The following is a 56169-nucleotide window of genomic DNA, read 5'->3' as shown; positions in this document are numbered from 1 at the left end:
GCCCAGCTCGGCATCAAGCTGCACGGCCTGCCGATGGACCGGGACGGCATCGACCCCGACGCTTTCGCGAGCGCCTGCCGCGACCTCGCGCCCAAGGCGCTCTACCTCAACCCGACGCTGCAGAACCCGACCACGCTGACCATTCCCGAGGAGCGGCGCGAGGCGATCGCCAAGGTGGCGCGGCGCTTCGGCGTGCCGATCGTCGAGGACGACGCCTATGGCTTCGTGCCACCGCACGGGCCGGCGCCGCTGGCCGCCATCGCCCCGGACCTCACCTGGCATATAGCGGGGCTGGCCAAATGCATCGGCGCCGGGCTGCGCGCCGCCTATGTGGTGGCGCCGGAGGTGCGCGCCGGCTACGCCTTCGCCAGCGCGCTGCGCACCGCCAATGTCATGGCCTCGCCGCTCACCACCGCGCTGGCGACGCGCTGGATCGAGGACGGCACCGCCGACACGCTGCTGCGCTTCATCCGCACCGAAGCCGCCGCGCGGCAGGCGCTGGCGAGCGAGGTTCTGCCCAAGGGCAGCTTCCGCGCCGACCCGCTGAGCTTCAATCTCTGGATCGAACTCCCCGCGCCGTGGACCCGCTCGGCCTTTGTCGGCCATATGCGCGCCACCGGCATCGGCGTGGTGGCGAGCGACGCCTTCACCGTCGCCGCGCCCACCGTGGAGGCGGTGCGCGTCTGCCTCGGCGGCCCGGCGACGCGCGCGCAGATCCGCTCGGCGCTGGATTTCATGGCGCATGCCCTGGAAGAATCGCCCGAAGTGGTGTCGGCGGTGATGTGAGGATGTTACGCGATCCGTCATCCCGGACGGCCACAGGCCGATCCGGGATCGCGTGACATTGCCAAGCGATCCCGGCTCTCCGCTTCGCCGCGGCCGGGATGACGGTCTTGGAGCGCGGGGCACGACGGCTCGCCGGCCCTCGCCGCGACGCCCCCCTTCCCCTCATCCCCGGGCTTGACCCGGGGACCCAGCTTTGCCGATCGCGCCGAGGTTCAAAGTCTGGGTGGCCGGGTCAAGCCCGGCCATGAGGAAAGGCGCGAGGCAACGCCCACCCCCTCACGCCAGCGCCCGCGCCGCCGCCACGAGCCGGTCGACATCGCTCTCCGACGTGGCGAAAGAGGTGACGAGGCGCGCCACGCCTGCGCCCCAGCGGTCGGTGTAGAAACGGAAGCCCTGCGCCAGCAGGCCCTCGCAGATGGGCGCGGGCAGGCGGACGAACAGCATGTTCGCCGCCACCTTCCCCTGTATCTCCGCCCCGGCGATCCCGGCGAGGCCGGCAGCGAGCCGCGCGGCCATGGCATTGGCGTGGCGGGCATTGGCGAGCCAAAGGTCGCCGTCGAGATAGGCGTCCATCTGCGCGGCGAGAAACCGCATCTTGGAGGAAAGGTGCCCGGCGCGCTTGCGGCGGAAGGCGAGTTCGCTGGTGCGGGCGGGATCGAACAGCACGATGGCTTCCACCCCCAGCGCGCCATTCTTGGTGGCCCCGAAGGAGAGAATGTCGACCCCCGCCTTCCAGCTCATCTCGGCGGGCGAGGCGCCCAGCGCCGCCACCGCATTGGCGAAGCGCGCGCCGTCCATGTGCAGGCCGAGCCCGACCTCCCGGCACACCGCGCCGATGGCGGCGGTCTCGGCGAGGGAATAGAGCGTGCCACGTTCCGTGATCTGGGTGATGGAGACGCAGGCGGGCTGCACGCAATGCACGTCGCCCCGGTCGCGGCGGGCGGCCACTGCCAGCGCTTCGGGGGCGATCTTGGCGTTCGCCCCGGGCACATGCACCAGCTTGGCCCCGCCGGTGAAGAATTCCGGCGCGCCGCATTCATCATTCTCGATATGACTGTCGGAATGGCACAGCACCGCGCCCCAGGGCGGGGTGAGAGCGCTGAGGGCCAGCGCATTGGCGGCGGTGCCGGTGGAAACCAGCAGCACGCTCACCTCGCGCTCGAACAGGGCGGAGAGCCGTGCCTCGACGCGGGCGGAGATGTCGTCGGCGCCATAGGAGGGCATCGGCCCTTCATTGGCGGCCGCCAGCGCTTGGAGGATGGCGGGGGAGATTCCGGCGACATTGTCGCTGCCGAAGCCGGGCGGGCGGGGGGCGGGGGTGTCGGTCACGGCGGGTCCTGCGGCGGTGAAGAACGGTTCCACAAGGGAGGAGACCCAGCCGGGGCGCTTGTCAATCGCGCCTAGAGGGCGTTCCCTGCGTCAAGTGCCGGATGGCGCGGGCCCGCGCGACGGGGTTAGATGGCGCGCATGAGTGCGCGTGACCATGTCGTCGCCGATCAGGAGGCGATCTTCGCCCTGCTCGCCGACCCCTCCACCTACGGCGTGAGCGAACCCGTCCGCCGTATCGACACCCATGGCGCCGTGGTCTTTCTGGCCGGTGACACGGTGTACAAGGTCAAGCGCGCGGTGCGCTTCTCCTTCATGGATTTCTCCACGCTGGAAAAGCGCCGGCGGGCCTGCGCCCGCGAAGTGGAGCTGAACCGCGCCACCGCGCCGGCACTTTATCGCGGGATGGTGCCCATCCTGCGGCGGAACGGGACGCTGCATCTCGGCCGGGTGGGCGCGAGCGACGCGCCGGGCGAGATCGTGGAATGGGCGGTCGAGATGCGCCGCTTCGACGAGAACGCCACCCTCGACCATGTGGCGGCGCGTGAGGGGCTATCCCCCGCGCTGATCGATGCGCTGGCGCAGGCGGTGGAGCGGGCGCACCGGCAGGCCCCAGTCGTGGCCGGCACCAGCGGCCGGGAGTTGCGGGCGGTGGCGCGCAACGTCGTCGCCGGGCTGCGCGAGACGCCCGACCTGCTGCCGCCGGCACAGGTGGCCGCGCTGGAAGCGGCCTTTCTCGAAGCCTTCGACCGGCTGGAACCGCTGCTGGCGCGCCGCGCGGCGGCGGGCGAGGTGCGGCGCTGCCATGGCGACCTGCATCTGCGCAACATCGCGCTCATCGACGGCGCGCCGGTGCTGTTCGACGCGCTGGAATTCGACGAGGCGCTCGCCACCACCGACCGGCTCTACGACCTCGCCTTCCTCATCATGGACATCGCCCTGCGTGGCATGGCGTTCGAGGCGAATCGGCTGCTCAACCGCTACCTCATCGCCTGTGGTGAGGACCCGCCCTATGACGGGCTGGGGGCGCTGCCGCTGTTTCTCGCGCTGCGCGCCGCGATACGGGCGCAGGTGGGCGCGGCGGCGGCGGCCTTTCGCGACCCGGCCGGCCGGCAAGCGGCGGGGGCGGAAGCCCGGGCCTATCTCGCTTATGCCGAGGACGTGCTGGCGCCGCGCGCGGTGAAGCTGGTGGCGGTGGGCGGTCTTTCCGGTTCCGGCAAGAGCACGCTCGCCGCCGCGCTGGCGCCCTTCCTCGGGCCGGCGCCCGGCGCGGTGCATCTGCGCTCGGATGTCGAGCGCAAGCGTCTCAACGGCACGCCGGAGCTGGAGCGCCTGCCGCCGGAAGCCTATTCGCTGGAGACGACGCAGCAGGTCTATGCCGTGCTGCGCGAGCGGGCGGAGGCGGTGCTGGCCGCCGGCCATGCGGTGATCGTCGATGCCGTGCACCAGCGCCCCGACGAGCGGGCGGAGATCGCCGCGGTGGCGCAGGCGAGCGGGGTGGATTTTCTCGGCCTGTGGCTGGAAGCGCCGGTGGAGGCGCTGACTGAGCGCGTGACCGCGCGGCGCGGCGACGCCTCCGACGCCACGGCGGAGGTGGTGCGCTGGCAGGCGGGCCGCGAGGCCGGCCCGCTCGACTGGGTGCGGCTGGATTCGGCACAGGCCCGCGAGCAGGTCCTCGCCGAGGCGCGGGCGCTTCTGGAGGCGTGAGGATCAGTTCGGCGGTGCGCTCTCCGCCGCGCGGGCGCGGGCGTCGGCAACCACGTCCTTGAAGCCCTGATAATCCAGCGCGGCGGCAACCTTGAACGGACCGACGAGATAGACCGGCGTGCCCGGCAGGCCGAGCGCTTCGGCTTGGTCGTTGGTGCGCCGGAGCAGGGCGCCGATCTCGCCCGCATGGGTCTTGAGGTCCTTGGCCAGCTTCTTGCGGTCGATGCCGGCCGCGCCCAGCGCCTCGCTCATCCGCTCGGTGGAAGCGCGGGCGGGCATTTTCATCAGCACCTTATGGGCGTCGAGATAGCGGCCCTGATAAGTGGCGGCCAGCGCCAGCTGGGCGGCGACGACGGAGGATTCCGACAGGATCGGCCAGTCCTTGTAGACGAGGCGGATCTTGCCATCCTCCGCCACCAGGCGCTCAAGCTCCGGGAGCGACTTGCGGCAATAGCCGCAGTGATAGTCGAAGAAGGCGACGATGGTGACATCGCCCTGCGGGTTGCCGAAGGTCGGGGTCTGCTTGTCATTGAGCAGGGCGTCGACATCCAGCGTCGCGGCGGGTGACGGCGGCTTCACCGCCGGCGTGGCCGCGAGGGCCGGCAGCGCCGCCCCGGCAAGGGCCGCCCCGGCAAGGGCGCCGGCGGCGGTGAGGAGCAGCGCGCGGCGCTTCATCGGAACGTCCTTCTGGCTGCGGGCACGCCCGGCCGGGCGCAGCCGCCGAACTAGCGGGGGCGCAGCCCGTCGAGGAGAAGGCGCTGCACGTTGCGCGTAGCCTCTTCGACAAACGCCTCCTCGTCCAGCCCCCTGCCGAGCAGCGCGTCGATCTGCGGCGCGAAGTCGGCATAGTGTTGCGTCGTCGCCCACAGCGCGAAGATGAGGTGATGCGGGTCGACCGGGGCCAGCTTGCCGGCGGCGATCCAACCGCGGATCACCCCCGCCTTGGCCTCGACCAGTTGCCGCAGCGTGGTCTCCAGCTCCGGCCGCAGCAGCGGCGCGCCCTGCACCACTTCCAGGCAGAACAGCCGCGAGGCTTCCGGGTGGGTGCGCGAGAAGCGGATCTTGCGGGCGATATAGGCGCGGATGCCCTCGATCGGGTCGCTGTCGGCCTCCAGCGCACGCAAGGGGTCCAGCCACTCGTCGAGCAGCCGGCTCAGCACCCCGACATAGACCTCTTCCTTGGAGGCGAAATAATAGAACAGATTGGTCTTGGACACGGCGGCGGTGCGGGCGATCTGCTCCACCGTGGTGCCGTGCAGGCCCTGGCGGGAGAACAGCGCCAGCCCGGCATCGAGAATGGCGCCGCGCTTCTCGGCGATGCGGCGCAGGCGGTGCGGCGTCTTCGGCCGGGCGGATGGCGCGGCACGGGAGGGCGGTGCCGGATCGGCGGGATGCGCGGCTCTCGGCGAAGGCGTGGTCCCCTGGCTCATGCCCTGACATGGCACGGAAACGAAAGCCACCGCAATATGCCGGCGCGGACGCGGCGATTCGGCCGGCCGCGCCGGTCCACGCGGAGCGACGAAATCCCCATGGCGACGCGCCACGCCTCCACATTACTCGCCGCCGCCCTGCTCATCGCGGTGGCCGCGCCAACCCCGGCGCGGGCGCAGGTCGCCGGGCCGATCACCGTGCAGGCGGCCCCGATCGAGCGCTTCGATGCCGGCGGCGCCCGGCGCTTCGGGCCGCTGGAGTTTCGCGGCGGGCTGGTGCTGTCCTCGCCCTCGCCGCAGTTCGGCGGGATCTCCGGCCTCATCCTGGACGAGGCCGGCGAAGGATTTCTCGCCGTCACCGACAAGGGCTGGTGGCTCTCCGGCCGCATCGTCAGCGAGGGCGACATGCCGGTCGGCATCGCGGAGGCCCGCATGGCGCCGATGCGCACCGCCAAGGGCGCGACGCTGGCGAGCCAGGGGCGCGGCGATGTGGAATCGCTCGCCCGCATTCACGGCGGCGTGCTGGTGGGGATCGAGCGCGTGCAGGAAGTCTGGCGCTTCGATGGGCCGGACTCGTTGCAGGCGACCGGGCGCCGGCTGATTTCCGACCCCGCGCTTTCACGGCTCGGTGGCAATCAGGGCCCGGAGACGCTGCTGGCCCCGCCCGGCGGCGTGCCGGCGGCGGTGATCGTCATCGGCGAGGAAAGCCCCGACGACGCGAACGCCCTGCCCGGCTTCCTGTTCGACCCGCTCAAAGGCCCGAAGCCGAAGGGCCGGTTCACGATCACACGCACGGACGAGTTCGACGCCACCGACGCGGCGCTTGCCGATGACGGCAATGTCTATCTGCTGGAAAGGCGCTTCGACCTGTTGCGCGGCGTCGCCCTGCGCTTGCGCCGCTTTCCGCTCAGCGCCGTCCAGCCGGGCGCGGTGATCGAGGGCGAGGTGCTGCTCAGCGCCAACCGCGTGGCCGCGATCGACAATATGGAAGGGCTCGCCCTGCACCGCAACGCGGCGGGCGAACTGATCCTGACGCTGATTTCCGACGACAATTTCTCGCCGCTGCAGCGCACGCTGCTGCTGCGCTTCGCACTCATCGAGTGAGACGGGAGAGGGAAAGGCGCCTCAGCGGGCGCCGGGGGCCGCGCGCCAGGGCTTCAGCCAGCCCATCAGCGCGCCATAGGGCAGCAGCGCGAGCAGCGCGCAGGCGGCCTTCACCAGAAAATCGAAATAGGCGAGGCCCATCCACAGCGGCACGGTGATGCCGGTAGAGGCATAGGTGACGGGGAAGGACATGTCGGCATCGCCGGCGAAGGCGAGCGAGAAGAACAGCGCCGTGTCGATGGCCGACCCGAACAGGCTGCCGGCGAGCGGCGCCTGCCACCAGCTCATCCGGCGCAGGCGGTTGAACACGCCGATATCGAGCAGCTGGCCGAACAGAAACGCGGTGCCCGAGGCCAGCGCGATGCGCGGCGTCGCCAACCAGATCGACAGCACCACTGCCAGGGCAAAGCCGAAATAGACCACCTGCCGGGCGACGGCGGGGCCGAAGCGGCGATTGGTCAGGTCATTGACCAGAAAGGCGACGGGATAGGAAAAGGCGCCCCAGGTCAGCACTTCCTGAAGCCCGAAGGCTTGCACCGGGTACTGGACAAGCACATTCGACGCCGCCACCACCGCCATCATGGAGAGGACGGGGAGGGCGAGCGTCTTGAACGTGATCTCGGAACCGGCGAGCTTCATCGGCTCAGGCGGCGGCAGCGACGCTCGCCTTGGCGACGGCGCGCTTCAGCTCGGCTGCCTTCGGCGACAGTTCTTCGCTGCGGGCCTTCAGCAGGAACGCATCGAGGCCGCCGCGATGGTCGACGGTCTTGAGGGCATTGGCGCTCACGCGGAGCTTCACCGACCGCTTCAGCACGTCGCTGGTGAGCGTGACGTTCACCAGGTTCGGCAGAAAGCGCCGACGGGTCTTGCGGTTGGAGTGGCTCACGAGATTGCCGGTCAGAACCGCCTTCCCGGTAAGTTCGCACCGACGCGACATCGTGGACTTCCTTGTATCAAAACCGATGCGTCGCAGGCATTTATGAGCGCCCGACGATCCCGCATGCGGCATCCGTGGAAATTAGAGTGCGCTCCTATAAGGGGATGACCCAGGCCCGTCAAGGCCGGAGCGGCAGGAGTCCGGCGCCCCTGTCATGGCGCTGTCGTGTTCGTGAGCGGGCGAGTCACAGTTCCGCCGCCTTCCCCCCACATCCGAAACGGGGATAGATTCACGCTTCGTCCGGCCGGCGGGGCCGATTCGGGAATGGCCTTCATGATGCGCGCCTGCCTCACGGCTTTCCTCGCGCTCGCCGGCGCGGGCACGATGGTGACGGATGCCTTCGCCGACGGGCGGCTGGACGCGCGCTATCGCCTGTCGCTGGGTGGGCTGGAACTCGGCCGCGTCGCGCTGCTCGTCGAGATCGACAGCAATTCCTACATCGCCTCCGGCAGCGGGCGGCTCACCGGCGTGGTGCAGGCGGTCTCCACCGGCAAGGGCACGGCCGGCGCGCGCGGCGCCATCAGCGGCGGCGCACTCGCCCCGCGCAGCTTCGCCATGGAAGCGGAATCCGACAAGAAGAGTGAGGCCATCCGCCTGGTGATGACCCCCGCCGGCGTGTCGGACATGCGCGTCGAACCGCCCGTCATCCCCTCCCCCGACCGGGTGCCGGTGGCGGACAAGGACAAGCGCGGCATTCTCGATCCGATGACGGCGGCGCTGGTGATGGTGCCCGGCACCGAGGCGCCGGTGTCGGAAAAGGCGTGCGAGCGCACGCTCGCCATCTTCGACGGCCGCCAGCGCTATGATCTCGTGCTCTCCTATGAGCGCATCGACGAGGTGAAGGCCGACAAGGGCTATGCCGGCCCGGCCGTGGTCTGCCGCGTTGCCTATCGCCCGGTGTCCGGCCACAAGCCGAACCGCGCCGGCGTGAAGTACATGATGAAGAACAAGGACATGTTCGTGTGGCTGGCGCCGGTGGCCGGCACCCGCGTGCTGGTGCCGTTCCGCGCCTCGGTCGCCACCGCCATCGGCATCGCCGCGCTGGAGGCGGAAGCCTTCGAGACGCGCGAAATGGTCGGCACCCGCGCCACCCCGGCCAAGGCGGGCCTGCCCTGAGCGTTCGGCACTGCCCTGAACCTTTGCGCCAATTCGCGCGCGGGACGAGCAATCCGCCGGGGGCGTGCCCATATGCGGCTTCCCATGCTAAAAGGCGCCCGCCGGCGTTCCCCGCGACGGCGCGACGCCCTTAGCTTTTTTCTGAACGGCTCCAGCTGAACGGCTCTATGAACATCGCCGCCCCGCCGGCCCAACTGCGCTCCGACACCAAGCCCCTGCTGCCGCAGCAGCGCGCGCGCGGCGTCACCGCCGTTCTGGGCCCCACCAATACCGGCAAGACGAGCCTCGCCATCGAGCGCATGCTCGGCCATTCCTCCGGGCTGATCGGCCTGCCGCTGCGCCTGCTCGCCCGCGAGGTCTATGGCAAGCTGGTGGAACGCGCCGGCGAGCACAATGTCGCGCTCATCACCGGCGAGGAGCGCATCAAGCCGGACAATCCGCGCTACTGGGTCGCCACCGTCGAGGCGATGCCGAGGGATCTCGATGTCGCCTTCGTGGCGCTGGACGAAATCCAGATCGCCGCCGATCTCGACCGCGGCCACGTCTTCACCGAGCGGCTGCTGAACCGGCGCGGCCGCGAGGAGACGCTGCTGCTCGGCGCCGCCACTATGCGCCCGCTGGTGGAGAAGCTGCTGCCGGGCGTGAACATTCTGGTGCGCCCGCGCCTGTCCAACCTCACCTTCGCCGGCGAGAAGAAGATTACCCGCCTGCCGCGCCGCTCGGCCATCGTCGCCTTCTCCGCCGACGAGGTCTATGCCATCGCCGAACTGATCCGCCGCCAGCAGGGCGGGGCGGCGGTGGTGCTGGGCGCGCTTTCGCCGCGCACCCGCAACGCCCAGGTGGCGATGTACCAGAATGGCGACGTGGACTATCTCGTCGCCACCGACGCCATCGGCATGGGGCTCAATCTCGATGTCGACCATGTCGCCTTCGCCGGCGACACCAAATTCGACGGCTGGCAGTTCCGCCGGCTCAACCCCGGCGAGCTGGCGCAGATCGCCGGCCGCGCCGGCCGCGCCCAGCGCGACGGTACCTTCGGCACGACAGGGCGCTGCACGCCCTTCGACGCGGAAATGGTGGAGCGGCTGGAAGCGCACGCCTTCGAGCCGCACCGCATGGCGCAATGGCGCAACAGCCAGCTCGATTTCTCCAGCATCGAGGCGCTCAACCGCTCGCTTTCCATCCCGCCGCGTGAGGAAGGCCTGACCCGCGCCCCCACCGCCGACGACGTGCTAGTGCTGGAACGGCTGGCCGGCGATCCCGCCATTCGCCGCCTCGCCAATAGCGCGCCAGCGATCGAACGGCTGTGGGAAGCCTGCCAGCTGCCGGACTACCGGAAAGTGTCCCCGGCCTCGCATTCCGACCTCGTGGCGACGGTCTATGCCGACCTGATGCAGCGCGGAAGGCTCTCCACCGAGTGGTTTGCCAAACAAGTGGCCTTGGCGGACCGAGCGGAAGGTGACATAGACACCCTGTCGGGACGCATAGCGCAGGTCCGTACTCTGACCTTCGCGGCGAACCGGCCGGACTGGCTCGACGACCCGGAACACTGGCAGGGTGTCACGCGGCGTGTGGAGGATAGGCTGTCCGATGCGCTTCACGAGCGGCTCGCCCACCGCTTCGTCGATCGCCGGACCAGCGTGCTGATGAGACGCCTGCGAGAGAACGCGATGCTCGAAACAGAAATCACCAAGACCGGCGACGTCGTCGTTGAAGGCCATGTGATCGGCCACCTTCTCGGATTCCAGTTCGCCGCGGACGCTTCCGCCGGCGGGCCGGAGGCCAAGGCGCTGCGCGCCGCCGCCCAGAAGGCGCTCGCCGGCGAGATCGAGGCCCGCGCCAACCGCCTGTCCGCGGCGGGCGACGATGCTTTCGTGCTCTCCACCGACGGCACGCTGCGCTGGATCGGCGATCCCGTCGCCAAGCTCATTCCCGGCGAGGAGGTGCTCACCCCCCGCCTCAAGGTCATCGCCGACGAGCACCTGACCGGCCCGGCCCGCGACGCGGTGCAGGCGCGCATCGAGTTGTGGCTCAAGGCGCATATCGAGAAGCTGCTCGGCGCCCTGCTCGTGCTCGGCAAGGCCGAGGACGTGACCGGCATCGCCCGTGGCATCGCCTTCCAGCTGGTCGAATCGCTCGGCGTGCTGGAACGCCACCGCGTGGCCGAAGAGATGAAGGCGCTGCCGCAGGAGGCCCGCGCCGTGCTGCGCGGCCATGGCGTGCGCTTCGGTGCCCACCACATCTATTTGCCGACCCTGCTGAAGCCGGCGCCGCGCGCGCTGGCCGCCCAGCTCTGGGCGCTCAAGCATGGCGGGCTGCAGCAGAAGGGGCTGGACGAACTCCCGCACCTCGCCGCTTCCGGCCGCACCTCCATTCCGGTCGACCCGGAAATCCAGAAGGGGCTCTACCGCGCCGTCGGTTTCCGCGTGGCGGGCGAGCGGGCGGTGCGCGTCGACATTCTCGAACGCCTCGCCGACCTCATCCGCCCGGCGCTGGCCTGGCGGCCCAATTCACCCGGTGAGAAGCCGGCGGGCGCCTTTGACGGCAATGGCTTCATCGCCACCGTCGCCATGACCTCGCTGGCCGGCTGCGCGGGCGAGGACTTCGCCTCCATCCTGCGCTCGCTCGGCTATCGCCTGGAGCGCCGCCCGGCGCCGGTGGAGACGCCGGCGGTGGCCGAGGTGGCGGCGACCGAGACGAGCGCGACCGAGACTCCCGTCCTTGAGACCCCCGCCATTGAAGCGGCGGCGGACATGGCCGCCCCGGACGTGCCGGTCGGCACCGATGTCGCTTTCGACCAGACGGTCGAGCCGGCGCTGGAAGAGGCGCCCGCCGCCATCGAGGTGCGCGAGGCGCTGCCGGTGGATGATGGCGCGGTGAGCGGCGAAGTGTTCACCGATCCCGTCTTCGACGAGACCGTCGAGCCGGCGCTGGAGCCGGTGGCGGAGGCTGCGGCGCCGGTGATCGAGGCGGCGCCCGAGGCGCTGGCTACGGCCGATGCGACGGTGGCCGATGCGACGGTGGCCGATGCGACGGTGGTCGAGGCGGCGCCCGAGGCCACGCCCGAGGCGCCCGCCGAGCCGGCCATGATCGAAATCTGGCGTCCCGGCCGTCCGCCGGGACAGAGCCGCCCCGCCCATGGCGCCCGCCGTGGCGGACGCGACGGCAACAATCGCGACGGCGCGCCGCAGGACCGCTCCGGTCCGCGTGGCCAGGCTGCGGCGGAAGCCGGCGCCACTGACGCCCGCCGCGAGCGCCCGCAAGGAGACCGTCCGCAGGACGAGCGTCCGGAAGGCGAACGCGGCCGCCGCCCGCCGCGCGAGGACCGGCGCGAGCGCCGTCCCGAGCGCGCCGAGGGCGAGCGCGAGTCGCGCCGCGACGACAACCGCCGCGATTCCGGCCCGCGCCCGCCGCGCCCGGAACGCGGCGAGCGCCCGGACCACCGCGCCGGCCAGAACCGGCCGGAGCACCGCAACGAGCATCGCAGCGAACCCCGCCGCGACAAGCCGGTCGATCCCGATTCGCCCTTTGCCGCCCTGCTCGCCCTCAAGGCGCGCATGGAGGCGGAGAAGAAGGGCGGCTGAGCCGTGCGCGGCGCCGGCTCCCGCCCCCGTTCCGGTCCGCCTGCGGCCGGCGTGGAGGCGGAGCACGTCCGCCAGCGGCTCGATGTCTGGCTGTTCCATGCCCGCTGCGTGCGCACCCGCACCAGCGCCGCCGATCTGGTGAAGGCGGGGCGGGTGCGGCTGAATGGCGCGCGCGTCACCGCCCCCAGCCATCCCGTCCGCGTCGGCGATGTGCTCACCCTGTCGCTCGATTCCCGGGTCCGGCTGTGGCGCGTGACCGGATTCATCGAGCGGCGGGGGGATGCGCCCACCGCCCTCACCACCTATGTGGAAGTGACGCCGGAGCCGGCCCCCTCGCCGCCGCCGGACGGACCGGGCATATAGCCGGCGCGGCAGGTCTGCCATGCGCCGCGCCCATAGGGCTTAGCGCGGGATGGTGTTGCGCGGCCCCTGCAGGTGCGCTAGGGGAGCCGTTGCGGGGTTGTCCGGCGCCTCTAATTCACATGCCCCGCACGGAGACTGGATCAATGACCTACGTAGTCACGGATAATTGCATCAAGTGCAAATACACCGACTGCGTCTCCGTCTGTCCGGTGGACTGCTTCTATGAGGGCGAGAATTTTCTCGTCATCCACCCGGACGAGTGCATCGACTGCGGCGTGTGCGAGCCGGAATGCCCGGCCGAGGCGATCAAGCCGGATACCGAGCCGGGCCTCGACAAATGGCTGACGCTCAACGCCGACTACGCCAAGATCTGGCCGAACATCACCGACCGCAAGGACCCGCTCCCCGACGCCAAGGAGTGGGACGGTGTGCCCGACAAGCTACAGTATCTCTCGCCCGAACCGGGTAAGCAGGACTGAGCGGCGGCCGTAACGGCAGCCTGCTGACCGCGCCTTTCTCCGCTGCCGCTTCCGCCGGCGGCGGCGCGGTGGTATGCGCTGCAATGCGGCAGTATTTTGATTCTCCCCAGATTTGTGCTATATAGCCCTTCGTGCAGTCGATTGGGTTTGCCATGGCGCAACGCTCCCTTCCCGGAGCGCCCCTCCCGGAACCGATGTCGGGTCTTCGCTCCTCGTGCGGCGCACGCCGCAGGAAGGGCATCCCTGAATTTTCCGTCGACGGCTGAAAGACGGCTCCCGCATCCGCGGGGCGCCGGGGTGTTTCTTTTCCCTGCGGCCGGGCCGCAGGCGGCAGCGCGCCGAGGGCGACGCGGCGCCGGATGAACCGAGACCCAGGAGCAGGCACAGAATGACGTCGACCAAGAAGCCGACCAGCAACATCCGCCAGGGTTTCAAGACGGGCGAGCACATCGTCTATCCGTCCCATGGCGTCGGGCGTATTATGGCGATCGAGGACCAGGAAGTTGCGGGCTTCAAGCTTGAGCTGTTCGTCATCCATTTCGAGAAGGACAAGATGACGCTGCGCGTCCCCGTGCCGAAGATCGCTTCGGTCGGCATGCGCAAGCTCTCCGAGCCGACGGTGATGAAGAAGGCGCTGGAAACCCTCAAGGGCCGCGCCCGCGTGAAGCGCACCATGTGGAGCCGCCGCGCGCAGGAATATGAGGCCAAGATCAATTCCGGCGACCTCGTCGCCATCTCCGAAGTGGTGCGCGACCTCTACCGTTCCGAGGCGCAGCCCGAGCAGTCCTATTCCGAGCGCCAGCTTTATGAAGCCGCGCTCGACCGCATGGCGCGCGAGCTCGCCGCCGTCGACAATCTGACCGAGACCGAGGCGATCAAGCTCATCGAGCAGAACCTGCTCAAGGGCCCGCGCCGCACCGGCAAGGGCGAGGCGGAAGCCGACGCCGCCGAGGCCGATGACGAGGCCGACACCGAGGAAGCCGCCGCCTGAGGCGCGCACACCCGGCGCTGCGTCGCTGACAAGTCCCGAAAGGCCCGGCCCGCGCCGGGCCTTTTCATTGACAAGGCTTGTTCGCGCCCTATCTCGCGCCGCCCGCGCGGGAACTTCCTGCCCCCCGGCGCGTTGATGCCCCGTTCGGGCCTGGGCGCGGCGCCCCCCCGGCGGTCAACCGCCGGTGCATGCCGTCCCCCGCCCGGCAGGTTCGGGGAGAGGCGCATGAGCGAACAGGCCAGCCGCAGCACCCAGATGGCGCGCACCGCGATGGCGACGCCGCTGCTCGAACGCGAGGAAGAATACGACCTCGCCCGCCGCTGGAGCGAGGAAGGCGACCAGAAGGCGCTGCACGCGCTCATTCACGCCCATATGCGCCTCGCCCTCGCCATTGCCCGCCGCTTCCGCAATTACGGCCTGCCCATGTCCGACCTGGTGCAGGAAGGCCATATCGGGCTGATGGAAGCCGCCGCCCGCTTCGAGACGACACGCGAGGTGCGCTTCTCCACCTATGCCACCTGGTGGATCCGTGCCGCGATCCAGGACTATGTGCTGCGCAACTGGTCGATCGTGCGCGGCGGCACCTCCTCCGGCCAGAAGGCGCTGTTCTTCAATCTGCGCCGGGTGCGGGCACGGCTGGAGCGCGCCAATGAGGGCGCCGCCGCCCCGACCCGCGAGGAACTGCACCGCTCCATCGCCGAAAAGCTCGGCGTGAGCGCCACCGAAGTGGCGCGCATGGACGCGCGGCTGAACATTCCCGACCTCTCGCTCAACGCGCCGCTCGCCGCCGGCGAGGAGGACGGGGCGGAACGGCTCGACCAGCTGGTGGCCACCGATCCGCTGCCCGACGAGCAGGTGAGCCGGGAAATCGACGGCGAGCGCCAGCGGCGCTGGCTGATCGGCGCGCTGCGCGGGCTGAATGACCGCGAATTCCGCATCATCAAGGCGCGCCGGCTGACCGATGAGAGCGAGACGCTGGAAGTGCTCGGCGCACGGCTCGGCATTTCCAAGGAGCGGGTGCGGCAGATCGAGAGCCGCGCCATCGAGAAGCTGCGCGTCGCGCTGACCAACGGCCCGGACGTGCCGCGCGGCGCCTTTACCGCCTGAAGCAGGCCCGAGGCGCAGCCACGGAGCCAACCAAAGCCTATTCCGCGATGATCTTGTAGGGCTCGCCATAGCCGAGCTTGTCGCCGCGATTGAGCCCGTTGAGGATGAGGAAGCGCTCCAGCGCCTTGTCCTGCACGTCCATCTTCGCGGCCATCCGCTCCGGCGTGTCGGTGAGGCCGGCGGTGACGATGCGCAGCCGCAGCGGCTTGACGTTTTCCGCCTCCTCAATCGACACGCGGCGGAAGGTTTCCGCCGCCTCGCGGAAGGCGCGGTCGAGATCCGGCGTCAATTCGCGCGCGGCGAAGATCAGCCGGTAGACATCGCTGCCGAAGCGTATGGCGAACATGCGGAACGACCACTGATCACCCCGCGCCACCGCCGTGGCGGCAGGAAAGCCGTTGAGCACGAGGCTTTCCACCGTGGAGATTTCCACCCCCTCGATCCAGCCCGACGACAGATATTGCGAGAGCGACTGGTCGCCGGCGACGCGCACCGCGTCCAGCCGCAGCGCCTCGCGCCCGGAGGCGCTGGCGCCCAGCACGGCCTGCGAGGTGTTCTCCAGCGTGAAGCCGGCGGGGGCGGTGAAGGTGAAGCCGAGCTTGGGATGGAAGAAGCGGCTGCCGCGGACGAAGCCTTCCTTCGGGTCGTCGCCATAGACCAGCCCGTCGATCGCGGTGAGATATTGCTTGCGGTCGCGCTCCCCCGGCTTGTCCGGCGAGGCATATTCGCGCGCATTGGCCATGACGATGGAAATGCGCTCCGGCGTCGCCGGGTGCGTGGCGAGGAAATCGGGCGAATCGGCACCGGCACTCTGGTTCATCGACATGGAGCGCATGCCCGCCTGCCGGCCCATGGTGGTGAGGAAGCGCTCGGCGCCATAGGGATCGAAGCCGGCGCGGGCGCTGATGCCGACCCCAATCGCGTCCGCCTCCAGTTCCTGCCCGCGCGAGAAGCTGGCGAGCGACACCCGGCTGCGCGCCAGCGCCAGCGCGCCGAGATCGGAATCGTTCACCACATCGGAAATGACGCGGCTGACCAGCACCGCCTGCTTCATCTGGTCCTCGCGCGTCGCCGCATGATTGGCGATGACATGCGCCATTTCATGCGCCAGCACCGAGGCGAGCTCGGCATTGTCGGAGGAGAGGGCGAGCAGGCCGCGCGTCACATAGAGCGAGCCATTGGGCAGGGCGAAGGCGTTGACCGCCGGGGAATTGAGGATGGTGACGCGGTAATGCAGATCCGGCCGCTCCGAGGCGGCGACGAGGCGCGCCACCACGAGCTCGATCTGCTTCTGCAGCTTGGGATCGTTATAGGCCCCGCCATAGGAGGCGACGAGGCGCTCATGTTCCTTGCGCTGCGCCGGGGTGAGCGCATCGTCGCGGCTGATCGCCGAGGGGGCGGAGGCTTGCTTGTCGTCGACAGCGGCGCAGCCGGCCACAAGGAGCGCAGCCGCGAGCATCAGGGCGCGCGGCAACAAGGCGCGCGCCCGCGCGCGCCCGAAAGGCGCGGCCCGCTGCGTCCCGCTTGTGCTCCTCGCTGCCGTCACTCGTCCCCCGTCGGCCGTGCCCGGCCTTCCGCCCCGTTTTCCATACCGCGGCCGCGCGGCGCGTGCGCCGCGTCGCCAGCCAGTTCGATCTGCTCCGCCCGCCGCACCGTGATCGCCGGCCCGCCGGCCTCGAACAGCGTGCCGCGCAGCCGCACAAGCCGCCCGGCAAGATCGGCCGATGCCAGACCACGCGCCGCCAACGACGCCTGACCTTCGGCCTCAACCCTTCCCGTCATATCCTGACGCCAAACCCGGCCAAAATTGAGGTAATCCACGCGGGCCGTCTTTCCAACGTCAAGAATATAGCCTGCCACGATTGTGAACCGGCCCTGCTGCGCACGCAAAGCCGCGATATTGGCGGCCGCGAGCGGCAGCTGGCGCCACAGCCCGCGCTGCGCGCGCCGCGCCTCGGCTTCCGCCGCCAGCCAGGCGGGCAGGCAGGCCAGCACCGCATCTTCCGGCCGAACCACCGCAACGCCCTCGCGCAGCAGCGCCTGCTGCACGGTCGGCGGCTCTTCCGCCACGACGGGCGCGACGACGGGCGCGACGGGATCGGCGATGAGCGCGGTGCGCCGGCCGTAGCGGTCGCGCGCCGGCCCGGCGGCGAAGGCGATCTCGCGCCCCGCGACCCGCCCGGCGAGCGCCGCCCGCCAGCTCACCGCCTTGCCCGCGCCGCCGCCGGCCAGCCCGGCGGGCCGCAGGACGGAACCGTCGTGCAAAACCAGATCGCCGGTCGCCGTCACCTCAGCGACATGGCCGCGCGCGAGCGGCGCAGGCAGGCAGGGCGCGGCGACGGAAGCCGGCGGCGGGGAGGCGGCAAGAACCGCCCCTGGGACCAGCAGGCCGATGGCCGCGAGCACCCACGGCGCAAGGCTCGCCCGGACGCGGGCACGGACGCGCGGGTCAGACAGCCTGGAGGTCGTGCGCGTCGCCATGGCGTTCTCCACGTGCCGTCCGCCCGTGGCTCCCGTGCCTTTGCGGCAGCCTAGCGCAAAGCCCGGCCTCCGCCCACCCCGTCGGCGCGGACCGATGTGGCGCGGCAGAACGGCGATGCACCCCGGCCCCCTTGATCGCCGCGCCCAATTCGGGTCATGTACGCGCGGTCACTCCCGGTAGCTCAGCAGGATAGAGCACAGGTTTCCTAAACCTGGGGTCAGGGGTTCGATTCCCTTCCGGGAGGCCACCACCTCCACTGAGGCTGTCCGAGGAATTCCATAAACGCTTTGATATGTAACACTTTGTGCCGCATCTACGGTTCGAGCTAGTCCGGCGCGATCCGTTGGCATCCAGCGATTTTGTTGGCATAATTGTTGGCATTGACCAACTCGCTCGAATCAAATGCCAACAAGATGACGTTGACGGACACGATCTGCCGAAGCGCCAAGGCAGCCGATAAGCCCCGGAAGCTATCCGACAGCGGCGGCCTTCATCTGTTCGTCAGCCCTTCTGGTGGCCGGCTGTGGCGGATGGCCTACCGATTCGACGGAAAGCAGAAGCAGCTATCATTCGGCGCTTACCCCGCCGTTTCCCTGAAGGACGCACGGGCGCGCCGGGACGAAGCGAAGGCGCTTCTGGCGGCGGGCTTCGATCCTGCCGCGCAGCGAAAGCAGGAACGGGTCGAGTCTGACGCCCTCTCGAAGCACACGTTCCGGGCGTTGGGCACCGAGTACCTCGCCAAGCTGGAGGCTGAAGGCCGGGCTGATTCGACGGTGAGCAGCGCCAAGTGGCTGCTCGAGGACTTCGCCTACCCTGCCCTCGGCGACCGGCCCATTGCCCAGATTAAGCCCGCCGAGGTGCTCGAACTCCTCAAGAAGGTGGAAGGGCGTGGCACCTTTGAGACCGCACGCCGCCTGCGTGGGATTTGCAGTCGCGTCTTCCGCTACGCGGTCAGCACGCAAAAGGCCGAGATTGACCCGACGCATCCCCTTCGTGGCGCCCTTACCGCACCGAAGACCCGACACCACTCCGCGATCATCGAGCCGACCGCGATCGGCGCGCTACTGCGGGCGATCTATGACTATCAGGGCAACGTCCTCACGGCCGCCGGGCTGAAACTGGCGGCACTCACCTTCGTGCGGCCCGGAGAGTTACGCCTGATGGAGTGGCGCGAGATCGACGTGGAAAGCGCGGTCTGGTCGATCCCCGCCGAGCGGATGAAAATGCGTCGCCCGCACAAGGTGCCCTTGGCGCGGCAGGCACTCACGGTCCTCGACGAGATTCGCCCCTTCACCGGAAAGGGCCGTTTCGTGTTCCCCAGCCTACGCTCGGATGACCGAGGCATGAGCGAGAATACGTTGAACGCGGCCCTCGGCCGCATGGGCTTTGACAAGGCCGAGATGACCTCGCACGGCTTTCGATCCATGGCGGCGACACGGCTCAACGAGATGGGCCATTGGAGTGTGGACGCTATTGAGCGCCAGCTCGCGCATCAAGACGCCAACGCCATCCGCCGCGCCTACACCCATGCCGCCGAATATTGGGACGAGCGCGTGCGCATGATGCAGGTGTGGGCCGACTATCTCGACGCGCTGAGGACGGCGCCGGCGAAGAAGGGCTGAGGCGCCGACCGACAAGACAACTGCATGGCCGCGGAGGCAGGGGTTCGCTGGAATGAGGAAGAATGGCCGATAAGGGGTGCAAAGCGCCATTCGCAACAGCGTTCTGGGACGGCAGTTTTGGGGCCGACAGCGGACCGGCCGGTTTTGGCTGACACTGTGCAGATAGCTGCCCCTCTGGACCCAACGCCATTGTTGCCTTTCTTGAATCGCGAATGCTCCTCGAAAGCTTTCGTTTGGAACCTGCTCACTTTTCCGCAGCAAAATGGTCCCGAGGGCCTCGACAAGCCGATGGCCGCGACAGAGAAATGGGGCAAGCTTCACGACTTTGGCGAGAACACAGTCGTGAGCGCGAGAATGGATGAACAAGGCGTATGCAGAGATCATTCCGCGGCACCGAGCATGCTTGAATTCAACTGCCCCCGGCTATCGCCGAACTCGTCACGGCGCGTAACAAGCTGCGCAACCACTACAAGGCTATCGGTTTGAAGTTCACACTCGACGGCAATCTCGTCGGGGACTTGGGCGAGGCCATCGCTGTCGAACTGTTCGGGCTACGGCTTGTAGCTGCACGATCAATGGCCGGCATCGATGGTTATGCCCCGGATGGCCGAACCGTCCAAGTCAAGGCGACGGGCACGGGCAAGGGACCGGCGTTCCGTCAGACAGAGACGAAGGCCGATCACCTGCTGTTCTTCGATCTTGACTTCGAGAACGCGCGCGGGCTGGTCGTGTTCAACGGACCAGAACGTGTAGCTACTGCCGCGTTTCCGACGGTCTTTCAGAACCAACGTTCGCTGACCAGAGGTCAGATCAGGACGGCCGACACACGCGTTTCAGAAGGGGATCGGCTGCGGAGGATCGATGGCAATTATTGAGACGATGGAGATCCATCTAGACGACGTGGAGGGGCTTGCCGGTCGGTTGGGTCGGATTCGAGAGATGGCGAAGGAGATCGAGTCCCTTCCGGGCCACCACCTCCACCGAGGCCGTCTGGGGAAGTCCGGAAAACCATTGATACGAAACACTTTGTGGCGCGCCGACGGTTCGAGCTAGTCCGGCGCAATCCGTTGGCAGCCAGACGATTTGTTGGATTTGCGTTGGCATATGCAATCTTCAAAAAATAATTTGTCGTTCAATATCAAATCGTTAATTCAATTAATGCGAAGACGTCCCTGGAACCATTTCCCTTTAACATCAATGACTTAACCCCGGCGTCACGGCTTAGGGGTTACATTCTTTGGCTGGAAATTGGCTTCTTGAGGCGCCTTATATTCAGCGGTCTCGGCACGGGGTTCTCCGCTATCGGAGAGTGATCCCCCCTCGCTGAGGGCTGCGGCGGGCAAGGTCGAAATTGTCGTGTCGCTGCGGACCAGGGACGTCCGGTCGGCTGGCGCTCGCTATCTCACCGTTCATGAAGCCATTGAGCGGTGGCTACGGTCTCTCGGAACGCCAGAGGCGCCGGAAACACCCCCTGAGGCTAAGGCATTCGATCTTGCGCCCTATGTGGCCAGACTGACAGCGAGGCCCTCGGCACGGCACGAACGGTCTGCCGCATATGCGAACCGGACTCCCTCCGGCCATGCCTGGTAATCCTTCCCGTTTTAGCGGGGTTCAGCGATAGAATTCACGCGGCCATTTTCAGTTTCTGAGCGGGTGTAATGCCGCCAATGCCCATGTTGGGCCGTTCGTGGTTATAAGTCCAAAGCCATTCAGTGGCGATCTCCTGCATCTCCGTTATGCTATCAAAAATATACAGATCGAGCCATTCATGCCGAACATTTCGGTTGTAGCGCTCGACATAGGCGTTCTGCTGAGGCTTGCCGGGCTGGATATAGTTCAATGCGATCCCTTGCTTCTCTGCCCATTCGACCAGCTTCGAACTGACGTATTCGGGACCGTTATCGACCCTGATTGCCAGTGGCTTGCCCCGCCATTCGATAATCTGGTTGAGGCTGCGGACGACCCGCTCGGCAGGCAGTGAGAAGTCAACCTCGATCCCCAGTCCCTCTCGATTGAAGTCGTCCAACACGTTCAGAAGCCTGAACTGGCGACCGTCCGCCAGGCGATCCGCCATGAAGTCCATCGACCAGACCACGTTCGGCGCATCGGGCACCGCCAGCTCCTCTGGCTTCTCGCGCTTCAGCCGCCGGCGGGGCTTGATCCTCAGGTTCAGCTCAAGCTCGCGGTAGATGCGGTAGACTCGTTTGTGGTTCCAGCGAAAGCCTTGGACATTGCGCATATGCAAGAAGCAGAGACCGAAGCCCCAGGTCTTCTTCACCTTCACAAGCCCAAGCAACAGATCGGCGATCTCATCGTTATCGGCATTGCGCTTTGGGCTATACCGAAAACAGGTTTCGCTGACGCCAACTGTCCTGCATGCCAGCGCGACACTCACGCCGCGTTGCGCCACTGCTTTCCCGGCCAGCTCTCGGCGCTGAGATGGCCGCCTCATTTTTTTCCGAGAGCCTCCTTCAGCAGATCCGCCTGCATGCTCAAATCGGCATACATCCGCTTCAATCGGCGGTCCTCGTCCTCAAGAGCCTTCATCTGGCTCATCATAGAGGCATCCATACCCCCATATCTTGCCCGCCATTTGTAAAAACTGGCACTTCTGATGCCGTGCTCCCGGCAAAGCTCAGGTACGGGACACCGCCTTCCGCTTGGCGCAACACAGCCATGATCTGGGCTTCGGTAAAACGGCTCTTCTTCATCAAAATCTCCTCGAGCATCTTGCCGAGAAAATTCTACTTTTGAAGCCCCTTATTCGCGGGGAGGATTACCGGCATCGCGGTCTGAGCACCCCGCCGGGCGCGGCGTGCCGCCGAGAAGGCGGCATGCGTCGACGCGTACGGAATCACGTCGGGGTAGGGATTTGAGCGGCGTCACGGCTGCAAGTTTGCTTGCCCATTAATCACGTCACATGTACGTATATTGATCAGCAACACCAAATACACGCTGTGAGATATTGACCGACCTCTCGGCCGTCTCTAAGAACGCCGGACGTGAGGTTGGTCCCGGCGCCGGTCCGGCAGCGGTTTTGTCCGCGGGCGACGGCGATCCGGCCACGCGCCCCGGTCACGGTCGAGCGCCTTCGGCCGGGGCCGTGGCGCGGACATCCGCACCCGCGCGCCGACAGGCGGCGGCGATCAGGAGAGAGAGGCGGGTTCGATGTCGTCGGAACGGATGACGCACCTCAGGCGTCTGGAAGCGGAATCGATCTTCATAATGCGCGAGGTGGCGGCCGAGTTCGCCAACCCCGTAATGCTCTATTCCATCGGCAAGGATTCGGCCGTGATGCTGCATCTCGCGGCCAAGGCCTTCTATCCCTCGCCCCCTCCCTTCCCGCTGATGCACATCGACACGACGTGGAAGTTCCGCGAGATGATCGCCTTCCGCGACGCCATGGCCAAACGCCTCGGCTTCAAGCTGCTGGTCCACACCAACCAGGACGGGGTGGCGCGCGGCATCAACCCCTTCGACCACGGTTCCTCGCTCTACACCCATGTGATGAAGACCGAGGCGCTGAAGGAGGCGCTGACGCTGCACGGCTTCGATGCCGCCTTTGGCGGCGCGCGCCGCGACGAGGAGAAGAGCCGGGCCAAGGAGCGGGTGTTCTCCTTCCGCACCGCCAGCCATGGCTGGGACCCCAAGAGCCAGCGCCCGGAACTGTGGAACCTCTACAATGCCCGCGTGCGGCCGGGGGAATCGATCCGCGTCTTCCCGCTGTCCAACTGGACCGAGCTCGACATCTGGCAGTACATCCTCGCCGAGCACATCCCCATCGTGCCGCTCTATTTCGCCGCCGAACGGCCGGTGGTGGAACGCGGCGGCCAGCTCATCATGGTCGATGACGAGCGGCTGCCGCTGGCGCCGGGCGAGGTGCCGCAGATGAAGCGGGTGCGCTTCCGCACGCTCGGCTGCTACCCGCTCACCGCCGCCATCGAGAGCGATGCCGACACGCTGGAGGCTATTGTCGGCGAGATGCTGCTCGCCCGCACCTCCGAGCGCGCCGGCCGGCTGATCGACCATGACGAGGCCGCCTCGATGGAGAAGAAGAAGCGCGAGGGCTATTTCTGATGAACGAGGCGATCACCTCCCTCGGCGCCGCCGACTATCTCGCCCGCCATGAAGACAAGGGCCTGCTGCGCTTTCTCACCTGCGGCAGCGTGGATGACGGCAAGTCCACCCTGATCGGCCGGCTGCTCTACGACACCAAGCTGCTGTTCGAGGACCAGCTGGCGACGCTCGCCTCGGATTCGCGCAAGCACGGCACCGCCGGCGAGGATCTCGATTTCGCGCTGCTGGTCGACGGACTGGCGGCCGAGCGCGAACAGGGCATCACCATCGATGTCGCCTATCGCTTCTTCGCCACCGAGAAGCGCAAATTCATCGTCGCCGACACGCCGGGCCATGAGCAGTACACCCGCAACATGGCGACCGGCGCCTCCAATTCCGACGTGGCGGTGATCCTCGTCGATGCGCGCAAGGGCATCCTCACCCAGACGCGGCGGCATTCCTTCATCGTCGCGCTGCTGGGGCTGAAGGATGTGGTTCTGGCGGTCAACAAGATCGACCTGATGGACTATTCGCAGGCGGTCTTCGACCAGATCGTCGCGGAATACCGCGCCTTCGCCGCGCAGTTCGGCTTCCGCACGCTGGTGCCGATCCCGATCTCCGCCCGCCATGGCGACAATGTCATCGCCCGCAGCGCCAACACGCCCTGGTATGACGGCCCCTCGCTGCTCGACCATCTCGACACGCTGGAGGTGGAGGACGGCGCCCATACGCGCCCGTTCCGCCTGCCGGTGCAGTGGGTCAATCGGCCGAACCTGAACTTCCGCGGCTTCTCCGGGACCATCGCCTCCGGCACGGTGCGGGTGGGCGAGGCGGTGGTGGTCGCCGGCTCCGGCGCGACCTCGCGCGTCGCCGCCATCGTCACCGCCGACGGGGAACTGCCCGAAGCCGGCGCCGGCCAGGCGGTGACGCTGACGCTGGAAGACGAGATCGACGCCTCGCGCGGCGACGTGATCGCGGCGGCGAATGCCCGTCCGGAAGTCTCCGACCAGTTCGCCGCCCATCTGATCTGGATGCATGAGGAGGCGCTGCTGCCCGGCCGTCCCTACCTCATGAAGATCGGCACCCGTACCGTCGTCATGTCGGTGACCGAGATCAAGCACCGCATCGACGTGAACAGCTTCCAGAAGCTGGCGGCCAAGACGCTGGCACTGAACGATGTCGCGGTGGTCAACATCGCCACCCATGAGCCGATCGCGCTCGACCCCTTCGCCGAGATTCCGCAGACCGGCGCCTTCATCGTCATCGACCGCATGACCAATCAGACGGTCGGCGCGGGCATGGTCGATTTCGGCCTGCGGCGGGCGACCAATGTGCACTGGCAGGCGCTCGACGTGTCCAAGGCCAGCCGTTCGCAGCTGAAGCTGCAGAAGCCGGCGGTGCTGTGGTTCACCGGCCTTTCCGGCGCCGGCAAGTCCACCATCGCCAATCTGGTCGAGAAGCGCCTCAACGCGCTCGGCAAGCACACCTATCTGCTCGACGGCGACAATGTCCGCCACGGGCTGAACAAGGACCTCGGCTTCACCGATGCCGACCGGGTGGAAAACATCCGCCGGGTGGCGGAAGTGGCGCGGCTGATGGTGGATGCCGGGCTGATCGTGCTCGTCTCCTTCATCTCGCCCTTCCGCGCCGAGCGGCAGATGGCGCGCGAGCTGCTGGAGGCCGGCGAATTCGTCGAGATCTTCATCGACACGCCGCTGGATGTAGCGGAAGCGCGCGATGTGAAGGGGCTCTACAAGCGGGCGCGGGCCGGACAGATCCGGAACTTCACCGGTATCGACAGCCCCTATGAGCCACCGCTCGCCGCCGAGCTCACCATCGAGAGCGGGGCACTGGCCGCCGAGGCCGCCGCCGAGCGCATCTTCGCCTATCTGCTGGAGCGGGGTTATCTCAGCTGATCCCGGCGCGGCGCCGTCATCGCCCCGCGGGGGCGGGACGGCGGGGCCGGGAGTGATGGTGCTGAGAGAACTGGTGCGGGCGGTCGGACTCGAACCGACACTCTGTCACCAGAAACGGATTTTGAGTCCGCCGCGTCTACCGATTCCGCCACGCCCGCGCGGAGCGCTGTCTATAACGAAACGACGCGCGCCGCCAAGAGAAAAGCCGGCTGCGGTCAACAGCCGGCTCTCGTGGCGATCACAGAATGGGCGGCATCACTTGGCGGGGGCGCAGGTGCCGAAGGAGGTTAGCACCTTGCCACCGGCGAGCGTCGTCAGGGTCGCCTCGGGCTTATCGAGCGACAGCTGGATCGCCCAGGCCGCCATATTGTCATTGCCGTCGAGAATCAGCGTGTCGCCATCGCCGATGACGCTCTGGATCGAGCTGATATGCGGCACCTTGTCGTCCGACACGCTGGCGATGATCTGCTCGCCGAAATGGATGAGGAAATGCGCCGGCAGATCGATCGTGCCCAGTTCCGGCGAGGGATTGCAGCCCGCTGGGGTGCAGACGAACACCTTCTCGAACGTGCAGGCGACCGGCGCGGGAAGCGCATCCCCTGCCGGGGCCGGCGGCGGCACGGCGGCGGAGGGCCCGGTGGAGGCACCGGAGGAATCCAGCGCCTGCGTCTCCTGCGCCTGCGCGGCGGCGAGACCAAGGAGCAGGCAGAGCGCGGTAGCGGCCGTCTTCAGCATGGGAGTGCCCTGATGCGTGACCGGAAGGAGCGGAACGAAGCGTCTCAGTAGACCGGCGTGCGGCACGGCGGGTAGGGCGGCGCGCCGCAATAGCCCGGGCCATAGACCGGACGCGGCGGCGGGGGCGGATAATAGGCCGGCGGGGGCGGCGGTGGCGGCGCGTAATAATAGGTCTTGGGCTGGTTCACCGCCGCGGTGACGGCCGAGCCGACCAGCGCGCCGGCGACAAGACCGCCGATCAGCGCGCCGGTCGAATTGCCGGCATGGGCGGGCGGGCTCACCGCCAGCAGCGGCAGGGCGACGGCGAGCGCCAGCGCCGCCCGCATGATCCACCCCAGGAATTTGCGCCCCGGGAATTTGGTGCCGAAGACGTTCATGTCCGACCTCGCGATTCGCTGGCTCGACTATCGCGCGCGGCCCGGCCGGCGGCAAGGCCGCACCGTTGCGCGATGACGAGGCCCACCCCTCCCCGCCGTGCCGGCCGCGACCGGCGAACCATTCTCTGCGTCCCGCGTTGTCGGGCGTCGGCAGCCCTAGGGCAGAAGAGTGGAGAAGGACATGGACAGACGAGGTTTTTTGCTCGGCCTGGCCGGCGTGCTTGGCGCGGGCAGCGCCGCCGGTGCGCTGTTGACATCGTCGGCCGAGGCGGCGGTGCTGAACCAGTTGCGGGACATTGCCCCCGAAGCGGAAGAGGGCTTGGAGGCGGTCGCGCACGCGCCTGACGGTACGCCGATCGAGACGACGCAATGGGGCCCGCCCGGCCCGCCGCCTCCCGGCTGGCGCCGCCGCCGTCGCCGCCGCCGGGTATGCGCGGTGCGGCGCGACCGCTGGGGCCGCCCGGTGCGCCGCTGCTGGTATGTCTATCGCTAGAGCGTTTTCGAGCGAAGTGGATACCGGTTCGCGTGAAGAAAACGTGACAAATCAAAGATTTAGATCATATCGCTGTTTCCGTGAAACGGTGAAATGATCTGGCGTCTAACCGCATCTCACGAACGAGGCCGCGAGGGGGTACTCCCGTCGCGGCCTTTGTCGTCAGACGATCTCGATCGCCGTACGCGGCCCGAGCCGGGCGAGCAGGCGGCGCAGATCGATCGGGCGGAAGGCGACGCATCCCGCCGTGGGCTCGAAGGCCCCGCGCGCGATGTGGAGAAACACCGCCGAGCCGCGATGGGCGCGGCGGGGGCGGCTGTTATGGTCGAGCACGACGACGAGATCATACAGCCCGTCCGCCCGCCACATCTCCTCATGCGAGGCGGGAAACGGCCGTTTGACCGGCCGGTTGTAGCGGCCATGGCGCGGCGCGTCGCACCAGCCATCGTCGGGCTTGATGCGAAACACCGGCAGGCGGGTCACCGGGCGGGGACCATGATCGGCGCGGTAGCGCACTTCACGCGCGTGCCAGACGCCCTTTGGCGTCGCGCCGTCACCCTCACGCTTGTCGGCGCGGATTCCCGACCGGCCGAGCGCGACAGGAAGGGGCCGGCCCTCGACAATGAGCCAGCCCCTCTGACGCCCCTGGAGCGGACCGCCAGGCCGCGCGGCGACGCGCAGGCGGGAAAGGCTGTGGGATTTTCGGTGTGATTCTGTGCGAAGGGTCTTCTTCTTCACGCCATTTCCGTTCACGATCACGTCACGAACCGGCAGCACCTTCGTCCCACGAGTCCTCGACGCTTGCCGAATGCGCTTCGCCTGCCTACTCGGGGCATACGGCATTTCACTCCAACCTCGCGTGAGAGTGGACGCACGAGGCACCTGGGACAAGGGCTTCGACCAGCGGCCTCTCTCGGGAACGCGGATATTCGGGAAAGCGATATGGCGAACGCTCTGCGAGTTTTGGTGGTCGACGACGACAAGGATCTGCGCGAGGCGCTGGTCGAACAACTCTCGCTCTATGACGAATTCGAGGTGGTCTCCGTCGACAGCGCCACGGCCGCGATCAGCGAAGTCGAATCGACACGCGTCGATCTGGTGCTGATGGACGTCGGCCTGCCGGACAAGGACGGGCGCGAGGCGGTGCGCGTGATGCGCCAGAACGGCTTCAAGGCGCCCGTCATCATGCTGACCGGCCACGACACCGACAGCGACACCATCATGGGGCTGGAAGCCGGCGCCAATGACTACGTCGCCAAGCCGTTCCGATTCGCCGTGCTGCTCGCCCGCATCCGCGCGCAGATGCGCTCGCATGAGGCGAGCGAGGACGCGGTGTTCACCATCGGGCCCTACACATTCCGCCCCGGCGCCAAGATGCTGGTGACCGAGCGCAATTCCAAGATCCGTCTTACCGAGAAGGAGACGGCCATTCTGCGCTATCTCTACCGGGCTGGAAAAAAGCCGGTGGCGCGCGAAATACTTCTGCAGGAAGTGTGGGGCTATAATTCAGGCGTGACGACCCATACGCTTGAGACGCATATATATCGCCTGCGCCAGAAGATCGAGAAAGACCCCTCCCACCCCAGCCTGCTTGCCACCGAGGCTGGCGGCTACAAATTGCTGCCCTGACTGGCCGATTGATTCGTCCGGCCTTGGAGTTTCGCCCGCCGAATGTCCATCGAGGACGACATCGCCTTTCTGGAACGTGTGCCGACGCTCGCTTTGATGGGGCGGGAGGCGCTGCGCGTCATCGCGATCAGCGTGGATCATTTCACGCTGGCGCGCGGGCAGGCGCTGTTTCACGAGGGTGAGCCGGCCGATTGCGCCTATGTGGTGCAGCAGGGCAGCCTGCGGGTGGCGCCGGAGGACCCGCAGCTGGCGATGCGGCCGGGCCAGAGCATCCGCGCCGGCGAAGGCGCGCTGATCGGCGAGATGGCGCTGCTCACCGAAACGCGCCGCCCCGCCACCGCCACGGCGCTGGAACCGGCGGAGGTGCTGCGCATTCCGCGCAACATGTTCCTGCGCACGCTGGAAAGCTATCCCGATGCCGCGCGGGAACTCACCCGCCGGCTGAGCGAGCGCGTTTCCGCCACCCTCGCCGATCTGGAGCGGGTGCGCGAGCGGCTGGAGGCGATCGAGGACGTGCGGCGGCCATGATTCCGGTCGCCCCCCGGGTCTGGCTCGACGAGGACGAGATCGAGGAAACCTTCATCCGCGCCTCCGGGCCGGGCGGGCAGAACGTCAACAAAGTGTCGAGCGCGGTGCAGCTGCGCTTCGACGTGCGCGGCTCCAAGTCCTTGCCAGATCACGTGAAAGAGCGGCTGGAGCGGCTCGCCGGGCGGCGCCTCACCAAGGAGGGCGTGCTGGTTCTGGTGGCGCAGCGCTACCGCACGCAGGAGCAGAATCGCGCGGATGCGCTGGCGCGGCTGGTGGAACTGGTGCGCGAGGCAGCGGTGGTGCCGATCACCCGCCGGCCGACCCGCCCGACCCTCGGCTCGAAGATCCGCCGGCTGGAAGGCAAGGCGAAGCGCTCCGGCATCAAGTCGCTGCGCCGCGAGCGGCCTTCCGGCGGCGGCGAGGACTGAGCCCAGCTAAGCCCTTAGAAATCCGTGGCGATTCCCTTCACTTCCCAATCGCCGTAGCGCACGGGCTCCGGCCCGTCGCGGCCGTCAATCTCCTTCGGCCCGGCCACCGGCGCGGCGGCAGCGCGGCGGGCTTCCGCCTCGGCCAGCGCCCGCTCGGCGGCGGGGGAGAGCGGGCGGCGCGGGACGGGCGCCACGCCCTCGGGGGCCTGACCGGTGAGTGCGGTGAGGTGGAGTGTGGGACCGATCGGTGCGGTGGGATCGCTCTGGCTCATGCGCCATTGGAACCACCCGCCGCGCGCCGGCGTCAAGAGAGGTCCGCTCACGAGCGCGCGACGCGCCCGCCGCCTCCCCGCCAATCTTGCGCGGCCGGCCGGCCGCTCCCATTTCCCCACCGACATGCCGCAACCGGCGGCGCATGAGGGAACGATGAATTATTTCCGTACGGCCATCCTGCTCGCGGGCATGACCGCGCTGTTCATGGGCGTCGGCTTCATGATCGGCGGCCAGGGCGGCATGATGATCGCGCTGCTGGTCGCCGCCGGCATGAATGTGTTCAGCTACTGGAATTCCGACCGCATGGTGCTGTCCATGTATGGCGCCCGCGAGGTCGACCGGGCCAGCGCGCCGGAATTCTATTCCATGGTGGAGGAGCTGGCGGCGCGGGCGCAGCTGCCCATGCCGCGCGTCTACCTCATGGACAATCCCCAGCCCAACGCCTTCGCCACCGGCCGCAACCCGCAGAATGCCGCCGTGGCCGCCACGACAGGCCTGCTCCATTCGCTCTCGCGCGAAGAGGTGGCGGGCGTGATGGCGCATGAGCTGGCGCATGTGAAGAATTACGACACGCTGACCATGACCATCACCGCCACGCTGGCGGGCGCGATTTCGATGCTGGCGAATTTCGCCATGTTCTTCGGCGGAAACCGCAACAACAACAACGGCTTCGGTATCATCGGCACCATTGCGATGGTGATCCTCGCCCCGCTCGCCGCCATGGTGGTGCAGATGGCGGTGTCGCGTTCGCGCGAATATGAGGCGGACAAGCTCGGGGCGCAGATTTGCGGCCAGCCCCTGTGGCTCGCCTCGGCGCTGGCGAAGATTTCCAACGCCGCCCATGCGGTGCCGAACATGCCGGCCGAGCACAACCCGGCCACCGCGCATATGTTCATCATCAACCCGCTATCGGGCGAGCGGATGGACAATCTGTTCTCCACCCACCCCGCCACCGAGAACCGCATCGCCGCGCTGCAGGCGCTGGCGCAGCAGATGGGGTCGGGCGGTTACGGCCAGGGTTCTTATGCCCCCGAGCCGGCGGCTCACGCCCCGCAGGGCGGGCCGTGGGCGCGCGGCACGGCTTCGCGCCCGGCGAACCGCCCGTCCGGCAATCCCTGGGGCCGGCGCGGCGGCGACGAGCGGCGCGGGCCCTGGGGCTGACGCGGGGGCGCTTTCGGGCGCCCCGTAGCTTACCCTGGGCGCCGGCGGGCGCTGTTTTCCGGCCCTGCGCGTCGATCGCGCGCGCATCGCGTCCGCATTGCCGCCGTGACGCTTGAAAAAGCCGCGCTTCGCCGCTATCAGAGCCGCGCGTGCCGCTTTAGCTCAGTTGGTAGAGCATCGCATTCGTAATGCGGAGGTCGTCAGTTCGAGTCTGACAAGCGGCACCATTCCTCCGCCCCGGCTTTGAGAGCCCGGCAGCACCCCCTTTTTCCCTTTGTGTCATTCTTTCCGTGCTCCCGCGCGCGCTTATCGCCGGGCGTGAACCGCGATGCCCTGTTTGCGCTGGTGCGCGGCAGAAGTCTGGGTGGCCGGGTCAAGCCCGGCCATGAGGGGGCTGTGAGGTTGAGAGGATGAGCGGGGAACGCTTCCCCGTCGCTCGATACGGGTCCCTCCCCCGGCCAGAAGGACCGGCAGCGCTGCCCACCGCCCGTGCCCTCATCCCCGGGCTTGACCCGGGGACCCAGCACTTCCGCCGGTGCGCGGCAAAAGTCTGGGTGGCCGGGTCAAGCCCGGCCATGAGGGGCGTTTGGTTGAGGTAGCCGAGCCCCCGGAGGCCGAAGGCGGCACCACCCGTCCGTGTTCATCCAATTATGTCGGATGATTTGTGCGATATAATGCGCTGGAACGAATGATCATCTCCTGCGACGAAGAGGGTGCCGCAAGGGGAGACGCATCATGGTTGCGCATGTCGAGAGGGCCGAGGACACCCGGACAAGCAGGGCTCACGCCGCGAAGGTCCACGCGGCCAAGGCGCACGCTCCCAAGTCCCCGGCCGCGAAGATCACGCCCGCTGCGCTGCTCCCCGGCCTCGCGCTGACGGCGGGGATCGCCGGCCTCGGCTTCGCGCTGCGCCAGCTGCCCATGGTCGGGGTGCTGAGCCCGATGATCCTCGCCATCATGATCGGCATCGGCTTTCACAACCTCATCGGCACGCCGGCGCGGGCCAAGCCCGGCGTCACCTTCGCCATGCGGCGCATCCTGCGCGCGGCCATCGTGCTGCTGGGGCTGCAGCTCACCGCCGCGCAGGTGGCGGAAGTGGGCGCCACCGGCCTCGCGGTGATCGCCCTCACCCTCATCGCCACCTTCCTGTTCACCACCTGGCTCGGCCGGCTGATGGGGGTGGAGCGCGGCCTCGCCCAACTGATCGCCGCCGGCACCTCGATCTGTGGCGCCTCGGCGGTGATCGCGACCAACACGGTGACGCGCGCCCATGACGAGGATGTCGCCTATGCCGTGGCCTGCGTCACCGTGTTCGGCTCGGTGGCGATGTTTCTCTATCCGCTTCTCCCCGTGGTGCTCGGTCTCTCCCCGCATGCCTATGGGCTGTGGGCCGGCGCTTCGATCCACGAAATCGCCCAGGTGGTGGCCGCCGCCTATCAGGGCGGGCCGGCGGCGGGCGAATTCGGCACCATCGCCAAGCTCTCGCGGGTGATGCTGCTGGCGCCGATGGTGATCGCCCTCGGGCTGATGGCGGCGCGTCAGGCCCGCGGCCGCGGCGAGGATGCCGGCCGCGCCCGCCCGCCCATGCCGTGGTTCGTGCTCGGCTTTCTCGCCATGGTGGGGCTCAACAGCGTGGTGACGATGCCGGCGGAGCTGAAGGCGGCGCTGGTGCTGGCCACCACCTTCATGCTTTCCATGGCGCTGGCGGCCATGGGGCTGGAAACCGACATCGCCAAGCTGCGCGCCAAGGGCGTGCGCCCCTTCCTGCTCGGCTTCGCCGCCTTCGTCTTCATCGCCCTGTTCAGCCTCGCTCTGGTAAAGATGACCGCCTGAGCGAGGCGAGGACGGTGGATGACCCTGGAACAGCTGCGCATCTTCGTCGCCGTGGCAGAGCGTGAGCACATCACGCAGGCCGCGCGGGACATCCACCTCACCCCTTCCGCCACCAGCGCGGCCATCGCGGCACTGGAGGCGCGCCACGCCACCAAGCTGTTCGACCGGGTGGGGCGCGGCATCGTGCTCACCGAAGCCGGGCGGCTGTTCCTGCCCGAGGCGCGCGCCGTGCTGGCCCGCGCCAGCGCCGCCGAGAAGGTGCTGGCCGACCTTGCCGGGCTGGTGCATGGCACGCTGGCGCTGGCCGGCAGCCAGACCGTGGCCAATTACTGGCTGCCGCCGCTGATCGAGGCCTATCGCCGCCGCTATCCCGGCGTTTCCGTGAGCCTTTCCATCGGCAACACCGATTTCGTCGCCGCCCTCGTGCAGGAGGGCGCCGCCGATCTCGGCTTCATCGAGGGCGGCATCGAGACCCCGGTGCTGGCCACTGCCGCGGTGGCCGAGGACGAAATGGTGCTGGTGGCGCCGGTGACGCATCCCTGGCACTGGCGTCCGCCCCTCTCCCCGGCCGAGCTGATCGACGGACCCTGGGTGCTGCGCGAGCCGGGCTCCGGCACCCGCGCCATGCTGGAAGCCTATCTCGACGCGGCGGGAATCGCGCCCGGCGCCTTGCGCGTCGTGCTCGACTATCCCTCCAACGAGGCGGTGCGGGCGGCGGTGGAAGCCGGCAGCGGGGTGACGGTAATCTCGCGCCGGGTGGTGGACGGCGCCATCCGCGCCGGCACCATGGCGCTGATCGACTACCCCCTGCCCGCGCGCCCCTTCCTCTCGCTGCGCCACCGCGAGCGCTACACCACCAAGGCGGCGCAGGCCTTTCTCGCGCTGGCCGGGGAGGACCGGGCCAGCGCCTAGCGATTGCCGGCGCCTAGCGGTGGCCGAAGATGGCGCTGCCGACCCGCACATGGGTGGCCCCCAGCGTGATGGCGGTCTCGTAGTCGCCGCTCATGCCCATGGACAGCGTCTTCAGCCCATAGCGCGCGGCGATCTTCGCCAGCAGGGCGAAATGCGGCGCCGCCGGCTCGTCGGCGGGGGGAATGCACATCAGCCCCTCGATCGCCAGCCCGTGCGCATCGCGGCATTGGGCGAGAAAGGCGTCGACCTCATGCGGGGCGACGCCGGCCTTTTGCGGCTCCTCGCCAGTATTGACCTGCACCAGCAGGCGCGGCGCCGGCGGGGCGCCCTCGCGCGCCAATTCCTTCGCCAGCGCGGCGGCGAGCGAGGGGCGGTCCAGCGTCTGGATCACGTCGAAGAGGGAAAGCGCCTCGCGCACCTTGTTGGTCTGCAGCGGACCGATGAGATGGAGTTCGAGATCGGGATGGGCCACGCGCAGCGCCGGCCATTTCCCCGCCGTCTCCTGCACGCGGTTTTCGCCGAAGCGGCGCTGGCCGGCGGCGATGACGGGGGCGATGTCTTCCGGCCCGAAGGTCTTCGACACCGCGATCAGCTCAACCGAGGCGGGATCGCGCCCGGCATCCACGCAGGCCTGGGCGATGCGGGCGCGCACCTCGTCCAGCCGGGCGGTGATCGCGGTCGCGGCAGCGGTCTCGTCGCGGATGGGGTCCATGGCGCTCTCCTGCTTCGGGCACCGACCAGATACGCCAATCGCGCCCGCGCGCAAACGCGCGCGTCGCGCAATACCCCGCAGCGCAGCGAAAGGTTGACCGGGAACGCGACTTGGTGCCTAGTCCGGCGCCATTACCTGAACCCTTGCGGCACTTTCTCCGACGTCCGCCTATCCAAGAAGCCTGTCCATGAGCACCGAGCGCTACAACGCCCGCGAGGCCGAGCCCCGCTGGCAGAAGATCTGGGACGAACGCGGCATCTACCGCACCCGCAACGACGATCCGCGTCCCAAATACTATGTGCTCGAAATGTTCCCCTACCCCTCGGGGCGCATCCATATCGGCCATGGCCGCAATTATGTGATGGGCGACGTGGTGGCGCGCTTCAAGCGCATGAAGGGGTTCAACGTGCTCCACCCCATGGGCTGGGACGCGTTCGGCCTGCCGGCGGAAAATGCCGCCATCGAGCGCAAGACGCATCCGGGCAAGTGGACCTACGAGAACATCGCCACCATGCGCGAGCAGCTGAAGCTGCTCGGCCTGTCGCTCGACTGGTCGCGCGAGATCGCCACCTGCGATCCCTCCTATTATGGCGAGCAGCAGCGCATCTTCCTCGATTTCCTCAAAGGCGGCTTCGTCTACCGCCGCGAGAGCGAGGTGAACTGGGACCCGGTCGACAACACCGTGCTCGCCAATGAGCAGGTGATCGACGGGCGCGGCTGGCGTTCCGGCGCGCTGGTGGAACGGCGCAAGCTGGCGCAGTGGTTCTTCCGGATTTCCGACGCCTCCGAGGAACTGCTCGCCGGGCTCGACACGCTGGAGCGCTGGCCCGACAAGGTGCGGCTGATGCAGCGCAACTGGATCGGCCGCTCGGAAGGGCTGCATGTGCGCTTCGCGCTGGCCGATGCGCCGGAGGACCTGCCCGCCGAGATCAAGGTCTACACCACGCGGCCGGACACGCTGTTCGGCGCCGCCTTCCTCGCCCTTTCCCCCGGCCACCCCGTGACCGAGACCCTGGCGGCGGGCAACCCGGCGCTGGCGAGCTTCGTCGAGGAATGCCGGCGCGGCGGCACCTCCACCGCCGAAATCGAGACCCAGGAAAAGATGGGCTTCGACACCGGGCTGAAGGTGCGCCACCCCTTGGGCGGGCCGGATCTGCCGGTCTATGTCGCCAATTTCGTGCTGATGGAATACGGCACCGGCGCCATTTTCGGCTGCCCGGCGCATGACCAGCGCGACCATGACTTCGCCCGCAAATACGCCCTGCCGATCACCCCGGTCGTGCTGCCGCCCGATGTCGACCCCGCCGGTTTCTCGGTGGCGGAGGCGCCCTATGAGGGCGAGGGCGTGCTGTTCAATTCCGGCTTCCTCGACGGCCTCACCGTGCCGGCGGCGAAGGAAAAGGTGGCGCTGCGGCTGGAGAACGAGATTCTCGGCAACGCGCCCGTCGGCGAGCGGGCGGTGAATTACCGCCTGCGCGACTGGGGCATTTCGCGCCAGCGCTATTGGGGTTGCCCGATCCCGATCATCCATTGCGACACCTGCGGCCCGGTGCCGGTGCCGGACGACCAGCTGCCCGTCAAGCTGCCGGAGGACGTGTCCTTCGACCAGCCCGGCAACCCGCTGGACCGCCACCCAAGCTGGAAGCATGTGAACTGCCCGAACTGCGGCGCGCCGGCCCGGCGCGAAACCGACACGATGGATACGTTCGTCGATTCCTCCTGGTACTTCGCCCGTTTCGCCGCCGAGCCCGGCACCGCGCCGCTGCAGAAGGGCGCCGCCGACCAGTGGCTGCCGGTGGACCAGTATATTGGCGGCATCGAGCACGCGATCCTGCACCTGCTCTATTCCCGCTTCTTCATTCGCACGCTCAAAAAGCTCGGCCGCGTCTCGGTGGCCGAGCCCTTCGCCGGCCTGTTCACGCAGGGCATGATCGTCCACGAGACCTATAAGGACGCGGAAGGCCGCTGGCTGTTCCCCGAAGAGGTGGAACGCGACGCCGCCGGCCAGCCGGTGAAGGTGGGCACCGGCGAGAAGGTGACCGTCGGCGCGCCGGAGAAGATGTCGAAGTCGAAGAAGAATGTCGTGCCGCCGGAAGTGGTGGCCGACACCTATGGCGTCGACAGCGCCCGCTGGTTCATGCTTTCCGACACCCCGCCCGAGCGCGACAGCGAATGGACGGACAAGGGCATCGAGGGCGCCTGGCGCTTCGTGCAGCGCGTGTGGCGCCTCGTCGGCGACACCGTCGCGCTGGTGCCGGGCGACGTGGCGCGGCCGGATGATTTCGGCGCCGAATCGCTCGCGCTGCGCCGCGCGTCGCACAAGCTGGCGGCGCAGGTGGCCGAGGATATCGAGCGGCTGCGCTTCAACGTGGCGGTCGCGCGCGTGCACGCCTTCGCCAATGTGTTCGGCGACGCTCTGACGGGCGCGCGCAAGACGGCGGAAGCCGGCGCGCTGGCGCCCGACCTCGCCTTCGCCCTGCGCGAGGCGGCGGGCTTCCTCGTTTCCGTGGTGGCGCCGATGGTGCCGCATCTCGCCGAGGAATGCGGGCAGGTGCTGAACGGCGCCGGGCTGATGGCGCAGGCGCACTGGCCCGAAGTCGAGGCCGCGCTGCTGGTGGACGACACCGTTACGCTGCCGATTCAGATCAATGGCAAGCGTCGCGGCGAGATCGTGGTGCCGAAGGAGGCCAGCCCCGCCGAGGTGGAGAAGGCGGTGCTCGCCCTCGACCTGATCGCGCAGGCCCTCGACGGACGCGCCCCGAAGCGTATCATCGTCGTGCCGCAAAGGATTGTGAATGTCGTCGCCTGACCGGAGGAACACGATGCCCTCACGCCGCCGCCTGCTCGGTCTCGCCGGGGCGGGACTGCTCGCCCTTTCCACGGCGGGCTGTTTCCAGCCCATGTATGCCGAGACCACGCCCGGCCAGGGCTCGTCCTTGCAGGACAGTCTGAGCCAGGTGGAAGTGGTGTTCGCGCAGGGCCGTGTCGCCGACGAGGTGCGCAACGACCTGATCTTCGCCCTGACCGGCGGCGCCGGCAATCCGACGGGCGTGCCCTACAAGCTGTTCCTCGACGTGGCGAGCAAGACCAACCAGGCCTCCGTCGTCAGCCCGCTCACCGGCCTGCCGGAAGTGGAGATCGTCTCGGTGGATGTCTCGTGGAAGCTGTTCGACGCCGGCAATCTCAAGACGCCGCTGCGCACCGGCAAGGCCAGCGGCAAGGCCTCGCTCGACAGCGGCTATCAGCGCTTCGCCCGCGCCCGCGCCATACGCGACGCCGAGAACCGCTCCGCCACCGTCGCCGCCGAATCGATCAAGAGCCAGCTCGCCTCCTTTTTTGTCACTGGCGGTGCGACGCCCGCCGCCCCGGGCGCCACGGCCCCTGTGACCACCGCGCCGCTGACTGCCGCGCCGAAGAGCTGAGGCCATGGTCGCCGTCCGGCCGGGCGATGTCGAGGCGACGCTCAGCCGCCTCGATCCGCTGCGCCCCGTGCTGCTGCTGTTCGGCCCGGATAGCGGCCTGGTGCGCGAGCGCGCCAAGGCCTATCTCGCCCGCGCCAGCGCCGGTTCCGACGATCCTTTCGGCCTGATCCGGCTCGACGGCGACGAAATCTCCGGCGATCCCGGACGGCTGGTCGACGAGGCCGGCACGGTGGCGCTGTTTGGCGGCCGCCGCGTGGTCTCGCTGCGCGTCGGCTCGCGCAATGTGGTGCCGGCGGTGGAAGCGCTGCTGGCTCAGCCGCCGGAGCAGGCGATCGTTGTGATTGAGGCCGGCGACCTCAAGCGCGGCCAAGGCTTGCGCGCGCTGTGCGAAGCCTCGCCGCATGCGCTGGCCATCGCCTGCTATGCCGATAGCGAGCGTGACCTTAGCCGGCTTATCGACACCATGATGGCCGAGGCCGGCACCCAGCTCGACCGCGACGCGCGCGGCGAACTGATGGCGCTGCTCGGCGGCGACCGCATGGCCTCGCGCGGCGAGATCGCCAAGCTGCTGCTTTACGCCGCCGGCGAGCCGCGCATCACCAGCGCCCATGTGCGCGCCATTGTCGGCGACGCCTCCAGTCTCGCGCTGGACGAGATCGCCGACGCCACCTTTGCCGGCCAGCCCGCCGACATGGCGAGCGCCTTCGCCAAGGCGACCGGCGAAGGCATGCGGGCGGATATCGTGCTGGGGGCGGTGTGCCGCACGGCGCAGGCGCTGCACCAGATGCGCCTTGCCGTTGAAGCCGGCGGCAGTGTCGAGCGGGCGGTGGAAGGCGCGCGGCCGGCGATCCATTTCCGCCGCAAGCCCTTCATCGAGAAGGCGCTGCGCAGCTGGACCGTCGCCCGGCTGGAGACGGCGCTGTTCGCGCTGGACGACGCGCTTCTCGCCGCCCGCCGCAATGCCGCGCTCGGCCCGGCCATCGCCGAGCGGGCGCTGCTGCAGGTGGCGGCGCAGGCGCGGCGCGGCTGAGGCGCGGAGGGCGCGGGCTCAGACGCCGGCGAGGCGGCGGCAGACCTCGTCGAGCTGATCGAGCGAGGAATAGCGGATGCGGATCTCGCCCGCCTCGCCGTCATGCTTCAGCGTCACGCTCAACCCCAGCTCGTCGGAGAGCCGGCGCTGCAGCGCGGCGGTGTCGGCATCGAGCGCGGGGTGCTTCGGCTTCTTTGGCGGCTTGCCGGCCGCTTCCGCCTTGGCGACGTTGAGCTCCTGCGCCAGCGCCTCGATGGCGCGCACATTCATGCCCTGCTCGACAATCGCCCGCGCCAGGGCTTCGGGATCATCCTGGGTCAGCAGCGCCCGCGCGTGGCCGGCGGACAGGCGGCCATCGGCGAGATAGGCCTTCACCGGCTCCGGCAGGCGCAGCAGGCGCATCGTATTGGCGACATGGCTGCGGCTCTTGCCGATGACGCGGGCGAGATCGTTCTGGGAGTAACCGAACTGGTCGGCGAGCGACTGGTAGCCCGCCGCCTCTTCCAGCGGGTTGAGATCGGCGCGCTGGACATTCTCGATGATGGCGATTTCCAGCGCCTCGCGGTCATTGACCTCGACGACGACGATCGGCACCTCGTGGATGCCGGCCCGCTGCGACGCCCGCCAGCGACGTTCGCCGGCGACGATCTCATAGGCATCGCGCTCGCCGGCGACTTGGCGCACGACGATGGGCTGGATGACGCCGCGCTCGCGGATGGAGGCGGCGAGATCTTCGAGATCCGCCTCCGCAAAGCTGCGGCGCGGGTTGCGCGGATTGGCGCGCAGAAAAGCCAGCGGCACCTTGCGCGCGCCGCCGGGGACGCGGGCCCGCTCATTGGCCGCGCCGCCATCCTCGCCCATATCGCCGATCAGCGCCGCCAGGCCGCGCCCGAGCCGCGAGCGGCCGCCGTCTTCCGCCATCGCCATCGCTCCCTCCCTCAGGCCGCCGCGACGCGCAGGCTGCGCTCGCGCTGAATTATTTCGGAAGCGAGACGAAGATAGGCCTGCGACCCCACGCATTTGAGATCGTAGAGCAGGACCGGCTTGCCATAGGACGGCGCTTCCGACACCCGCACATTACGCGGAATGATGGTCTCATAGACCTTGGCGCCCATGAACTGGCGCACATCGTCCACCACCTGGGTGGAGAGATTGTTGCGCGCATCGAACATGGTCAGCACGATACCATGGATGGACAGGCCGGGATTGAGCGTGGTGCGCACCTGCTCCACCGTCTTCAGCAGCTGCGACAGACCTTCCAGCGCGAAGAACTCGCATTGCAGCGGCACGAGAATGGCGTTGGACGCCGCCATGGCGTTGACCGTGATCAGGTTCAGCGACGGCGGGCAGTCGATCAGCACATAGGTGTATTCGGGATCTGTTCGTTCCGGGTCCGAATCGGCCGTCCCATTCAGCCGACGAATGGCGTCACGCAGGCGGAAGGCGCGGTCGCGCTGGCTGGCGAGCTCCAACTCAATGCCGGACAGGTCCAGCGTCGACGGTGCGATGTGCAGGCGCGGCACCGCGGTTTCCAGCACCGCGTCGCGCAGCTCGATCTCGCCGGTCAGCACATCATAAGTGGAGACGCGCCGGCGGCTGCGCTCGATGCCAAGGCCGGTGGAGGCATTGCCCTGCGGGTCGAGATCGATGATCAGCACGGTCTCGCCAATGGCGGCAAGGGCGGTGCCGAGATTGATCGCCGTGGTGGTCTTGCCGACGCCGCCCTTCTGGTTGGCGAGGGCAAGCACGCGGGGAACCGCACGGGGCGCGGCGGGAGCGAGCGAAGCCTCAGTCATGATGTCCACCCTGCGAAAAACCGACGTCTGCGGCCGCACCGATACCCAAGGGAACCGCACTGCGGACGATCAGGATATGCCCGCCGCCGCCGGTCAGGCTGGGCGAGATTTCACTGTTGATTCTCCAAGATTTAGCTGACTCGGTCAATTCGTTATCAACATCTTGTCCCTTCAGGAACAGGCCGGCCGCCCCCTGTGCAAGGAAAGGTGCCGCCAGCTGGAGCAGGCGCGGCAATGGCGCAAGCGCGCGGGCGGAAACCACCTCGACGCCCGGCGCCAGCACACCCGCGACCTGCTCGATTCGCGACGGCACCACCGTGACGGGGAGGTCCGCCAGCCGCGCCGCCTCGCGCAGAAAGGCCGCCTTGCGGCTGTCGCTCTCCACCAGCGTCACGTCCGCGTCCGGCCGCTCCGCCAGCGCCGCCGCGACGACCAGGCCGGGAAAGCCGCCGCCGGAGCCGAGATCGACCCAGCGGGTGACCGCTCCGGCCAGTGGCACCAGCTGCAGCGAGTCTGCGACATGGCGTGTCCACACTACGGGGAGCGTGGCCGGCGCCACCAGATTGATGGTGCGCTGCCACTTTTCCAGCAGGGCGACGATGATGTCGAGCCGCTGTTCTGTTTCACGTGAAACAGGCGTGAGGCTCAGCGCATGGGCGCGGTCGGACGAATCGGTTTGGGACATGGCGCAGCATACCGCATCGGCGGCCGGGGATCAGCCAAGACCGATGGGTCGGGGCGGCTCAGGAGGCTCGCTTTGCATGGGCGGCGAGCAGCGCCAGCGCGGCCGGGGTCATGCCATCAATGCGGCCTGCCTGACCAATGGTACGGGGCCGAATCGATTCCAGCTTGGCCTTGAGTTCGTTGGAGAGTCCGGCCAACCCGCGATAATCCATCTCCGCCAGTTCAGCCGCTTCCTCCCGCCGGAAGGCAGCGATGTCGGCTTCCTGGCGATGCAGATAGACCGCGTACTTGGCGTCGACCTCGACCTGTTCGCCGATGCGCGCCTCTTCCGCCTGTGCCTCCGGCCAGATGCGGCAGATGTCGGCCCAGCTCACCTGCGGGTAGGAGAGCAGGTCGAAGGCCGTGCGCCGCTGGCCGTCGCGATTGAGGGTGAGCCCGTGCCGATCCCCCTCCCCCGGAGTGATGGAAACGGAATGCGCCCAGGTCGTCACCCGTGCCAGCGCCTCCCGCCGCCCGGCGAAATGCCGGCGGCGAGCTTCGCCGACGAGCCCGAGCGCCTCGCCCTTTCCCGTCAGCCGCTGGTCGGCATTGTCCGCCCGCAGCGAGAGCCGGTACTCCGCCCGCGAGGTGAACATGCGGTAGGGCTCGGATACGCCCCGGGTGACGAGATCGTCGATCATCACGCCGATATAAGCCTCGGCCCGGTCGAAGGTCGCGCCATCCTGGCCGCCGGCGCGGCGGGCGGCGTTGAGCCCCGCGACCAGCCCCTGCGCCGCAGCCTCCTCATAACCCGTGGTGCCGTTGATCTGGCCGGCAAGGAACAGGCCACGCGCCTTGCGCACTTCCAGCGTCGGCTCCAGCTCCCGCGGATCGACATGATCATATTCGATGGCGTAGCCGGGGCGCAGCACCTCCACCCGTTCCAGCCCCGGAATGGTTGCCAGAAGCGCGCGCTGCACGTCTTCCGGCAGCGAGGTGGAAATGCCATTGGGATAGACGGTGGGGTCGTCCAGCCCCTCCGGCTCCAGGAAAATCTGGTGCCCGTCGCGCTCGCCGAAGCGGACGATCTTGTCCTCGATCGAAGGGCAGTAGCGCGGGCCGACGCTCTGGATGTTGCCGGAATACATGGCCGAACGCGCGATATTGGCGCGGATCACCGCATGGGTTTCGGGCGTGGTGCGGGTGATGCCGCACATCACCTGTGGGTTAGTGATGGCGGCGGTGAGCGCGGAGAAGGGTTCGGGTGGTGTGTCGCCCTCCTGCATCTCCAACCCGGCCCAATCAATGGTGCGGCCATCGAGGCGCGGCGGGGTGCCGGTCTTCAGCCGGCCGAGCCACAGGCCGAGCGCGGCGAGCGACGAAGATAGCCCGCGCGCCGGCGCCTCCCCCATGCGGCCCGCCGGAATCTGCCGGTCGCCGATGTGGATCAGCCCATTGAGAAAGGTGCCTGTGGTGATGACGACGGCGCCCGCCGCGACATGGCGGCCATCCGCCAGCACCAGCCCGGCAACGCGTCCGTCCTGCATGATGAGGCGGTCAGCTTCGCCTTCGACCACCGATAGGTTCGGCTGCGAATCGATTTCCCGCTGCATCGCCTGCGCGTAGAGCTTGCGGTCGGCCTGGGCGCGTGGGCCGCGCACCGCCGGCCCTTTGCGGCGGTTGAGCAGACGGAACTGGATGCCGCCCTGATCGGCGACGCGGCCCATCAGCCCATCCAACGCGTCGATCTCGCGCACCAGATGGCCTTTGCCCAGCCCGCCAATCGCCGGGTTGCACGACATGGTGCCGAGCGTGGCGTGGCTGTGCGTCACCAGCGCGGTTCGGGCGCCGAGCCGCGCGGCGGCGGCCGCCGCCTCGGTGCCGGCATGGCCGCCACCGACGATGACGACATCGAAGCGAAGATCGGGAGAAGCGGAAGCGCTGGTCATGGGCTCGCGGTTCATGGGCTCGCGGCTTGCTGTTGCGTCGCTGAAAGCACGCGCACGGATCGGCCGGCAAAGGGAGAATGCCGTTTGAGCCAGCGTTTCGCCGTGCCGTCAAGTCACGGGTTCGGTCATCTTCGTGGGGGACAAGGCGGCGGGCTGATTCACGTGAAACATTTCGTTTACGAATCGGCCCCTGTGCGGCCGGTGTTTCACGTGAATCCGAAGCCCCGGCGGGAGCCTATTTGCCGATGCAGAATTCGCGGAACACGACATCGAGAAGATCCTCGACCCCGATGGCGCCGGTCATCCGGCCCAGCGCCCGGGCGGCGAGGCGCAGTTCCTCGGCGAGGAGTTCGTCGTCGAGCCGGTCCCACTGCGCGAGGGCGTGCTCGATCTGGGCCCGGGCTTCTTCGGCGCTGGCGCGGTGCCGCGCCCGCAGCAGGGCCGGGTGCTCTCCCGCCGCCCGCTCGGCGATGAAGCGGCCGAGGGCGCCGATGAGTTCTTCCAGCCCCTCGCCGCGCGCGGCGGAAACCGTCAGCCGATGGCGCGCCCACGCAGCGTCGAGCGCGGGGGAGCCGACCGCCCGGTCGACCTTGTTGCCCAGCAACCAGAGGGGCGCGCCGGCCGTCACCGGGGCCTCCGCCGGCGCGGGGCCGTCGGTGAGATCATGCACCCAGAGAACGAGGTCGGCCTGCGCCATGCGGGCGCGGGCGCGGCGAATGCCTTCCGCCTCCACCCGGCTTTCCGCCTCGCGCAGGCCGGCGGTGTCGACCAGCGTGGCCTTGTGGCCGTCAAGGTCGAGCGCGACTTCCAGCAAGTCCCGCGTGGTGCCCGGCTCGTCGGAAACGATGGCCACCTCGCGCCGGGCGAGCGCGTTGAGCAGCGACGACTTGCCGGCATTGGGCAGGCCGGCAATGGCGATGAGCGCCCCTTCGCGGACCATGGCGCCGCGCCGGTCCGCCAATGCGCGGGTGAGCTGGTCCAGGAGCGCCGCCACTTCCGGCTTGGCCAGCGCCCGCGCCCCGGCCGGCACGTCGTCTTCATCGGCGAAATCGATGCCCGCTTCCACCAGCGCCATGGCGCGGATGAGCCGGCCGCGCCAGGCCTCGACCTGCTGGCCGAGATGGCCGAAGGCATGGGCGAAGGCCAGCCGGCGCTGCGCCTGGGTCTCCGCTGCGATCAGGTCGGCGAGGCCTTCGGCTTCGGTGAGGTCCATGCGCCCATTGAGAAAGGCGCGACGGGTGAACTCGCCCGCCTCCGCCGGCCGCAGGCCGGGGACGGTGAGCACTGCGCCGAGCACGGCGGCGACCACGGCGCGGCCGCCATGGATCTGTAGCTCCGCCATGTCCTCGCCGGTCGCGCTGCGCGGGCCGGGGAACCACAGCACGAGCCCCTGGTCGAGCACCTCGCCCGTCGCCGGGTTGCGCAGACGGGCGAGCTGGGCGCGGCGCGGCTCCGGCAGCCGCCCGACGAGCGCGGCAAGCGCCGCCCCGGCCTGCGGGCCGGAGAGGCGAAGGACCGCCACCGCGCCGCCGGTGCCGGAAGAGACCGCCGCGATGGTGTCACCCCACGCCCCGCTCCCTGCCCTGCCGCCCGGAACCGTCGCCTTTGCGTCGGCCGCGATTGCGCTATTTTTCTGCACGTCCACCCGCTACGCCCTATCTGTTGAATCGGCCGCCTTGACCGGCCGCCACGATACCCCGTCCCAAGCCGGAGCGTCATCTTGCCCAACCAGCTCGCCGCCGCCGCCAGCCCCTATCTGCTCCAGCATAAGGACAACCCCGTCGACTGGTGGGAATGGACGCCGGAGGCCTTCGCCGAGGCGCGGCGCAGCAACCGGCCGATCCTGCTCTCCATCGGCTATGCCGCCTGCCACTGGTGCCATGTGATGGCGCATGAGAGCTTCGAGGACGCGGCGACGGCGGCGGTGATGAACGAGCTGTTCGTCAACATCAAGGTCGATCGCGAGGAGCGGCCGGAGGTCGACCAGATCTACATGGCCGCGCTGCAGCAGCTCGGCGTGCAGGGCGGCTGGCCGATGACCATGTTCCTCGACGCCGAAGGCGCGCCGTTCTGGGGCGGCACCTATTTCCCCAAGGAAGCGCGCTATGGCCAGCCCGCCTTCACCGATGTGCTGAAGACCATGGCGAACGCCTACGCCTCGGGCGATCCGCGCATTGCCCAGAACCGCGTGGCGCTGCTGGAGCGGCTGCGGCAGAAGGCGCGACCGGCGGGCCAGGTGGTGATCGGCACTAATGAGCTGGACGATATCGCCGGGCGCATTCTCGGCATCATGGATACCGAGCATGGCGGACTGCAGGGCTCGCCGAAATTCCCCAACACGCCTTTCCTTGATTTGCTGTGGCGCGGCTGGGAGCGCACCGGACGGCAAAAGCTGCGCGACGCCGCGCTGCACGCGCTAGACGGCATGAGCGAGGGCGGCATCTACGACCATATTGGCGGTGGCTATTCCCGCTACAGCGTCGATGACCGCTGGCTGGTGCCGCATTTCGAGAAGATGCTGTACGACAATGCGCAGATCCTCGACCTGCTCGGCCTCGCCTATGCCGAGACCGGCGCCGAGCTTTTTCGCGCCCGCGCCATCGAGACGGTGGGCTGGCTGCAGCGCGAGATGATGACCGAGGGCGGCGCCTTCGCCGCCAGCCTCGACGCCGATTCCGAGGGCCATGAGGGCCGCTATTATGTCTGGACGCTCAAACAAGTGCTGGACGCGCTGGGCGCGCAGGACGCCGAGTTCTTCGCCCGCCATTACGACATTGCCCCGTTCGGCAATTGGGAAGGCGTGTCGATCCCCAACCGGCTGAAGGAGACGGAGCGCTCGGGCGCCGACGAAATCCGGCTCGCCATGCTTCGCGACAAGCTGCTGGCCGTGCGAGAAAAGCGGGTACCGCCCGGCCGCGATGACAAGGTGCTGGCGGACTGGAACGGGCTGATGATCGCGGCGCTGGTCGGCGCCGCGCCGCGAATCGGACGGCCGGAATGGGTGGAGCTGGCCGCTGGCGCCTTCCGTTTCATCGCCGAATCGATGGTGAAGGACGGACGGCTCGGTCATAGCTGGCGCGCGGGCCGGCTGGTCTTCCCCGGTCTCGCCTCGGATTATGCCGCGATGATCGGCGCGGCGCTGGCGCTGGCGGAAGCGACGGGCGAGCGGGCCTATCTCGATCAGGCGATTGCCTGGCAGGGGATGCTGGAAACGCATCACGCGACGGAAGCGGGCGGCTATTATCTCACCGCCGCCGACGCGGAAGGGTTGATCCTGCGCCCGGAGGCCACCGCCGACGATGCGGTGACCAACCCGCAGGCGCTGATCGCCCGCAATTTGGTGCGGCTGGCGATCCTGACCGGGGACGAGGCCTATCGCGCCCGTGCTGACCGCCTGTTCGAGGCGCTGCTGCCGCGCGCCGCGCCGCATCTCTACAGCCATGCCGGCCTGCTTAACGCGCTCGACACCAGGCTGCGGGCGCGCGAGGTCGTCGTCATCGGCGTGGGTGCGGAGGCTGACGCGCTCACAGACGCCGCCCGCCGGATGCCGCTGGTCGATGTCAGCGTGCAGCGCGTGAGCGATCCCTCGGCCCTGCCCGACGATCACCGCGCGCGTGCGAAGGCGACGAGCCTGACCAGCGGAGGCGATGTCGGCGCGCCTGCCGCCTTCGTCTGCGGCGGCGGCAGCTGCTCACTGCCCGTTACGGAGGTGAATCGACTGGAGGAGCTGCTCCGGGGCCGCTGAAGGGAGGGGCCCGTGAGGCCCTCCCCTGGCTTGCCGGCAGGAACGGAAGGTTCGGGCGCCGCCGGCAGCATTTTGTGGTCGAATCGGCCGTCGCGGCGACGAGTGTGGGTAAGCCTGTGGATAATCCGGGGAGAAAATCCCCCACCCCCGCGCAGATCAACAGAAACGGCCGCTGGCGGGCGTTTTGGCTTTTACGAGGAATGGGTCGGACGACATGTCTGTCGCCCGCCCTGAGTCATTTCTGAAGGCCATCATTTCGGAGGTGAAATGATGGATTTTAGGCGTACTTGCCAGATATTTTGAAAATTCTGCCGTCTTTATTGCGAAGCCGCAATCAGCGCCGCTGGCGCCGTACACCCGGTCGATTATCCGTATCGAGCCGGCTGAACTTCACATTGGCCAGCATCAGCGGCACCACCAGCATCAGCGCGCCGGCGAGGTCCGCCTGCAGCACATAGGCGAGCCCGAGTTCGGCCCGCACTGCCGGCCCGATGACGGGATCGGCGAAGTCGGCGATGAGGCTGGCGACGAACAGGGCGGTGGGCAGCCACACGGCGAGGGGAAGCCACCAGCGCCGGCAGGCCATGACCCAGCTAAGCGCGGCGATGCCGATAACAAACAGCCAGAGTTCCGCTGGCGGCGGCTCGCGTTCCGCGACGCCGGCCTGCACCGGCAGCGCCAGCAGCAGGCTGAGGGGAAGCGCCATGACGGAAAGCCGGTAGAACTGCCCTGCCCTCATGCCCGCCTCCCCGCGGTCTACTTTCGGCTTTGCGCCTTAGAGTACGCGCCGATCAGCTTGCATCGCAAGCTGATCGGATAACGCGTTCTCTATCTTAGAGTTAGAGGGCGATTTACCGATCAGATTGATTCAATCTGATCGGATCGCACTCTAGGTATTCATGGAATCGAAGAAGTCGCCATTGGTCTTGGTCTGGCGCAGCTTGTCGACCAGGAACTCGATCGCGTCGACCGTGCCCATCGGGTTGAGAATGCGGCGCAGGACGTACATTTTCTTCAAAACGTCGGCCGGCACAAGCAGCTCTTCCTTGCGGGTGCCCGAGCGGGTGATGTCGATCGCCGGGAAGACGCGCTTGTCCGACACCTTGCGGTCGAGGATGACCTCGGAATTGCCGGTGCCCTTGAACTCTTCGAAGATCACTTCGTCCATGCGCGAGCCGGTATCAACCAGCGCCGTGGCGATGATGGTGAGCGAGCCGCCCTCTTCGATGTTGCGCGCCGCGCCGAAGAAGCGCTTGGGGCGCTGCAGCGCATTGGCATCGACACCGCCGGTCAGCACCTTGCCCGAGGACGGCACCACCGTGTTGTAGGCGCGGCCGAGACGGGTGATGGAGTCCAGCAGGATCACCACGTCGCGCTTGTGCTCGACCAGGCGCTTGGCCTTCTCGATCACCATTTCGGCGACCTGCACATGGCGCTGCGCCGGCTCGTCGAAGGTGGAGGACACGACCTCGCCCTTCACGGAGCGCTGCATGTCGGTGACTTCCTCCGGCCGCTCGTCGATGAGCAGCACGATGAGGTAGCACTCGGGATGATTTGTCGTGATGGACTGGGCGATGTTCTGCAGCAGCACCGTCTTGCCGGTGCGCGGCGGGGCGACGATGAGGCCGCGCTGGCCCTTGCCGATGGGCGCCACGACATCGATGACGCGGGCCGAGAAATCCTTGCGGGTGGGGTCTTCGATTTCCAGCTTCAGCCGCTCGTCGGGATAGAGCGGGGTCAGGTTGTCGAAGTTGATCTTGTGCCGGATCTTGTCCGGGTCCTCGAAATTGATCGTGTTGACCTTGAGGAGGGCGAAATAGCGCTCCCCATCCTTCGGGGAGCGGATCTGGCCTTCGACCGTGTCACCCGTCCGCAGGCCGAAGCGGCGGATCTGGCTGGGCGAGACGTAAATGTCGTCAGGGCCGGGGAGGTAATTGGCGTCCGGGGAGCGTAGGAAGCCGAACCCGTCGGAGAGGATCTCGACCACGCCCTCGCCGATAATGTCGGTGTCCTTGGCGGCGAGCTGCTTGAGAATGGCGAACATCAGCTCCTGCTTGCGCAGCGTGCTGGCGTTCTCGACCTCAAGCTCCTCGGCGAACACCAGAAGTTCGGCGGGGTTCTTGGACTTGAGGTCCTGGAGCTTCATTTCCCCCATGGGAAAAGGCCTCGATATCTAAATGTGGACGTAGCCGGCCGGGAAGTCCCGCCGAAACGACAAAAGGTGGGAAGCGCTGGTCTGCGGACCCAGGCCGAGGGGATCGGCTTCCTATCCGGCACACCGTGCGGCATCGGGGAAGATGCCCGCCTGAACGGAGCGACAGCCAGCTTCGTGGAGTTCGCGCACCATAGGCAAAGGCACGATTCGGCGCAAGTGCGCCGCGTGACGCTTTGAACGCGTCAAAACGGCTTTACGATGACCATGATGACGATGCCGATCATCAGCAGCGTCGGCACCTCGTTCATGATGCGGTAGAAGCGAGGCCGGCGGACATTGCGGTCGGCAGCGAAATCCTTCACCCAGCGCGACAGCGCGCCATGAAAGCCGCTCATCGCCAGCACCAGCGCCAGTTTCACGTGAAACCAGCCCGAGGCGAACCAGCCGCCGTCCCAGGCGAGCCAGAGGCCGGCGAGCCAGGCGACGATCATCGCCGGGTTCATGATCGCCTTGAGCAGGCGCCGTTCCATCACCTTGAAGGTTTCCGACTGCGGCGAACCCTTGGGCGCGTCGCAGTGATAGACCATCAGCCGCGGCAGATAGAGCAGGCCGGCCATCCAGGAGAGGATGGCGATCACATGCAGCACCTTGATCCACTCATACAGCATGGGCCGCCTTCGATCCTCGCCTAGAGCCTCGGTGAACCAGTCTCTAAAGTATTGATAGAGAACGCTTTACCGATCTGATTGCGATGCAGTCAGATCGGAACGTGCTCTAGACGCCGCGAATCCGCGCGATCATCCGCTCGACATGGGCGATCGGCGTTTCCGGGCGGATGCCATGGCCAAGATTGAACACATGCGAGGCGCCGTGGAAATCCGCGAGAATGCCGTCAATCGCGGAATCAAGCGCCGCTCCGCCGGCGATGAGGGTGAGCGGATCGAGATTGCCCTGCAGCGCGCATTTGCCACCCAGCGCATAGCGCGTCGCCTTGCGGTCGGCGGTCCAGTCGAGACCGACCGCGTTCACGCCCGTCGCCTGCACCATCTCAGTGAGCCCGGACAGCGTCGCGCCCTTCGGGAAGGCGATGATGCGCGCGCCAGGCACTTCCGCCCGCACGGCGGCGACGATGCGGCGGATGGGATCGATCGACCAGCGGCGGAAGCTCTCGGGATCGAGCACCCCGGCCCAGCTGTCGAAAATCTGCACCGCATCGGCGCCGGCTTTCAGCTGGCCAACGAGATAGCGGGCGGAGGTTTCCACCAGCAGGTCGATCAGCGCGGTGAAGAAGGCCGGGTCGGTGAGCGAGGCGAGGCGCGCCGGCGCCTGATCCGGCGTGCCGCGCCCGGCAACCATATAGGTCGCCACGGTCCACGGCGCGCCGCAGAAACCGAGCAGCGCCGTCTTGGCGGGCAGCTCGGCGCGGATGCGGCTGACCGCTTCCAGCACGCGGTCGATCTTGTCCGGGTCCAGCGTCTCGCGCAGGGCGGCGAGTTCGGCGCCAGTGGTGACCGGCACGAGGCGCGGGCCCTCGCCGGCTTCGAAGGTCAGCGGACAGCCGAGCGCGTGCGGCACGACGAGAATGTCGGAGAACAGGATCGCCGCGTCGAAGCCGAAGCGGCGGATCGGCTGCAACGTCACCTCGACGGCATAATCGGGCGTGTAGCACAAAGTGAGGAAATCGCCGGCCTTGGCCCGCACCTCGCGATACTCGGCGAGATAGCGCCCGGCCTGGCGCATCATCCAGATCGGCGTGCGGCTGGGCACATGGCCTTCCAGCGCCTGCAGCAGGATCGGCTTGTTCGTCACGCTGGCCCCTGCCGTGGCGCTGTCCATTCCGGCGCTCTCCATCCGCTTGTCCCCTGCCTCTTCATACTTCTTTAAGCACTTTGAATAGAAGGTTGTCTGTGTAGTGAGCAGGGGATTAGAGATGTTCCTCCCCGCCCACAACCGACCCCCAGCCTTGGCGCGGGCGCGCCGGCCGCGGACGAATTCAAATTTCAGCCGGTTTAAGGGCTTGAGCGCCGCGTGCGAGGTTATCCACGCAGTTCGCCGCAGGCGCCTTGATTAAGCGCACAGGGTCTCGCCTGTGGAGGAAAACCGCCGCTGTCCCCAGCCCTCCCCTTGCGAACCGGCGAAGGGCATGGCTTGTTCCCATTCTATGCACAGGCCTGTGGATGAACGGCGTGACTGACGCCAACCGCCCGTCGGAAAGCTACTACCACCTCCATCTCGTCTCGGATTCCACCGGCGAGACGCTGATCAGCGTCGGCCGGGCGGCGGCGGCGCAATATGACGTGAAGCCGATCGAGCACATTTATCCGCTGGTGCGCTCGCACAAGCAGCTCGACAAGGTCGTGCAGGCGATCGACGAATTTCCCGGCATCGTGCTCTACACGCTGACCGATCCGGAACTGCGCAACCGGCTGAAGACCTATTGCCGCGACCATGGCGTGCCCGTTCTTTCGGTGCTGGCGCCTGTCGTGCAGCTGTTCCAGGCCTATCTCGGCGGCGCGCCGGAGCCGCGCGTCGGCGGTCAGCACCAGCTCGACGGCGATTATTTCCGCCGCATCGACGCGATGAACTTCACCGTCATGCATGATGACGGCCAGCATGTGGACGGGCTGGAAGCCGCCGATGTCGTGCTGCTCGGCATTTCCCGCTCGTCGAAGACGCCGACCAGCATCTATCTCGCCAATCGCGGCATCAAGACCGCCAATATCCCGCTGGTTCCGAGCCTGCCGGTGCCGCCGGGCCTCGCCGATCTCAAGCGCCCGCTGGTGGTCGGCCTGCTCGCCAGCGCCGACCGGGTGGTGGAAATCCGCCGCAACCGGCTGCTCGGGCTGAACGCCGCGCAGGCGGCCGACACCTATACCGACCGCGAGGCGGTGGCGGAGGAGATCGCCTTTTCCCGCCGGCTCTGCGCCCGCCATGGCTGGCCGATGATCGACGTGACCCGCCGTTCCATCGAGGAGACGGCGGCGGCGATCATCGCCCTGCTGCAGGAGCGCCGGCGCCAGCAGACCGAGAACCCGAATGGCTGACGCCGTGCCTGAAAATTCTCTGTGGCGCGGGACGGCGCCGCTGCTGCTCGCCTCGAAGAGCGCCGCACGCCGGGCGCTGCTGGAGGCCGCCCGCGTGCCGTTCGAGGTGGTGAGCGCCGAGGTGGACGAGCGCGCCATCGAGGCCGAGGCGGTGCGCGATGGCGCCGATCCCGCCTCTGTCGCGCTCACCCTCGCTCGGGCCAAGGCGCTGGCGGGGGCGGCGGCGCATCCCGGCCGGCACGTCATCGGTGCCGACCAGACGCTGGCGCTGGGCGACGACGCCCTGCACAAGCCGGCGGACCGGGCGGCGGCGAGAGCGCAGATCGCCCGTCTCGCCGGGCGCACCCATAGCCTGCATTCGGCCGTGGCGGTGGCACGCGACGGCGCGGTGCTGTGGGCGACGGTGGACAGCGCGCATCTCACGATGCGCCCGCTCACAGAGGCGGCGATCGAGGCCTATCTCGATGCGGCGGGCGAGGCGGTGCTGTCCAGCGTCGGCGGCTACCAGCTGGAAGGGCTGGGCATTCACCTGTTCGAGCGTGTCGAGGGCGACCATTCGGTGATATTGGGGCTGCCGCTGCTGCCGCTGCTCGGCTTTCTGCGCTCCGAAGGACTTCTGCTGTGACCCGCAATGTGGCGATCATCGGCCATCCCGTCAGCCATTCGCGCTCGCCGCTGATCCATGGCTACTGGCTGGCCCAGCACGGCATCGACGGCAGCTACGGCGTCCGCGACGTTCCGCCGGCGGAGATCGACGGCTTTCTCAGTGCTTTCGCCACCTCCGGCCTCGTCGGCGGCAATGTCACCGTGCCGCATAAGGAAGCCGCCTTCCGCGCCTGCGCGACGCGTGATCCGGTGGCGGAGGCGCTCGGCGCGGTGAACACGATCTGGCTGGAGGATGGCGCGCTCCACGGCGCCAACACCGATGTGCACGGTTTCCTCGCCAATCTCGACGCCGCCGAGCCGGAATGGGCGCGGGCGCTGGGCGAAGCGGTGGTGCTGGGCGCCGGTGGGGCGGCGCGGGCCATTGTCTATGGGCTGCTGCAGCGCGGGGTCGACCGCGTGGTGGTGGCCAACCGCACGCTGGCGCGGGCCCAGGGGCTGCGCGACCAGTTCGGCCCGCGCGTGCTGCCGGTGGAATGGCGCGACCTTGGCGGGCGGCTGATCGGCTGCCGGCTGCTGGTCAACACTACCTCGCTCGGCATGAAGGGCCAGCCGCCGCTCGATATCGACCTTTCCGCGCTGTCGCCCGACGCGCTGGTGACCGATATCGTCTATGTGCCGCTGGAAACCCCGCTCCTGCGGGCCGCCAAGGCGCGCGGCCTCGCCACGGTGGACGGGCTCGGCATGCTGCTGCACCAGGCGGTGCCGGGCTTCGAGCGCTGGTTCGGCGTGCGCCCGGAAGTGACGGCGGAACTGCGCGCCCTCGCGATCGCCGACCTCAAGGCCAAAGGACAATTCGCGTGACGGGACCGTTCGCGTGAGGGGGACGTTCGCGTGAGTCCTCGCCCGCCCTTCCGCCTCGGCCTCACCGGCTCGATCGGCATGGGCAAATCCACCACCGCGCAGATTTTCCGCGAGCTGGGCGTGCCGGTGCACGATGCCGATGCGGCCGTTCATGCGATTTACGGCGCCGAGGGCGTCGCCCCGGTCGAGGCCGCCTTTCCCGGCGTGACCCAGGGCGGGCGGATCGACCGCACCCTGCTCGGCGCCCGTGTGCTGGGTGACGAGGCGGCGATGAAGCGGCTGGAAGCCATCGTCCACCCGCTGGTGCATGCGCGCGAGAAGGCATTTCTGGAAGCGGCCGAGACCGCCGGCGCGCCCATCGCCGTGCTCGACATCCCGCTGCTGTTCGAGACCGGCGGCGAGAACCGGGTCGACGCCGTGCTGGTGGTCAGCGCGCCGGAATCGGTGCAGCGCGCCCGCGTTCTCGCTCGGCCGGGCATGACGGAAGAGAAATTTGCCGCCATCCTTGCCCGGCAGGTGCCGGATGGCGAGAAGCGGCGGCGGGCCGACCATGTGATCGACACCGGCCATGGGCTCGACCGCGCCCGCGCGGCGGTGGCGGCGCTGCTGGACGAGCTGCGGGCGAAGCTCGGCCGAGAGGAAGAAGGAGACGGTGATGCGTGAGATCGTGCTCGACACCGAGACCACCGGGCTCAACCCGCTCACCGGCGACCGGCTGGTGGAGATCGGCTGCGTGGAGATCTACAACCGCATCCCCACGGGGCAGGTCTACCATGTCTATCTGAACCCGCAGCGCGACATGCCGATGGAGGCCTTCAACGTCCACGGCCTCTCGACCGAATTCCTCGCCGACAAGCCGCTCTTCGCGCAGGTGGTCGACGATTTCCTCGCCTTCATCGCCGGCGACCCGCTTGTCATTCACAACGCCGCTTTCGATATCGGCTTCCTCAATGCGGAGTTGGCGAAGGTGGGGCGGCCGGCGCTGACCTTCGACCGCGTGGTCGACACGCTGTCGCTGGCGCGGCGGCGGCATCCGGGTGCGTCGAATCGTCTCGATGACCTGATGAACCGCTACGGCATCGATAGCTCCCGCCGCACCAAGCACGGGGCGCTGCTCGATTCCGAATTGCTGGCGGAAGTCTATGCCGAGCTGTGCGGCGGCAAGCAGACGGCGCTGAGCCTCACCATGGTGGAGACGACGACCACGGTGGTGATCGAGGGGCAGGTGGCGACGCCGCTGCAGCGTCCGCGCCCGCTGGCCCCGCGCCGAAGCGCGGAAGAGGCGGCGGCGCATGCCGCCTTCATCGCCACGCTGGGCGAAAACGCCATCTGGAACGAATACACGGCCGGAAACTGACGCCGCCGGCCGTGTCGTAAAGCTTAGGATGCGGCAAGCCGCGTCAGGAAGCGAGCACGTTGCTCGGGGCCTGCTGGGCCATGCGCTGGCGATACAGCGTGACGAAATCGACCGGGTCGATCATCAGCGGCGGGAAGCCGCCATTGCGCACCGTGTCGGCGACGATCTGCCGCGCGAAGGGGAACAGCATGCGCGGGCATTCGATGAGGATGAAGGGGTGGATGGTCTCCTGCGCCACGTTCTGGGCGCGGAAGATGCCGGCATAGACCAGCTCCAGCGCGAACAGCGTCTTGCCGTTCAGCTCGGCCTTGGCCTCCACCTTCAGCTCGACTTCATATTCCGAGCCTTCGCGCATCGGCTTGGCGCCGACATTGATCTGGATGCCGATCTGCGGCTGGCCCTTGACGACCAGCGATTCCGGCGCGCCCGGATTCTCGAAGGACAGGTCTTTCGTGTACTGCGTCAGCACCTGAAGCGTCGGCATCTGGGCGTTGTCGGTCTCAGCCATAGGTTTCTCCGTGGGGTTCGCCGGCATCCGCCCTCGGGGGCGCCGGCGATGGTGCCGCTGGGTCGGTCGTTCCGCCTCAGCCGGTCTTGCAAAGGGCGGGTGTCGCTAACACGGTTGGGTGCGGCTCACAAGCGCGCGGCACGCTTTGCGCGGCCTCGCGCAGCTGTGGGCACGCGCGGCGCTTGGCGGACGCGGCGGCTGTGCTCTACTGTGGCCGCGATGTCAGGCTATCGCCCCGCTGCTCCGCCGAAGTGATGACCCTGCGGCAGGGACGGGGTGGCGAAATCGGCCAGACGTCGTAAATAGGTCATGTCAACCGGCCGGCCCGTCCTTGGAAGGCGCCGCGCGGACACCACATGAGGCACAGTCCCGCGCCGGAACGGCTCCGGCGGGGCCAACAGCGGCGAACTGCGACGTGTTCGATATTTATACGATCATCTTCCTGGCCCTCGCCGTGTTCATCTTCATACGGCTGCGGAGCGTGCTGGGGCAGCGGACGGGGCGGGAGCGGCCGCCTTACGATCCCTATTCGCGCCGCGATGCCGCCAAGGCCCCGGTGGGCGCCTCCGACAAGGTGGTGAATTTCCCCGGCACCGCCACCGACAAACCGGCCGTGCCCGCGCCGGTGGAACCGGTGGAAGACGCCGAGCCCGCCCCCGCGCGCTGGGCCGGCATCGCCGAGGTCGGCTCGGCCGTGGCCAATGGGCTCGACGCCATCGCCGCGCAGGAGCGCGAGTTCGACGCCAAGCACTTCCTCACCGGCGCCCGCGCGGCCTATGAGATGATCATCGTCGCCTTCGCCAATGGCGACCGCGCCAGCCTGAAGGACCTGCTGGCGCGCGACGTGTTCGACGGTTTCAGCGCCGCCATCGCCGAGCGCGAGCAGCGCGGCGAGAAGATGGAGACGCAGTTCGTCGGCATCGAGAAGGCGGACATCATCGAGGCC

At 68.2% G+C, this 56169-nt stretch carries 53 protein-coding genes, 3 tRNA genes and 1 pseudogene (2 of these 57 running past the window's edge); 33 read left to right on the top strand and 24 right to left on the bottom strand.

The annotated features are described in order from the left end of the window. Positions 1-786, top strand: the 3' portion of a protein-coding gene (locus tag K9D25_RS06080) for a PLP-dependent aminotransferase family protein (RefSeq protein WP_244449979.1). The gene continues 600 nt to the left of window position 1, outside the view; the window shows 786 of its 1386 coding nt (coding positions 601-1386); its start codon lies off the left edge, out of view; its stop codon occupies positions 784-786. Positions 787-1062: 276 nt separating this feature from the next. Here K9D25_RS06080 and K9D25_RS06075 read toward each other — a convergent pair whose 3' ends face one another. Further along, positions 1063-2115, bottom strand: coding sequence for a threonine aldolase family protein (locus tag K9D25_RS06075; RefSeq protein ID WP_244449978.1), 1053 nt, complete (start codon positions 2113-2115; stop codon positions 1063-1065). A gap of 138 nt (positions 2116-2253) precedes the next feature. Here K9D25_RS06075 and K9D25_RS06070 point away from each other — a divergent pair, with 138 nt between their 5' ends. After that, positions 2254-3819, top strand: coding sequence for an AAA family ATPase (locus K9D25_RS06070; protein WP_244449977.1), 1566 nt, complete (start codon positions 2254-2256; stop codon positions 3817-3819). Between the two features lie 3 nt (positions 3820-3822). Here K9D25_RS06070 and K9D25_RS06065 read toward each other — a convergent pair whose 3' ends face one another. Next, complete coding sequence (locus tag K9D25_RS06065; RefSeq protein WP_244449976.1) at positions 3823-4494, bottom strand: DsbA family protein; 672 nt, start codon at positions 4492-4494, stop codon at positions 3823-3825. 50 nt (positions 4495-4544) lie between these two features. After that, complete coding sequence (gene rutR / locus K9D25_RS06060) at positions 4545-5249, bottom strand: HTH-type transcriptional regulator RutR (RefSeq protein WP_244449975.1); 705 nt, start codon at positions 5247-5249, stop codon at positions 4545-4547. Positions 5250-5348: 99 nt separating this feature from the next. Here rutR and K9D25_RS06055 point away from each other — a divergent pair, with 99 nt between their 5' ends. Then, the gene (locus tag K9D25_RS06055; protein WP_244449974.1) at positions 5349-6353 is read left to right on the top strand and encodes an esterase-like activity of phytase family protein; all 1005 of its coding nucleotides are present in this window, start codon (positions 5349-5351) and stop codon (positions 6351-6353) included. 21 nt (positions 6354-6374) lie between these two features. Here the strand turns inward: K9D25_RS06055 and K9D25_RS06050 are convergent, their stop codons facing one another. Together K9D25_RS06050 and rpmB are read right to left on the bottom strand one after the other, a co-directional pair. Then, positions 6375-6992, bottom strand: a complete 618-nt coding sequence (locus tag K9D25_RS06050; protein WP_244449973.1) for a queuosine precursor transporter — start codon at positions 6990-6992, stop codon at positions 6375-6377. Between the two features lie 4 nt (positions 6993-6996). After that, the gene (gene rpmB, locus K9D25_RS06045) at positions 6997-7290 is read right to left on the bottom strand and encodes a 50S ribosomal protein L28 (protein ID WP_244449972.1); all 294 of its coding nucleotides are present in this window, start codon (positions 7288-7290) and stop codon (positions 6997-6999) included. Positions 7291-7554: 264 nt separating this feature from the next. Between rpmB and K9D25_RS06040 the strand changes: the two genes are divergently transcribed. The 6 genes from K9D25_RS06040 (at position 7555) to K9D25_RS06015 (ending at position 14930) form a co-directional block, all read left to right on the top strand. After that, positions 7555-8406: a DUF3108 domain-containing protein gene (locus K9D25_RS06040; protein WP_244449971.1), complete on the top strand. Its 852-nt coding sequence runs from the start codon at positions 7555-7557 to the stop codon at positions 8404-8406. A 167-nt stretch (positions 8407-8573) separates the two neighbouring features. Next, positions 8574-11990: a helicase-related protein gene (locus tag K9D25_RS06035; protein WP_244449970.1), complete on the top strand. Its 3417-nt coding sequence runs from the start codon at positions 8574-8576 to the stop codon at positions 11988-11990. A gap of 3 nt (positions 11991-11993) precedes the next feature. After that, positions 11994-12353, top strand: coding sequence for an RNA-binding S4 domain-containing protein (locus K9D25_RS06030; RefSeq protein WP_347881466.1), 360 nt, complete (start codon positions 11994-11996; stop codon positions 12351-12353). Between the two features lie 143 nt (positions 12354-12496). Then, a complete protein-coding gene (gene fdxA / locus K9D25_RS06025) occupies positions 12497-12832 on the top strand; it encodes a ferredoxin FdxA (protein ID WP_244449969.1) in 336 nt (111 codons plus the stop codon). Positions 12833-13220: 388 nt separating this feature from the next. Next, positions 13221-13823, top strand: a complete 603-nt coding sequence (locus K9D25_RS06020) for a CarD family transcriptional regulator (protein ID WP_244449968.1) — start codon at positions 13221-13223, stop codon at positions 13821-13823. Between the two features lie 225 nt (positions 13824-14048). Next, positions 14049-14930 carry an RNA polymerase factor sigma-32 gene (locus tag K9D25_RS06015; protein ID WP_244449967.1) on the top strand — a complete coding sequence of 294 codons (882 nt, stop codon included), beginning with the start codon at positions 14049-14051 and terminating at the stop codon, positions 14928-14930. Positions 14931-14967: 37 nt separating this feature from the next. Here K9D25_RS06015 and K9D25_RS06010 read toward each other — a convergent pair whose 3' ends face one another. Together K9D25_RS06010 and K9D25_RS06005 are read right to left on the bottom strand one after the other, a co-directional pair. Next, a complete protein-coding gene (locus tag K9D25_RS06010) occupies positions 14968-16389 on the bottom strand; it encodes a M48 family metalloprotease (protein ID WP_244449966.1) in 1422 nt (473 codons plus the stop codon). An 83-nt stretch (positions 16390-16472) separates the two neighbouring features. Beyond that, a complete protein-coding gene (locus K9D25_RS06005; RefSeq protein WP_244449965.1) occupies positions 16473-17411 on the bottom strand; it encodes a thermonuclease family protein in 939 nt (312 codons plus the stop codon). Between the two features lie 171 nt (positions 17412-17582). Here K9D25_RS06005 and K9D25_RS06000 point away from each other — a divergent pair. From K9D25_RS06000 to K9D25_RS25050, 4 genes are all read left to right on the top strand, one after another. After that, positions 17583-17659: transfer RNA gene (locus tag K9D25_RS06000), tRNA-Arg, on the top strand. 133 nt (positions 17660-17792) lie between these two features. Then, on the top strand, positions 17793-19034 hold the full coding sequence (locus tag K9D25_RS05995; RefSeq protein ID WP_347881465.1) for a tyrosine-type recombinase/integrase: 1242 nt from the start codon (positions 17793-17795) through the stop codon (positions 19032-19034). Positions 19035-19441: 407 nt separating this feature from the next. Next, a complete protein-coding gene (locus tag K9D25_RS05990) occupies positions 19442-19909 on the top strand; it encodes a DUF6998 domain-containing protein (protein ID WP_432207937.1) in 468 nt (155 codons plus the stop codon). Between the two features lie 448 nt (positions 19910-20357). Continuing rightward, positions 20358-20624, top strand: coding sequence for a hypothetical protein (locus tag K9D25_RS25050; RefSeq protein WP_432207936.1), 267 nt, complete (start codon positions 20358-20360; stop codon positions 20622-20624). 34 nt (positions 20625-20658) lie between these two features. Here the strand turns inward: K9D25_RS25050 and K9D25_RS05985 are convergent. Beyond that, positions 20659-21745 (bottom strand): annotated as a pseudogene (locus tag K9D25_RS05985) (IS3 family transposase). A gap of 457 nt (positions 21746-22202) precedes the next feature. Here K9D25_RS05985 and cysD point away from each other — a divergent pair. After that, entirely contained in the window at positions 22203-23111 is a 909-nt protein-coding gene (cysD, locus tag K9D25_RS05980) for a sulfate adenylyltransferase subunit CysD (RefSeq protein ID WP_244449963.1), read from the top strand. Then, positions 23111-25006 (top strand): sulfate adenylyltransferase subunit CysN, encoded by a 1896-nt coding sequence (gene cysN / locus K9D25_RS05975; protein ID WP_244449962.1) that lies wholly within the window; start codon positions 23111-23113, stop codon positions 25004-25006. Before cysD ends, cysN begins: the two co-directional genes overlap by 1 nt. A gap of 71 nt (positions 25007-25077) precedes the next feature. Here cysN and K9D25_RS05970 read toward each other — a convergent pair. The 3 genes from K9D25_RS05970 to K9D25_RS05960 form a co-directional block, all read right to left on the bottom strand. Further along, a tRNA-Leu gene (locus K9D25_RS05970) sits at positions 25078-25164 on the bottom strand. A 97-nt stretch (positions 25165-25261) separates the two neighbouring features. Then, complete coding sequence (locus tag K9D25_RS05965) at positions 25262-25741, bottom strand: hypothetical protein (RefSeq protein WP_244449961.1); 480 nt, start codon at positions 25739-25741, stop codon at positions 25262-25264. A 44-nt stretch (positions 25742-25785) separates the two neighbouring features. Further along, complete coding sequence (locus K9D25_RS05960; protein WP_244449960.1) at positions 25786-26118, bottom strand: hypothetical protein; 333 nt, start codon at positions 26116-26118, stop codon at positions 25786-25788. Positions 26119-26299: 181 nt separating this feature from the next. On the opposite strand from K9D25_RS05960, the gene K9D25_RS05955 reads away from it, so the two are divergent. Continuing rightward, positions 26300-26611, top strand: a complete 312-nt coding sequence (locus tag K9D25_RS05955) for a hypothetical protein (RefSeq protein WP_244449959.1) — start codon at positions 26300-26302, stop codon at positions 26609-26611. Between the two features lie 162 nt (positions 26612-26773). Here K9D25_RS05955 and K9D25_RS05950 read toward each other — a convergent pair whose 3' ends face one another. Next, positions 26774-27349: a L,D-transpeptidase family protein gene (locus K9D25_RS05950; RefSeq protein ID WP_244449958.1), complete on the bottom strand. Its 576-nt coding sequence runs from the start codon at positions 27347-27349 to the stop codon at positions 26774-26776. 204 nt (positions 27350-27553) lie between these two features. Here K9D25_RS05950 and K9D25_RS05945 point away from each other — a divergent pair, with 204 nt between their 5' ends. Genes K9D25_RS05945 through arfB form a run of 3 tightly spaced genes read left to right on the top strand, consistent with a single transcriptional unit; the run spans position 27554 to position 29196 of the window. Next, positions 27554-28240: a response regulator transcription factor gene (locus tag K9D25_RS05945; RefSeq protein ID WP_018388480.1), complete on the top strand. Its 687-nt coding sequence runs from the start codon at positions 27554-27556 to the stop codon at positions 28238-28240. 42 nt (positions 28241-28282) lie between these two features. Then, positions 28283-28768, top strand: coding sequence for a Crp/Fnr family transcriptional regulator (locus K9D25_RS05940; RefSeq protein WP_244449957.1), 486 nt, complete (start codon positions 28283-28285; stop codon positions 28766-28768). After that, the gene (gene arfB, locus K9D25_RS05935) at positions 28765-29196 is read left to right on the top strand and encodes an alternative ribosome rescue aminoacyl-tRNA hydrolase ArfB (protein ID WP_244449956.1); all 432 of its coding nucleotides are present in this window, start codon (positions 28765-28767) and stop codon (positions 29194-29196) included. Before K9D25_RS05940 ends, arfB begins: the two co-directional genes overlap by 4 nt. Positions 29197-29210: 14 nt before the next feature. On the opposite strand, the gene K9D25_RS05930 is transcribed toward arfB, so the two are convergent. Then, on the bottom strand, positions 29211-29390 hold the full coding sequence (locus K9D25_RS05930; RefSeq protein ID WP_244450807.1) for a DUF1674 domain-containing protein: 180 nt from the start codon (positions 29388-29390) through the stop codon (positions 29211-29213). A 232-nt stretch (positions 29391-29622) separates the two neighbouring features. On the opposite strand from K9D25_RS05930, the gene htpX reads away from it, so the two are divergent. From htpX to K9D25_RS05910, 4 genes are all read left to right on the top strand, one after another. Beyond that, positions 29623-30630, top strand: coding sequence for a zinc metalloprotease HtpX (gene htpX, locus K9D25_RS05925; protein WP_244449955.1), 1008 nt, complete (start codon positions 29623-29625; stop codon positions 30628-30630). Positions 30631-30781: 151 nt separating this feature from the next. Beyond that, a tRNA-Thr gene (locus K9D25_RS05920) sits at positions 30782-30857 on the top strand. Positions 30858-31365: 508 nt separating this feature from the next. Then, on the top strand, positions 31366-32463 hold the full coding sequence (locus K9D25_RS05915) for a YeiH family protein (RefSeq protein WP_244449954.1): 1098 nt from the start codon (positions 31366-31368) through the stop codon (positions 32461-32463). 18 nt (positions 32464-32481) lie between these two features. Beyond that, entirely contained in the window at positions 32482-33375 is an 894-nt protein-coding gene (locus K9D25_RS05910; RefSeq protein ID WP_244449953.1) for a LysR family transcriptional regulator, read from the top strand. Positions 33376-33388: 13 nt separating this feature from the next. Here the strand turns inward: K9D25_RS05910 and K9D25_RS05905 are convergent, their stop codons facing one another. Then, positions 33389-34087, bottom strand: coding sequence for a YggS family pyridoxal phosphate-dependent enzyme (locus K9D25_RS05905; protein WP_244449952.1), 699 nt, complete (start codon positions 34085-34087; stop codon positions 33389-33391). A 187-nt stretch (positions 34088-34274) separates the two neighbouring features. On the opposite strand from K9D25_RS05905, the gene leuS reads away from it, so the two are divergent. From leuS to holA, 3 genes are read left to right on the top strand one after another with little or no spacing between them, the layout of a single operon-like run. Further along, the gene (gene leuS, locus K9D25_RS05900; protein ID WP_244449951.1) at positions 34275-36896 is read left to right on the top strand and encodes a leucine--tRNA ligase; all 2622 of its coding nucleotides are present in this window, start codon (positions 34275-34277) and stop codon (positions 36894-36896) included. 13 nt (positions 36897-36909) lie between these two features. Continuing rightward, positions 36910-37509 carry a hypothetical protein gene (locus K9D25_RS05895; protein ID WP_244449950.1) on the top strand — a complete coding sequence of 200 codons (600 nt, stop codon included), beginning with the start codon at positions 36910-36912 and terminating at the stop codon, positions 37507-37509. Positions 37510-37513: 4 nt separating this feature from the next. Further along, a complete protein-coding gene (gene holA, locus K9D25_RS05890) occupies positions 37514-38539 on the top strand; it encodes a DNA polymerase III subunit delta (protein WP_244449949.1) in 1026 nt (341 codons plus the stop codon). An 18-nt stretch (positions 38540-38557) separates the two neighbouring features. On the opposite strand, the gene K9D25_RS05885 is transcribed toward holA, so the two are convergent. The 5 genes from K9D25_RS05885 to mnmE form a co-directional block, all read right to left on the bottom strand. Further along, on the bottom strand, positions 38558-39466 hold the full coding sequence (locus tag K9D25_RS05885; protein ID WP_244449948.1) for a ParB/RepB/Spo0J family partition protein: 909 nt from the start codon (positions 39464-39466) through the stop codon (positions 38558-38560). 11 nt (positions 39467-39477) lie between these two features. Continuing rightward, positions 39478-40335, bottom strand: coding sequence for a ParA family protein (locus K9D25_RS05880; protein WP_244449947.1), 858 nt, complete (start codon positions 40333-40335; stop codon positions 39478-39480). Next, positions 40328-41020 (bottom strand): 16S rRNA (guanine(527)-N(7))-methyltransferase RsmG, encoded by a 693-nt coding sequence (gene rsmG, locus K9D25_RS05875; protein ID WP_244449946.1) that lies wholly within the window; start codon positions 41018-41020, stop codon positions 40328-40330. Before rsmG ends, K9D25_RS05880 begins: the two co-directional genes overlap by 8 nt. A 58-nt stretch (positions 41021-41078) precedes the next feature. Then, positions 41079-42947 (bottom strand): tRNA uridine-5-carboxymethylaminomethyl(34) synthesis enzyme MnmG, encoded by a 1869-nt coding sequence (gene mnmG, locus K9D25_RS05870; protein WP_244449945.1) that lies wholly within the window; start codon positions 42945-42947, stop codon positions 41079-41081. Between the two features lie 235 nt (positions 42948-43182). Further along, positions 43183-44592, bottom strand: coding sequence for a tRNA uridine-5-carboxymethylaminomethyl(34) synthesis GTPase MnmE (mnmE, locus tag K9D25_RS05865; RefSeq protein WP_432207914.1), 1410 nt, complete (start codon positions 44590-44592; stop codon positions 43183-43185). Positions 44593-44667: 75 nt separating this feature from the next. Between mnmE and K9D25_RS05860 the strand changes: the two genes are divergently transcribed. Next, positions 44668-46692 carry a thioredoxin domain-containing protein gene (locus K9D25_RS05860; RefSeq protein WP_244449944.1) on the top strand — a complete coding sequence of 675 codons (2025 nt, stop codon included), beginning with the start codon at positions 44668-44670 and terminating at the stop codon, positions 46690-46692. A 334-nt stretch (positions 46693-47026) separates the two neighbouring features. On the opposite strand, the gene K9D25_RS05855 is transcribed toward K9D25_RS05860, so the two are convergent. The 4 genes from K9D25_RS05855 to hemE form a co-directional block, all read right to left on the bottom strand. Continuing rightward, the gene (locus K9D25_RS05855; protein WP_244449943.1) at positions 47027-47431 is read right to left on the bottom strand and encodes a hypothetical protein; all 405 of its coding nucleotides are present in this window, start codon (positions 47429-47431) and stop codon (positions 47027-47029) included. A 150-nt stretch (positions 47432-47581) separates the two neighbouring features. Continuing rightward, entirely contained in the window at positions 47582-48847 is a 1266-nt protein-coding gene (rho, locus tag K9D25_RS05850) for a transcription termination factor Rho (RefSeq protein ID WP_244449942.1), read from the bottom strand. Positions 48848-49089: 242 nt separating this feature from the next. After that, positions 49090-49515 carry a protoporphyrinogen oxidase HemJ gene (gene hemJ / locus K9D25_RS05845; protein ID WP_244449941.1) on the bottom strand — a complete coding sequence of 142 codons (426 nt, stop codon included), beginning with the start codon at positions 49513-49515 and terminating at the stop codon, positions 49090-49092. Positions 49516-49621: 106 nt separating this feature from the next. Then, positions 49622-50683 carry a uroporphyrinogen decarboxylase gene (gene hemE, locus K9D25_RS05840; RefSeq protein WP_244449940.1) on the bottom strand — a complete coding sequence of 354 codons (1062 nt, stop codon included), beginning with the start codon at positions 50681-50683 and terminating at the stop codon, positions 49622-49624. A gap of 341 nt (positions 50684-51024) precedes the next feature. On the opposite strand from hemE, the gene K9D25_RS05835 reads away from it, so the two are divergent. From K9D25_RS05835 to dnaQ, 5 genes are read left to right on the top strand one after another with little or no spacing between them, the layout of a single operon-like run. Further along, positions 51025-51891, top strand: a complete 867-nt coding sequence (locus K9D25_RS05835; RefSeq protein WP_244449939.1) for a pyruvate, water dikinase regulatory protein — start codon at positions 51025-51027, stop codon at positions 51889-51891. Further along, the gene (locus K9D25_RS05830; protein WP_244449938.1) at positions 51884-52516 is read left to right on the top strand and encodes a Maf family protein; all 633 of its coding nucleotides are present in this window, start codon (positions 51884-51886) and stop codon (positions 52514-52516) included. The genes K9D25_RS05835 and K9D25_RS05830 overlap by 8 nt, the downstream gene beginning before the upstream one ends. Beyond that, complete coding sequence (locus K9D25_RS05825) at positions 52513-53358, top strand: shikimate dehydrogenase (RefSeq protein WP_244449937.1); 846 nt, start codon at positions 52513-52515, stop codon at positions 53356-53358. Before K9D25_RS05830 ends, K9D25_RS05825 begins: the two co-directional genes overlap by 4 nt. Positions 53359-53388: 30 nt before the next feature. After that, complete coding sequence (coaE, locus tag K9D25_RS05820; protein WP_279613795.1) at positions 53389-54021, top strand: dephospho-CoA kinase; 633 nt, start codon at positions 53389-53391, stop codon at positions 54019-54021. Continuing rightward, the gene (gene dnaQ, locus K9D25_RS05815) at positions 54014-54715 is read left to right on the top strand and encodes a DNA polymerase III subunit epsilon (RefSeq protein WP_244449936.1); all 702 of its coding nucleotides are present in this window, start codon (positions 54014-54016) and stop codon (positions 54713-54715) included. Before coaE ends, dnaQ begins: the two co-directional genes overlap by 8 nt. A gap of 43 nt (positions 54716-54758) precedes the next feature. On the opposite strand, the gene secB is transcribed toward dnaQ, so the two are convergent. Then, positions 54759-55223 carry a protein-export chaperone SecB gene (gene secB, locus K9D25_RS05810; protein ID WP_244449935.1) on the bottom strand — a complete coding sequence of 155 codons (465 nt, stop codon included), beginning with the start codon at positions 55221-55223 and terminating at the stop codon, positions 54759-54761. A gap of 415 nt (positions 55224-55638) precedes the next feature. Between secB and K9D25_RS05805 the strand changes: the two genes are divergently transcribed. After that, a protein-coding gene (locus K9D25_RS05805; protein WP_244449934.1) for a Tim44/TimA family putative adaptor protein crosses the window boundary here: on the top strand, positions 55639-56169 show its 5' portion. 198 nt of this gene lie beyond the right edge of the window; only the first 531 of its 729 coding nucleotides appear in the window; its start codon is at positions 55639-55641; the stop codon falls past the right edge of the window.

Origin of the sequence: Ancylobacter polymorphus (genome assembly GCF_022836935.1) — a bacterium.
Lineage (GTDB): Bacteria > Pseudomonadota > Alphaproteobacteria > Rhizobiales > Xanthobacteraceae > Ancylobacter > Ancylobacter polymorphus_A.
This window is presented reverse-complemented; position numbering and strand designations above follow the sequence as displayed.

Bases quoted from the DNA above. Each gene is read 5' to 3' on its own strand.
- K9D25_RS05895 (WP_244449950.1), top strand. From the start codon at position 36,910: ATGCCCTCACGCCGCCGCCTGCTCGGTCTCGCCGGGGCGGGACTGCTC.
- K9D25_RS05830 (WP_244449938.1), top strand. From the start codon at position 51,884: ATGGCTGACGCCGTGCCTGAAAATTCTCTGTGGCGCGGGACGGCGCCG.
- K9D25_RS06040 (WP_244449971.1), top strand. From the start codon at position 7,555: ATGGCCTTCATGATGCGCGCCTGCCTCACGGCTTTCCTCGCGCTCGCC.
- hemE (WP_244449940.1), bottom strand. From the start codon at position 50,683: ATGGACAGCGCCACGGCAGGGGCCAGCGTGACGAACAAGCCGATCCTG.
- dnaQ (WP_244449936.1), top strand. From the start codon at position 54,014: ATGCGTGAGATCGTGCTCGACACCGAGACCACCGGGCTCAACCCGCTC.
- K9D25_RS05915 (WP_244449954.1), top strand. From the start codon at position 31,366: ATGGTTGCGCATGTCGAGAGGGCCGAGGACACCCGGACAAGCAGGGCT.
- rutR (WP_244449975.1), bottom strand. From the start codon at position 5,249: ATGAGCCAGGGGACCACGCCTTCGCCGAGAGCCGCGCATCCCGCCGAT.
- K9D25_RS05880 (WP_244449947.1), bottom strand. From the start codon at position 40,335: ATGACTGAGGCTTCGCTCGCTCCCGCCGCGCCCCGTGCGGTTCCCCGC.
- secB (WP_244449935.1), bottom strand. From the start codon at position 55,223: ATGGCTGAGACCGACAACGCCCAGATGCCGACGCTTCAGGTGCTGACG.
- K9D25_RS05940 (WP_244449957.1), top strand. From the start codon at position 28,283: ATGTCCATCGAGGACGACATCGCCTTTCTGGAACGTGTGCCGACGCTC.
- K9D25_RS05955 (WP_244449959.1), top strand. From the start codon at position 26,300: ATGGACAGACGAGGTTTTTTGCTCGGCCTGGCCGGCGTGCTTGGCGCG.
- K9D25_RS05910 (WP_244449953.1), top strand. From the start codon at position 32,482: ATGACCCTGGAACAGCTGCGCATCTTCGTCGCCGTGGCAGAGCGTGAG.
- K9D25_RS06015 (WP_244449967.1), top strand. From the start codon at position 14,049: ATGAGCGAACAGGCCAGCCGCAGCACCCAGATGGCGCGCACCGCGATG.
- rsmG (WP_244449946.1), bottom strand. From the start codon at position 41,020: ATGTCCCAAACCGATTCGTCCGACCGCGCCCATGCGCTGAGCCTCACG.
- hemJ (WP_244449941.1), bottom strand. From the start codon at position 49,515: ATGCTGTATGAGTGGATCAAGGTGCTGCATGTGATCGCCATCCTCTCC.
- K9D25_RS05965 (WP_244449961.1), bottom strand. From the start codon at position 25,741: ATGCTGAAGACGGCCGCTACCGCGCTCTGCCTGCTCCTTGGTCTCGCC.
- mnmG (WP_244449945.1), bottom strand. From the start codon at position 42,947: ATGACCAGCGCTTCCGCTTCTCCCGATCTTCGCTTCGATGTCGTCATC.
- K9D25_RS06005 (WP_244449965.1), bottom strand. From the start codon at position 17,411: ATGGCGACGCGCACGACCTCCAGGCTGTCTGACCCGCGCGTCCGTGCC.
- K9D25_RS06020 (WP_244449968.1), top strand. From the start codon at position 13,221: ATGACGTCGACCAAGAAGCCGACCAGCAACATCCGCCAGGGTTTCAAG.
- rpmB (WP_244449972.1), bottom strand. From the start codon at position 7,290: ATGTCGCGTCGGTGCGAACTTACCGGGAAGGCGGTTCTGACCGGCAAT.
- K9D25_RS05905 (WP_244449952.1), bottom strand. From the start codon at position 34,087: ATGGACCCCATCCGCGACGAGACCGCTGCCGCGACCGCGATCACCGCC.
- K9D25_RS05855 (WP_244449943.1), bottom strand. From the start codon at position 47,431: ATGAGGGCAGGGCAGTTCTACCGGCTTTCCGTCATGGCGCTTCCCCTC.
- cysD (WP_244449963.1), top strand. From the start codon at position 22,203: ATGTCGTCGGAACGGATGACGCACCTCAGGCGTCTGGAAGCGGAATCG.
- K9D25_RS06010 (WP_244449966.1), bottom strand. From the start codon at position 16,389: ATGCTCGCGGCTGCGCTCCTTGTGGCCGGCTGCGCCGCTGTCGACGAC.
- leuS (WP_244449951.1), top strand. From the start codon at position 34,275: ATGAGCACCGAGCGCTACAACGCCCGCGAGGCCGAGCCCCGCTGGCAG.
- fdxA (WP_244449969.1), top strand. From the start codon at position 12,497: ATGACCTACGTAGTCACGGATAATTGCATCAAGTGCAAATACACCGAC.
- K9D25_RS05960 (WP_244449960.1), bottom strand. From the start codon at position 26,118: ATGAACGTCTTCGGCACCAAATTCCCGGGGCGCAAATTCCTGGGGTGG.
- K9D25_RS06055 (WP_244449974.1), top strand. From the start codon at position 5,349: ATGGCGACGCGCCACGCCTCCACATTACTCGCCGCCGCCCTGCTCATC.
- K9D25_RS06065 (WP_244449976.1), bottom strand. From the start codon at position 4,494: ATGAAGCGCCGCGCGCTGCTCCTCACCGCCGCCGGCGCCCTTGCCGGG.
- K9D25_RS06070 (WP_244449977.1), top strand. From the start codon at position 2,254: ATGAGTGCGCGTGACCATGTCGTCGCCGATCAGGAGGCGATCTTCGCC.
- K9D25_RS05945 (WP_018388480.1), top strand. From the start codon at position 27,554: ATGGCGAACGCTCTGCGAGTTTTGGTGGTCGACGACGACAAGGATCTG.
- K9D25_RS06050 (WP_244449973.1), bottom strand. From the start codon at position 6,992: ATGAAGCTCGCCGGTTCCGAGATCACGTTCAAGACGCTCGCCCTCCCC.
- rho (WP_244449942.1), bottom strand. From the start codon at position 48,847: ATGGGGGAAATGAAGCTCCAGGACCTCAAGTCCAAGAACCCCGCCGAA.
- K9D25_RS05885 (WP_244449948.1), bottom strand. From the start codon at position 39,466: ATGGCGATGGCGGAAGACGGCGGCCGCTCGCGGCTCGGGCGCGGCCTG.
- K9D25_RS05835 (WP_244449939.1), top strand. From the start codon at position 51,025: ATGAACGGCGTGACTGACGCCAACCGCCCGTCGGAAAGCTACTACCAC.
- htpX (WP_244449955.1), top strand. From the start codon at position 29,623: ATGAATTATTTCCGTACGGCCATCCTGCTCGCGGGCATGACCGCGCTG.
- cysN (WP_244449962.1), top strand. From the start codon at position 23,111: ATGAACGAGGCGATCACCTCCCTCGGCGCCGCCGACTATCTCGCCCGC.
- holA (WP_244449949.1), top strand. From the start codon at position 37,514: ATGGTCGCCGTCCGGCCGGGCGATGTCGAGGCGACGCTCAGCCGCCTC.
- K9D25_RS06035 (WP_244449970.1), top strand. From the start codon at position 8,574: ATGAACATCGCCGCCCCGCCGGCCCAACTGCGCTCCGACACCAAGCCC.
- arfB (WP_244449956.1), top strand. From the start codon at position 28,765: ATGATTCCGGTCGCCCCCCGGGTCTGGCTCGACGAGGACGAGATCGAG.